Raw genomic sequence first — 45316 nt, 5'->3', positions numbered from 1 at the left:
AGTAGGGTGGAGCACGTCGAGGTCTTTCGGGATGGCGAGCGTGAAGAACTTCCATCATCCGGGAGACCTCGACCCCTACCCGGCCACTGACGCGCTCAACCGACTACACCCTCGTTCGTGAAGAGCCACCAACGTCACGCCTGGGTGGTGCCGGCGGCTCGACGTGGGGTGGTCGGGGGCACCCGGTAGCCTTGGCCGCACGGGCCGTGCCATTCGTACGTGTGCGGCCGAGTCTGCACGTCACGAACAAGGAGCACAGCCGTGTCCGAGAACATCACCCTGACCGTCAACGGCGAACCACGCGAGGTCGAGCAGGGCACGACGGGCACGGACCTGTTCGGCGGCGACAAGGCCGTCCTCGTCATGCGCATCGACGGTGAACTGCGCGACCTGTTCCGCGAGATCCCGGACGGCGCGTCCGTCGAGCCCGTCACCGCTCAAGACCCGGAGGGCCTCGCCGTCCTGCGTCACTCCGCGGCCCACGTGCTCGCGCAGGCGGTGCAGCAGATCAACCCGAGCGCGAAGCTCGGCATCGGCCCGCCCGTCACCGACGGTTTCTACTACGACTTCGACGTCGCCGAGGCGTTCACGCCCGACGACCTCAAGAAGCTCGAGAAGGCGATGCAGAGGATCGTCAACGAGGGCCAGACGTTCAACCGCCGCGTCATCACCGACGCCGAGGGCCTCGAAGAACTCGCGCACGAGCCCTACAAGTGCGAGCTCATCGGCCTCAAGGGCAACGCTGCGAATGCGGCCGAGGGCGCGGAGGCCGAGGTCGGTGGCGGTGAGCTGACGATCTACGACAACGTCCGCCGCGACGGCACCGTCGCCTGGGGCGACCTGTGCCGCGGCCCGCACGTGCCGTCGACGAAGGTGCTCGGCAACGCGTTCAAGCTCATGCGTTCGGCCGCCGCATACTGGCGCGGCAGCGAGAAGAACCCGCAGCTGCAGCGCATCTACGGCACTGCGTGGCCGACGAAGGACGAGCTGAAGGCCTACCTCGAGCGCCTCGCCGAGGCCGAGAAGCGCGACCACCGCAAGCTCGGCGCCGAGCTCGACCTGTTCAGCTTCCCCGAGAACATCGGCCCCGGCCTGCCGGTGTTCCACCCCAAGGGCGGCATCATCAAGCGTGAGATGGAGGACTACGTCCGCCGCCGTCACATCGAGGAGGGCTTCTCCTACGTCGGCACGCCGCACATTGCGAAGGAAGACCTCTTCTACACCTCGGGTCACCTGCCGTACTACGCGGACGGGATGTTCCCGCCCCTCGACGTCGACGGGCAGAACTACCGCCTCAAGGCGATGAACTGCCCGATGCACAACGAGATCTTCCGTTCGCGTGGGCGCTCCTACCGTGAGCTGCCGCTGCGCTTCTTCGAGTTCGGCACGGTGTACCGCGACGAGAAGTCGGGCGTGCTCTCCGGTCTGACGCGCGTGCGCATGATCACCCAGGACGACTCGCACAGCTACGTCACGCCCGAACAGGCGCCGGGAGAGATCAAGCACCTGCTCGACTTCATCCTCGGCCTACTGCGCGACTTCGGCATGAACGACTTCTACCTCGAGCTCTCGACGCGCGACGTCGACGGGGACAAGAAGGACAAGTTCATCGGCACCGACGAACAGTGGGACATCGCGACGAAGGTGCTGTCGGACGTCGCGCTCGAGTCCGGCCTCGAGCTCGTGCCGGACCCGGGCGGTGCCGCGTTCTACGGCCCGAAGATCTCCGTGCAGGCGCGCGACGCCATCGGCCGTACCTGGCAGATGTCGACGATCCAGTACGACTTCAACCAGCCCGCTCGTTTCGGCCTCGAGTACCAGGCGGCGGACGGTTCGCGTCAGCAGCCCGTCATGGTCCACTCGGCGAAGTTCGGCTCGATCGAACGCTTCCTCGGCGTGCTCGTCGAGCACTACGCGGGCGCGTTCCCGGCGTGGCTCGCGCCGGTTCAGGTGCTCGCCGTGCCCGTCGCGGAGGAGTACTACGACTACCTACAGGACGTCGCGATGAAGCTGCGCGAAGCCGGCGTGCGTGTCGAGGTCGACATGAGCGACGACCGCTTCCCGAAGAAGATCCGCAACGCGTCCAAGTCGAAGGCGCCGTTCATCCTGATCGCCGGTGAAGAGGACCGCGACAACGGCGCCGTCTCGTTCCGTTTCCGCGACGGGTCGCAGAAGAACGGCGTGCCGGTGGCCGACGCGATCGCCGAGATCACCCGCGTCATCACCGAACGTCAGAACACCGACCCGACGGCCGGCTGACGTCTGCCTCGACGACGACGCGCGCCCCCGAACCTCGCGGTTCGGGGGCGCGCTCGTGTGTTGGCATGTGCACCCGAGGGCCGGCGTTCGACACGGCCGGGTGACCACGCTCGGGGTAGGGAACCCGGTTGCGTCACCCGTCGCGGGGACCCACCTCAGCGCACGGTCACTTCGCTGCAGCGAAGCCCTTCTCGAGGTCGGCGATGATGTCGGCGGAGTTCTCGATGCCGACGCTCAACCGCACGAGTCCGGGCGTCACGCCGGCGCCGCGGCGGTCCTCGTCGCTGCCCTGGGAGTGCGTCGTCGACGCAGGATGGATGGCGAGGGAACGGACGTCACCGATGTTCGCGACGTGCGAGTGCAGTTCGAGAGCGTCGACGAACTTCTTGCCCGCCTCGACGCCGCCGGCGATCTCGAACGACAGCACGGCGCCGGAGCCGGCGGGCAGGTAGCGGTCGGCGAGTTCCTTGTAGGGGCTCGACGGGTCGGAGGCGTAGAACAACGTCTCGACCTGCGGCTGCGACTTCAGGAACTCGACGACCTTCTTCGCGTTCTCCACGTGTCGCTCCACACGCAGCGACAACGTCTCGAGGCCTTGCGCGATGAGGAACGCGTTGAACGGGGAGACGGCCGCGCCGAGGTCGCGCAGCAGTTCGACGCGCGCCTTGAGGATGAAGGCGAGGTTCGCGCCGAGCGGCGATCCGACGCCGAGGTCGCGGGCGAACACGAGACCGTGGTAGCTCTCCGACGGCTCGTTGAACTGCGGGAACTTCGCCGGGTCGGCGGCGTAGTCGAACGTCCCGGCGTCGACGAGCACGCCGGCGATCGACGTCCCGTGCCCCCCGAGGTACTTCGTCGCGGAGTGGATGACGACGTCCGCGCCATGCTCGATCGGGCGCAGCAGGTACGGCGTCGCGACGGTGTTGTCGACGAACAGCGGCACCCCGGCGTCATGCGCGATGTCGGCGAGGCCGCGCACGTCGAGCACCTTCTGGTCGGGGTTGCTCAGCGTCTCGCCGAACAGCAGCTTCGTGTTGTCGCGGATGGCGCCGCGCCACTCGTCGAGATCGTTGATGTTGTCGATGAACGTCGTCTCGACGCCGAGTCGCTTGAGCGTGTACTTCAGCAGGTTGTACGTGCCGCCGTACAGCGCGGACGAGGCGACGATGTGGTCGCCGGCCTGCGCGACGTTGAGGATGGCGAACGTCGTCGCCGCCTGACCCGACGCGAGCAGCAACGCGCCGACGCCGCCCTCCAGCGCGGCGATGCGGTCTTCGACCGCCTGCGCCGTCGGGTTACCGATGCGTGTGTAGATGGGGCCGAGATCCGACAGGCCGAAGCGGTTGGCCGCGGTCTCGGCGGAGTCGAAGACGAACGACGTCGTCTGGTAGATCGGCAGCGCCCGGGCGCCGGTGTCGCCGTCGACGTTCTGGCCGACGTGGATCTGCTTGGTCTCGAAGGCCCAGTTCTCGGAGCTCATGATGATGTCCCTCTCGAGGAGTGCGTGGACGCACGGGCGGCGCACCGTACGTGTGGTGCCCGAAGGGGAATCCCTCCGCGCTTGCCCGGACGCGCTCGGCGCCGGGCCAGGTCGTCACCCGGAGCACCCCGCCGCGGTGGGAGGGTTGCCGGCCAGCAAACCGGGGTTTGACGCTGGCGCTCGTGACCTGCAGCCACTCTAGGCCGGGTGGTGTCATCAGGCGGGAATGCTGTCTCACATTCCGGTCGCGGCCCCGTGCTGACGCGACGCGCCTACGGGCGACGACCCTCATGCCGTGCTTGACTGTTGCCATGACACCGACGATCGTCCGCGCGCGCCGCGAAGACGCGTTCGCCTGCGCGGCGCTGCGTCTGCAGATGGACCTCGAGGCGGGGGAGAGCAACCGCCCCGGCTTCATCACCGAGTATGCCGATCACTGGCTCGCGCACTACGACGATCTGCCGACGTGGCTCGCCTCGAGTGCTGACGGGACGGCTCTCGGCATGGTGCAGACGTCGCTCGTGCACCGGCCCCCGGCGCTGGCTCGGCCGGCGCAGCCGTCGCTCTACATCGCGGTCGTCTTCGTCACGCCGTCGGCGCGCGGCCAGGGCCTGGCCGAGCGGATGCTGCGGATCGTCGACGCCTGGGCCGACGCGCACGACGTCGCGCGAATGATGCTCAACGCCCGTCCGCGTGCCCGCAGGCTGTACGAACGGGCCGGCTTCGGCCCGCCGGACGAACGTCACATGCAGCGTGTGGCGCCGTTCGGCCTCGACGCCCGCCGCGATGCGGAGCGTGCGTCATGAGCGACGACGTCATCTGGGCGCTCGATCAGCGCGAGCGCTGCATCGCCTGCCCGTCCAAACCGGTCGCGAACGCCGTCGTCCTGCACCTCGGTGCTGACGGCGCCCTCGCGCGCGACGCTGTCGAGCAGTGGGCTCGTGACGGCGTCATGGCCGCCTCGGTCGCATGGCCGGGGGCGGCGGCCGGCCTCGATGACGACGACTGGCTCGACCTCGAGGACGCCGTCACGGGCCTCGCCGGGCTGGCGAGCATCGTCGCCGTCGTCGGTGACGGCGACGCGGCCGAGGTCGCGCGGACGTTGGCGGGCCGTGTCGGCGACGTCGCGCACGCGGGGGAAGCCGACCGAACCATTGTCCCGGCGCGTCTGCGCGAGATCGCGGCGGTCTGAGACCGCTCACCCGGGGTGCATGGTGCGCGCGAGCCCACCCGCGGCCGCTGCGTCGAGGCAGGCGGGGCTCTAGGATCGGGCCATGGTCGACGAGTTCAACACTGATTCGCAGGACGACATCCTCATCGAGCAAGCCGGCGCCTTCGCGGGCGAGGCCGACGGGTTCGGGCGGCTGTGGACGCCGCACCGCATGGCGTACATCGAGGGCGAGCGTCCGACGAAGGACGCCGGCCACGGCTGCCCGTTCTGCGCGTCGCCTACGAAGACCGACGCCGACGGCCTCATCGTCCACCGTGGTGAGCACTGTTTCGTCGTGATGAACCTGTTCCCGTACAACCCGGGCCACCTGCTCGTGTGCCCGTACCGTCACGTCGCCTCGTACATCGACCTCACCGACGACGAGACCGAGGAGTTCACGAAGCTGACGAAGGCCGGGGTGCGTGCCCTCAAGGCCGCGTCGAACCCGGGCGGGTTCAACCTCGGGATGAACCAGGGTGACGTCGCAGGTGCCGGCGTCGCGGCGCACCTGCATCAGCACATCGTGCCGCGCTGGGGTGGCGACATGAACTTCATGCCGATCATCGGGCGCACCAAGGCGCTGCCGGTGCTGCTCGAGGACAGCCGTCAGCGCATCGTCGCGAACTGGCCGAACGACTGACACCGGGCACCACGGGCAGTGCGCTGCCTCGAACGGGTATATCGAACCGCTACAGTTGAACCACCATGCTCAACAAGTACGCGCGCGCGTTTTTCTCCGCCATCTTCCGGCCCATCGCCCAGCTCCTGCTGCGTCTCGGCATCAGCCCCGACGTCGTGACGATCGTGGGCACCGTCGGTGTCGCGTTCGGTGCACTGTGGTTCTATCCGCGCGGCGACTTCCTCGTCGGCACGTTGTTCATCACCGTCTTCGTCTTCTCGGACATGCTCGACGGCAACATGGCGCGCCTGTCGGGCCGCTCGTCGACGTGGGGTGCCTACCTCGACTCGACGCTCGACCGCGTCGGTGACGCCGCGATCTTCGGCGGCCTCGTCCTGTACTACGCGGGCAAGGGCGACAACTTCCTCATGGCGTGCCTCGCGCTCGCGTGCCTCGTGCTCGGCTCGGTCGTCTCCTACGCCAAGGCCCGGGCCGAGGGTCTCGGCATGCAGGCGAACGTCGGCATCGCCGAGCGCGCCGACCGTCTCGTCGCCGTGCTCGTCACGACCGGCCTCGTCGGCTGGTTCCTGCCCGAGATCGTGCTGACCGTCGTGCTCACGCTGCTCGCCGTCGCATCGTTCATCACGGTCGTGCAGCGCATGCTCATGGTGCGGGGGCAGGCCCTCGCCACGCCGTTCGAGGGCTGAGCGCGTGGCCGCCGAGGGGTTGACGACGCGCGCCCGCGACGCCGTCACCGTCGCAGCGTTCAAGGGCGCCTGGTGGGGCGTGCGGGCGCTGCCCGAGCGCGCCGCCCACCGCCTCTTCGACGTCATCGCGGACGTCACGACGCGCCGCGGCGGCGCGAGCGTCGCGCGGATGCGCTCCAACTACGCGATCGTGCGCCCCGAACTCGACGACGCAGCCCTCGACGCCCTCGTCGCCGCCGGCGTGCGCTCGTACCTGCGCTACTGGTGCGAGGCGTTCCGACTGCCTTCGCTGACGCGTGAGCAGATCGCCGAGCGGGTGACCACCTCGGGTGAACTCGAGGCGACCCGCAGCATGCTCGCCGATGGACGCAGCGTCGTCGCCTACCTCGGCCACCTCGGCAACTGGGATCTCGCGGGCGCCTGGTCGGCGTCACAGCTCGCGCACGTGACGACGGTCGCCGAGCGACTCGAGCCCGACGCTCTCTTCCGCGCGTTCCTGCACTTCCGCGAAGAGCTGGGCATGACGATCATCCCCCTGACCAAGGGCGAGAACGTCCTCGGCCAGGTCGAGACGCTCGTGCGCGAACCGGGTGCGTTCGCGCCGCTGCTGTCGGATCGCGACCTCACGAGCCGCGGCGTCACCGTCGACCTGTGCGGCGAGCCGGCCAGCCTCGCTGCCGGCCCCGCCGTCATCGCCCGACGCACCGGTGCGGCACTCGTGCCGATCACGATCACCTACCGCCGGCGCGACGGCGGCAGCGGCTGGGGCATCGCCATCCGCTTCCACCCGGCGGTCGACATCGCCCACACCGATGATGCCCGCGCCGACGTGCAGGCCGCCGTCCAGGCGTGCGCCGACGCGCTCGGCGGCGCCATCCGCGAGCACACGCAGGACTGGCACATGATGCAGCGCGTGTTCGTCCGCGACCTCGACGCGCGCTGGGGCTGAGCGGTGCGGATCGGCCTCGTCAGCCCGTACTCGTTCGACGTGCCCGGCGGTGTGCAGCTGCACGTGCGCGACCTCGCGACGTACCTGCTCGCAGAAGGGCACGAGGTCAGCGTCCTCGCGCCGAGCGACGGTGACGACGCGGGTGCGCCGTACGTGACGAGCGCCGGGGGAGCGATGCCGATCCGCTACAACGGTTCCGTCGCGCGCCTGGCGTTCGGTCCGGTCGCGGCGAGCCGGACGGCGCGCTGGGTGGAGCGCGGCGACTTCGACGTCCTGCACGTCCACGAACCGATGACGCCGAGCGTGTCGCTGCTCGCGCTGCGCACGTACGACGGGCCGGTCGTCGCGACGTTCCACACCTCGATCGAGCGCTCGCGCGCGCTGCAGCTCGCCCAACCGTTCCTGCGCCCGGCGCTGGAGAAGATCACCGGGCGCATCGCCGTCTCGCGCGCCGCGCGGGACACCGTCGCGCGCCATCTCGGCGGTGACGCCGCGCTCGTGCCGAACGGCGTCTACGTCGACCGGTTCGCGACGGCTCGCCCGGAGGTGCGCTGGAAGGCTGGCGGCGAGCGCCCGACGATCGCCTTTCTCGGACGCATGGGGGAGCCGCGCAAGGGCCTGCGCGTCCTGCTCGACGCCGTCCCGCTCATCGCCCGGGCGCACCCCGGGGTGCGCGTCCTCGTCGCCGGGCCGGGTGACGTCGCCGCGGCGCGGCGGGAGGTGCCCGCCTCGGCTGAGGGCCACGTCGAGTTCCTCGGGTTGCTCAGCGACGGCGAGAAGGCGTCGTTGCTGGCGTCGTGCGACGCGTACGTCGCGCCCAACACCGGTGGCGAGAGCTTCGGGATCATCCTCATCGAGGCGATGAGCGCCGGCGCCCCCGTCGTCGCCAGCGATCTGGAGGCCTTCGCGCGCGTGCTCGACGACGGCCGCTGCGGCGTCCTCTTCGACACCGGCGACGCGGCGGCGCTGGCGCATGCGGTGACGGGGGTGCTCGCTGACCGCGGGGCGCGTGACGCCCTGTCCCGGGCCGGGAGAGAGCGCGCGCGGCTGTACGACTGGTCGGCCGTCGGGCAGCAGGTCGTCTCCGCGTACGAGACGGTCCGCAGTTCGCATGCCGCGGCCGCTGCGGTGGCGGGACGCCGATCATGAGCGGCGTGTGGGCCGACGTCGCCGTCGTCGTCGCGCTGTTGCTCGGGCTCGCCTGGTATCTCAGCTACACCGCAGCGCGCCTCGACCGGCTGCACGCTCGCGTCGAGGGGTCGCTGGCCTCGCTCGACGCGCAGCTCGTGCGCCGCGCCGAGGCCGCGGCCGAGTACGCGCAGGCCACCGCTCTCGACCCGGCGAGCGCGCTGCTGCTCGCCTCGTCGGCGGCCGATTCGCTGCAGGCCGCCGACGGCGCCCTCATCACGGACGACGTGCAACAGGTCGGCGTACCCGTCGAGCGTGCGCAGGCCGAGACGGCGCTGACGCAGACGCTTGCGCTCGTCGTGGGTGACGCGTCGGCGACGGACGGCGCCGCGTCGCGGGCGGAAGCAGCTGGGCGCCGCCCGATCAGCACCGTGCCTGACGTCCCAGGCAGCGCGCCCGCGGAGGGTGACGACGGGGCCCGTCAGCGTCTCGCAGACGCATGCGATCGCGTCGAACTCGCCTACCGATTCCACAACGAGGCCGTACGCGACGTACGTCGCGTACGCGCCAAGGCGATCGTCCGGGCGTTGCACCTGGCTGGACGCACGCAGCTGCCGGAAGAAGTCACGTTTGCCACCCGCGTCCACGGCCTTGGTCGCACCGACGCGTGGCGCTGATTTCTGCCGGAGCAGCCGTGTTCGGGCTGGCGTCGTCGGCCCCATCATGCCGTGGCCGGTAGCTGCCATCGACGATCATCTGTCTCCTTCATGCCCGTCTCGGGGCTAGCGTGGGCTCTCGCGTCGCATCCGCGGCGCCCATCAGAAAGAGGGACGAACACATGAGCTCTGCAGGCTCCGAACAGAACACCGCCGTGGCGACCGACCGCGTCAAGCGCGGCATGGCCGACATGCTCAAGGGCGGCGTCATCATGGACGTCGTCACCCCCGAGCAGGCGAAGATCGCCGAGGACGCAGGAGCCGTCGCCGTCATGGCCCTCGAACGTGTGCCCGCGGACATCCGCGCGCAGGGCGGTGTCTCGCGCATGAGTGATCCCGACATGATCGACGGCATCATCGAGGCCGTGTCGATCCCCGTCATGGCGAAGGCGCGCATCGGGCACTTCGTCGAAGCGCAGGTGCTGCAGGCGCTCGGCGTCGACTACATCGACGAATCGGAGGTGCTCTCGCCCGCCGACTACGCCAACCACATCGACAAGTGGGCCTTCGACGTGCCGTTCGTGTGCGGCGCGACCAACCTCGGTGAGGCGCTGCGACGCATCAACGAGGGCGCCGCGATGATCCGCTCCAAGGGTGAAGCGGGCACCGGCGACGTGTCGAACGCGACGACGCACATGCGCAAGATCCGCGGCGAGATCCGCCGCTTGACGTCGATGGCCGAGGACGAACTCTACGTCGCGGCCAAGGAGATGCAGGCTCCCTACGCCCTCGTGCGTGAGGTCGCCGAGAAGGGCAAGCTGCCCGTCGTCCTGTTCACCGCAGGCGGCATCGCGACGCCCGCCGACGCAGCCATGATGATGCAGCTCGGCGCCGAAGGCGTCTTCGTCGGCTCCGGCATCTTCAAGAGCGGCAACCCCGCCCAACGCGCCGAAGCCATCGTCAAGGCCACCACCTTCTACGACGACCCCGACACCCTTGCCAAGGTCTCCCGCGGCCTCGGCGAAGCCATGGTCGGCCTCAACGTCGACGAGATCCCCGAACCCCACCGCCTGTCCGAACGGGGTTGGTGATAATTCCTCGGCTCTCTTCCGGTTCGCCGTGTCCGGGGCTCGCAAGCTCGCCCCGGACACGTGCTCATTCGGTGCGACGAACCTTCGGGGCTTTCGCACGTCGTTGCTCGCTGGGGTCGCGGTCGCGTCCACTGCGGCGTCGAGGTCGCAGCGCCGTCGCGGGGTGCGGTCGGTGAACGGCCAGAGGGCTCGAGCGTGTTTGTCACGCTGACCGTGGCGCCTCGGACCCCATGGGCCGCGGTGCTCGCGTCGAAGTGAGCTGGCCTCTCGGATCCCAAGACGTGCGCAAAGAAATGTCATCACGGGCCATCGAGGAAGCAGAGGACGACCCGAGTAGACATGGTCCGACCCCGACGTCACGCGGGACAACGGCTCAGATCCTTCTTTGATCCGCTCGCGGATCAGAGAAGGATCTGAGCCCCCATCATCACCGTCCGTTCCTTGGGGAGGCGGAAGTAGTCGGCGGGGACCGCGGCGTTGTGGCTCATCGCCATGAACAGCAGTTTGCGGAGCTTCGACATGCCGGGGCGGCCTGCGTCGATGAGGCCGATCTCGGAGACGAAGTAGTAGGCGGTGTCGGGGTCGATGTCGACGCCTTGGTCGGCGGCGATGCGCAGGGCGGCGGGCACGTCCTGGTCGTCCTGGAAGCCGTAGCGCAGCGTCAGGTGGGTGATGCGGTCGTAGTCGTTGCCGAGGTGGTCGAGCACGACGGTCTCCTCGAGTGCGATGTGCGGCACGTTGGCGCTCTTCGTCGTCACGATGAAGACGTTCTCGTGGATGACGTGGTTGAAGTTGGCGTTCTCACGCATGGCGAGCGGCGTCGTCGTCCGGTCGGGGTGGAGGAACACTGCGGTGCCGGGGACCTCGCGCAGCTCACCGCAGCGGGCGGAGCGCACGAAGTCGTCGAGGGGGCCTTCGATGTCGTGGCGGCGGCGCGCGACGATGTCGCGGCCCTTCTGCCACGTCAGCATCGACAGGCCGATGCCGCAGGCGATGACGACGGGCAGCCAGCCGCCGTGGAACAGTTTCGCGACGTTGGCGGTGAAGAAGATCCCCTCGAACAGGTAGAGGAAGAAGCCGAGGACGACGAGGCGCCACTTGGGCCACTTGAGCGTGCTCTGCGCGTAGACGAGGAACAGTGTCGTCGTCATGAGGAACGTGCCCGTCACGGCGAGGCCGTAGGCGACGGCGAGTTTCTCGGAGCTGCGGAACGCCAGCAGCAGCGTTATGACGCCGATGAACAGCACCCAGTTGACGCCGGGGATGTAGATCTGGCCCTCTTCCTCCTCGCCGGTGTGACGCACCGTCATGCGGGGCAGGTAGCCGGAGCGCTCCGCTTGGCGGGCGACGGAGAACGCGCCGGAGATGACGGCCTGCGAGGCGATGACGGTGGCCGCGGTCGCGAGGATGACGAGGGGGAGCTTGGCCCATTCGGGGGCGAGCAAGAAGAACGGGTTGGAGATGTTCTTCGGGTCGCTGAGGATGAGCGAGCCCTGCCCCATGTAGTTGAGGATGAGGGCGGGGAAGACGAGCACGAACCAGGCGCGCGTGATCGGCGCGCGACCGAAGTGGCCCATGTCGGCGTACAGTGCCTCGGCGCCCGTCACGCACAGGACGATCGAGCCGGCCGCGACGAACGCGATGAAGGGGTGGCCGATGACGAAGCTGCCCGCGTACGTCGGCAGCAGTGCTCGGAAGATCTCCGGGTCGCGGACGATCTGGTTGACGCCGAGCGCGGCGAGGGTGACGAACCAGACGATCATGACGGGGCCGAAGAACTTGCCGACGGCGTCCGTGCCCTTCTGCTGGATGAAGAACAGCGCTGTGATGACGATCGCGCCGATGGGGACGACGTACTCGGTGAGCCCTTCATGCACCGTCTCGAGACCTTCGATGGCCGACATGACGGAGATAGCGGGCGTGATGACGCTGTCGCCGAAGAACAGGGACGCGCCGATGACACCGAGGATCATGACGATGCCCCAGCGTTTGCCGCCCTTGGGCACGCCCTGGCGCACGAGCGCGGCGAGCGCCATGATGCCGCCCTCGCCGTCGTTGTCGGCGCGCAGGACGAACAGGACGTACTTGATGGTCACGATGATGGTGAGTGCCCAGAACATCCAGGAGATGACGCCGTAGATGTCGCTCTCGTTGGCGACGACGGCGTTGTGGTCGACGTTGAAGACGCTCTGCACCGAGTACAGCGGGCTGGTGCCGATATCACCGAAGACGACGCCCAGGGCGCCGAGCATGAGCGCGGCCATGCCCTTCTTCGCATGGCCGCCGGGGGCCGACTCGGGGGTGGACGCGCCCTCGCTCGTCACGCTCGCTTCAGTACTCACCCGGAAAGTATGGGGCCACCGCCCCTGCGCGCGCCACACGGGTAGCAGATACGCCTGTGTCATAGGGTCGCGGGCATGGAATCAACGCCACGGATCGTCATCGGGGTGCTCGCGGTGCAGGGCGACGTCGTCGAGCACGTCCGCATGCTGGAGGACGTCGGCGCGCATGCCGTGCGCGTTCGTCGTGCCGCGGATCTTGCGAACGTCGACGCACTCGTCATCCCCGGCGGGGAGTCGACGGTCATGATGCGCCTCATCGCTCAGGGAGACCTCCTCGAACCGCTGCGCGAACGCATCGCCGCGGGGATGCCGGCCTACGGCTCGTGCGCCGGCATGATCCTGCTCGCCGATCGGATCCTCGACGGGGCGGCGGGTCAGCAGACGCTCGGCGGGCTCGACGTCACGGTGCGGCGCAACGCGTTCGGTCGTCAGGTCGCCTCGTTCGAGGCGGACGTCACCGTCGACGGCGTGGACGGCGGCCCGGTGCGGGCGGTGTTCATCCGCGCGCCCTGGGTCGAGGAGGTCGGCGCTGGCGTCGAGGTGCTCTCCAGCGTCGCGCTGCCGACGGGCGGTGAGGCCGTCGTCGCCGTGCGTCAGGGCAATCTGCTCGCCACGTCGTTCCACCCGGAGGTGACGAACGACGCGCGCGTCCACGCCCTGTTCGTGCGCATGGTCGAGCACGCTCGCGGATGACGACTGGGGCCGCGGCTCGCGACGGCGCTAGACTGGCCCGCGATCCGAGCGAGCGCGCCCATCTGCCGTCGCGTTCGCCCCGCGCCCCGCATCGGGCGTGTTCGAGCACGGCAGCACGAGCATCCGAGAGGCAGACATGAGCGGTCACTCCAAGTGGGCGACGACGAAGCACAAGAAGGCTGCGATCGACGCCAAGCGCGGCAAGCTGTTCGCGAAGCTGATCAAGAACATCGAGGTCGCGGCCCGCTCCGGCGGCGGTGACCCGACGGGCAACCCGACGCTGTACGACGCCATCCAGAAGGCGAAGAAGTCGTCGGTGCCCAACGACAACATCGACCGCGCCGTCAAGCGCGGCTCCGGCGCCGAGGCCGGTGGCGCTGAGTACCAGGCCCTCACGTACGAGGGCTACGCGCCCGGTGGCGTCGCGCTGCTCATCGAGTGCCTGACGGACAACAAGAACCGCGCCGTCGCTGAGGTCCGCACCGCGTTGCAGAAGAACGGTGGCTCGATGGCGGACTCCGGTTCGGTCGCCTACCTGTTCAACCGCAAGGGCATCGTCATCGTCCCGAAGGCGCAGGGCGACAAGCCCGACACGACGGAGGACGCGCTGCTCGAGATCGTGCTCGAAGCGGGCGCGGAGGACGTCAACGACCTCGGCGAATCCTTCGAGATCGTGTCCGAGGCGGGTGACTTCGTCGGCGTGCGTGAGGCACTGCAGGCCGCCGGCATCGACTACGACTCGGCCGAGGCGTCGTTCGTGCCGTCGATGGAGGTGCCGCTCGACAAGGACGGCGCGAAGAAGATGTTCCGCGTCATCGAGGCCCTCGAGGACTCGGACGACGTGCAGAACGTCTTCGCCAACGGCCAGGTCTCCGATGAGGTTCTCGCCGAACTGGACGCCGAGGACTGATCCCGGTCGTTCCGTGAGTGATCGACGGCCGTGCCCCGCGGGGCACGGCCGTCGCGTGCATCGGGTACGGTGGATGCGAACAAGTGTTCTATCGGGTGCGTCGTTCGCACCCGTCGAGGCCGGAGGTGTGACGTGCGGGTGCTCGCTGTCGACCCCGGTCTGACGCGCTGCGGCGTGGGCGTCGTCGCGACGGGCCAGGGCTCGACGTTGCAGATCGTGACGGTGGGGGTCATCCGTACCTCGGCAGACCTGCCGTTGCACGAACGCCTCTATGAGTTGCGCGTCGAACTGGACGCCGTGTTCGAGCGCACCCAACCCGATGCGGTCGCCGTCGAGCGGATGTTCGCGCGCCACGACGTCTCGACGATCATGGGCACTGCGCAGGCGTCGGCCGTCCCGATGCTCGCCGCGGCTGAACGCGGCCTGCCGCTCGGGCTGCACACGCCCTCGGAGGTCAAGGCGGCGGTGACGGGCAACGGGCGCGCCGACAAGGCGCAGGTGACGACGATGGTGACGCGCATCCTCGGCCTCGAGGTCGCTCCCAGACCGGCCGACGCCGCCGACGCGCTCGCCCTCGCCATCTGTCATCACTGGCGCGGTGGCGGGCTGGCACGCCGGGGTGCGAGCGCTGACGGAGCATCGACGGCGCCGGCCGCCGTCGCGTACCGGCAGGCTGCGGCTGCCGCGGCGCGACGTTCCCGCTCGGCGAGCAAGACATACCGTGACGCCCTCGGCGCCGCGTCCCAGAGCGCGCCTGCCACTCGACCCGCCAACAGGGGAGTTCGCCCATGATCGCCAGCCTCACCGGTGAGGTGCTCACCGCCCGTCTCGACAGCGTCGTCGTCGAGGTCGGTGGCGTGGGTCTGCTCGTCCACACGACGCCGGCAACCGCCGCCGCGGCACGCCCGGGGGAGTCGACGCGCCTCGCGACGTCCCTGGTCGTGCGTGAAGATTCGCTGACACTCTTCGGCTTCGCCGACGACGACGAACGGGCCCTGTTCGAGCAGGTCCAGACGGTCAGTGGCGTGGGGCCGCGTCTCGCCCTCGCGATGCTCGCCGTGCACCCGCCGCAGCAGCTCGCCACCGCGATCGCGGGCGGCGACGTCAAGGCGCTGACGAAGGTGCCCGGCATCGGCAAGAAGGGCGCCGAGCGCATCGTCCTCGAACTGCGGGACAAGGTCGTCTCCGTCAGTGGTGGCGGCGGGGAGGCGGCGCCCCAGGCCGTCGTCCCGGCCACTGCGGGTGACGACCAGGTCGCCGAGGCGCTCATCGGGCTCGGCTGGAGCGCGAAACAGGCCGAGGACGCCGTCGCCAAGGTGGCTGCCCGTCCTGAGGCCGAGGGCGCGAACACGCCCACGCTGCTCCGGCTGGCGCTGCGCGAGCTGGGCCGATGAGCCCGTCCCACTTCGAGGACCACAGCGCCGACGTCTCGCCGCGCCTCGTCGACCCCAACGGCACCGAGGACGAGCAGCAGCTCGAAGCGGCCCTGCGACCGAAGAAGCTGGCCGATTTCCCCGGGCAGCCACGCGTGCGCGAGCAGTTGAGCCTCGTCATCGAGGCGGCCCGGCGCCGAGCGACGCCGCCCGACCACATCCTGTTCTCCGGCCCGCCCGGCCTGGGCAAGACGTCGCTCGCGATGATCGTCGCGAGTGAGCTCGAGGCGCCCATCCGCATCACGAGCGGCCCTGCCATCCAGCACGCCGGTGACCTGGCCGCCATCCTGAGCTCGCTCAACGAGGGGGAGGTGCTCTTCCTCGACGAGATCCACCGCATGGCCCGCCCCGCGGAGGAGATGCTCTACCTCGCGATGGAGGACTTCCGGGTCGACGTCATCGTCGGCAAGGGCCCAGGGGCCACCGCGATCCCCCTCGAACTGCCGCGCTTCACCGTCGTCGGTGCGACGACGCGCGCCGGTCTGCTGCCGGCGCCACTGCGCGACCGCTTCGGCTTCACCGGCCATCTCGACTACTACGACGCGGCCGACCTCGCCGACATCCTCGCCCGCAACGCCGACCTGCTCGGCGTACCAGCGACGCGTGAGGGCATCACCGAGATCGCCGGCCGCTCCCGCGGCACGCCGCGCATCGCCAACCGGCTGCTGCGCCGCGTGCGTGACTACGCGCAGGTGCACGGGCGCCACGTCGTCGACCTGACGTCCGCGCGTGCCGCGCTCGAGCTGTTCGACGTCGACGACGACGGCCTCGATCGCCTCGACCGCGCGGTGCTCGAAGCCCTGTGCCGACGCTTCGGGGGTGGGCCGGTCGGGCTGTCCACGTTGGCCGTCGCCGTCGGTGAAGAACCCGACACGGTCGAGACGGTGGCCGAGCCGTATCTCGTGCGCGAGGGCTACATGATCCGCACGCCGCGTGGGCGCGCCGCGTCACCGCGGGCGTGGACGCACCTCGGGCTGCGCCCGCCGGACGGGCACTTCACCGAGACATTTCAGCGCGACACCGACGACGGGGGCGGACGTTTCACCGGGTAGGGTGGTGCGGCCACCGCTCGAGTCCGCGCACCGCGCACCGGTGAGAGCGCGCGAGGCGCTTCGAGATCTGACGTGAGGACCCACATGCCGTACCTGGTCGCCGAGTCGCAGGCGGGAAGCTCGGGCTTCCCGATCCTGCTCGTACTGCTGCCCTTCCTCCTGCTCGCGCTGATGTTCTTCACGCAGCGTCGGCGCTCCCAGGCGACGATGCGCGCGCAGGCCGCGCTTCGCGTCGGTGACGAGGTGCGCACGACGAGTGGGCTGTTCGGCACGCTGCGCGAACTCGACGACGTCTGTGGACACCTCGAGATCGCCCCCGGCACCGTGGTGAGGTTCGATCGTCGGGCTCTGCTGCCCGCAGCCCCCGACGAGATGGAGAAGGGTCGATGAGCACGCCCGCAGGCGCCGAGCGCGCCGACGAAAACCGTTATACGGTCGATTCGAACCGCCCCGCGGCGCGCAAGAAGCCGAAGCACACCAACCCCAAGCGTGGCTTGGCCGTGCTTCTCGCCCTGTTCCTCGTCCTCGTCGGTGGCATCGCTGCGACGGGACATTGGACACCGAAGCTGGGGCTCGACCTCGAAGGTGGGCGCACCGTCGTCCTCGAACCGGTCGTCACAGGCGGCAAGAGCGTCAACTCGAGCCAGGTCAAGCAGGCCGTCGACATCATCCGCAACCGCGTCGACGCCACCGGCACGTCCGAGGCGGAGGTGACGACGCTGGGGGAGAAGGACATCGTCGTCTCCATCCCCGGAAACCCCAGCCAGCAGGTGCTCGACTCGCTCTCGCGCAGCTCGCAGCTCAACTTCCGCGCAGTCATCGCCGCCGCGCAGGGCAGCACCACGGGTACCTCGCCGTATCGCCTGCCCGAGGTCGTCAACCCCTCGAACGGCGCCTCCGGCTCGGCGTCCGCGTCACCGTCTTCATCGGCCTCCGCTTCTGGTTCTGCGTCGAGCTCGGCCTCGTCGTCACCGTCGTCCAGTTCGAAGGACCGACTGCCGGCCGCATTCAAGACCGCCGGCCCGGCCAACGCGAGCGACCCGGCGTGGGGAAACGAGAAGGTCGACTCGGTCTGGGTCAAGGCCGGTATCGCGACCCCGTCGACGACGTACAACCAGCTGCTGCAGCTCTACGCCTGCACCCCGGCCTACCAGGAGGTGGCCGCGGCCGCCCCTGACAACAAGCCGACCGTCATGTGCGCGAAGGAGGGCAACGAGAAGCTGCTCCTCGGCCCGGTCGAGATCAAGGGTTCGCAGCTGACGGACGCGAGCAGCGGCCTCGACACGAACCAGCAGGGCAACCAGACCGGCGAGGTCGCGGTCAACCTGTCGCTCAACGGCTCGGGCAAGACGGCCCTGGCGAACGTGACGCGTCGCGTCGCCCCGCTCGAGCAGCCCCGCAACCGCTTCGCCATCGTCGTCGACGGTCAGTCGATCTCGGCGCCGACCGTGCAGGCCCCGCTGACGGACGGCCAGGCGAAGATCACCGGTGGCTTCACCGAGTCGAGCGGCAAGCTGCTCGCAGACTCGCTGAAGTTCGGTGCGCTGCCGATGTCCTTCAAGGAACTCACCTCCGACCAGGTCAGCCCCCAGCTCGGCTCCGACCAGCTGACGAAGGGCCTCATCGCGGGCGCCATCGGCTTCGGCCTCGTCGTGCTGTACTCGCTCATCCAGTACCGCGCGCTCGGCCTCGTCACCGTCGCGAGCCTGCTCGTCGCCGCGGCGATGACGTACCTCGCCGTCACGCTGCTCGGCTCGCTCAACAACTTCCGCCTGTCGATGGCGGGTGTCACCGGCCTCATCGTCGCCATCGGCATCACGGCCGACTCGTTCATCGTGTACTTCGAACGCGTCAGAGACGAAGTGCGCGCCGGACGGCCATTGCGGGCCGCCGTCGAGACGGGATGGACGCGCGCGAAGCGCACCATCATCATCTCGGACGCGGTGAACTTCCTCGCCGCCGCCGTGCTGTACGTGCTGTCGGAGAGCACCGTCAAGGCGTTCGCGTTCACCCTCGGCCTCACGACGATCATCGACATCGTCGTCGTCATGTTCTTCACCCACCCGGTGCTGGCCCTGCTCGCCCGCACGAAGTTCTTCGGTGGCGGCCACCCCGCCTCCGGTCTCGACCCCGCGCGTCTGGGCGCCCGTCAGGCCGCGTACGCGGGCCGCGGTCGCGTGACGATCGCCGATCGCCGCCGCGCCGCTGCACAGGAGGAGACAGCCTGATGGCCAGCCTCGCAACATTCGGCAACGACCTGTTCACCGGTCGTCGTCAGATCGACTTCATCGGCAAGCGCAAGCGCTGGTACGCCCTGACGGCGCTGCTGCTCGCGCTCGCCGCCGTCGGTCTGTTCGGTCGAGGGCTCAACTTCGGCCTCGAGTTCACCGGTGGCTCGGAACTGCGCGTGCCCGGCGTCTCGAGCACGCACGACTACGACACGCGCGCCGAGAAGGCCGTCCAGTCGGCGACCGGCTCGAACGCCGACATCGTCGTGACGAAGCTCGGCTCCGACACGATCCGCGTGCAGAGCGAGAAGCTCGGCAACGGCACCGCCGACGCGACGGACGCCGTCAAGACGTCCCTCGCGAAGGAGTTCGGCGTGTCGCCGAGCAACGTCACGTCCTCGTTCATCGGCCCCTCGTGGGGTGAGACGGTGACGCACAAGGCGATCGTCGCGCTGTTCGTCTTCCTCGCGTTCGTCTCCGTCCTGCTCGCGTTGTACTTCCGCACCTGGACGATGGCCGCCGCCGCGCTCATCGCCCTGCTGCACGACCTGTTCTTCACGGTCGGCATCTACGCCCTCACCGGGCTCGAGGTGACGCCGGCGACGATGATCGGCTTCCTCACGATCCTCGGCTACTCGATCTACGACACCGTCGTCGTGTTCGACAAGGTGCGCGAGAACACGAGCGAGGCGTTCGCGACCGGCCGCCGCAGCTTCGACCAGGCCGCGAACTACGCGGTCAACCAGACGCTCGTGCGCTCGATCAACACCTCCGTCGTGGCGTTGCTGCCGATCTCGGCCATCCTCGTCGTCGGCGCGCTGTTCATCGGCCCGAGCACGCTGCTCGACATCGCCGTCGCCCTGTTCATCGGTATCGCCGTGGGCACCTTCTCGTCGATCTTCATCGCGACGCCGGCCCTGACGGACCTGCGCCGCCGCGAGAAGGGCGTCCAGGAGCTCGCGCGTCGAGCCGGGAGCTACCAGTCGCGTGCCACGACCGACGACGAGCACGCCACCGCGGCGTCCGCCTCGGGCGTCGTGACGGCGCCGGCCCCTTCCCAGGGCGGTGGCGCGTCGCAGACGGCGCGCACGCGCGGCATCCACCCCGCTGCCAAGCGTGACGACTGAGGCCGCCGCGATGATCGAGCAGCGCATCGCCGACGTCGTCGCCCGCCACACGCGTGACATCGCCGACTTCCCGAGCCCCGGTGTCGTCTTCAAGGATCTGACGCCCCTGTTCGCCGACCCGGCGGCGTTCGGGCAGGTGCTCGACCTGCTGGCCGAGCGTCATGACGGCGTCGACGTCGTCGCGGGCGTCGAGGCGCGCGGGTTCATCATCGGCGCGCCGCTGGCGCAGCGCATGGGCGTCGGTTTCGTGCCGATCCGCAAGAAGGGCAAGCTGCCCGGTGACGTCGTCTCCGCCTCCTACGACCTCGAGTACGGCTCGGCGACGATCGAGGTGCAGACGGACGCGGTGACGCCCGGTGCGAACGTCCTCGTCGTCGACGACGTGCTCGCAACCGGGGGCACGGCCGTGGCTGCCTGCGAGCTGATCGAGAAGGTCGGCGGGCGTGTGGCGTGCCTCGACGTGCTCGTCGAACTGGCCTTCCTGCCCGGCCGCGAACGGCTTGATCGGTGGGAGCTCCACACTGGCCTCGTCGTCAACTGACGCCGGGGGCACTACGATCGGCGCATGGCTGAGCAGTCCGGTTCCAACGCGACCTCGCGCGTGCGCGCCCGTCTCGTCCGCTTCGGGGGCCCGCGTCCGGGCTTGAACCGCGTGCTCGACCCGCTGCTGCGCACGGTGCGTGAGACGCACCCGAAGGCCGACACCGCGCTGATCGAGCGCGCCTACGAGGTGGCGGAGCGCTGCCACCGTCATCAGGTGCGCAAGAGCGGCGACCCGTACATCACCCACCCGCTCGCCGTCGCGACCATCCTCGCCGAGCTCGGCATGACGCCGCCGACGCTCGCCGCGGCCCTCCTGCACGACACGGTCGAGGACACCGACTACTCGCTGGAGCAGCTCACCGACGACTTCGGGCCCGAGATCGCGCGTCTCGTCGACGGTGTGACGAAGCTCGACAAGGTGACATACGGCGACGCCGCGCAGGCTGAGACGGTGCGCAAGATGGTCGTCGCGATGGCGCAGGACATCCGCGTGCTCGTCATCAAGCTCGCCGACCGCCTGCACAACGCGCGCACGTGGCGGTACGTCTCCGCCGAGTCCGCCCAGCGCAAGGCGACGGAGACGCTCGAGATCTACGCGCCGCTCGCGCACCGGCTCGGCATGAACACGATCAAGTGGGAGCTGGAGGATCTGTCGTTCGCGACGCTCTATCCCAAGGTCTACGACGAGATCGTCCGCCTCGTCGCCGACCGCTCACCGGCGCGCGAGTCGTACCTGCGCACCGTCAAGGAGCAGGTGTCGGCCGATCTACGGGCCGCGCGCATCGCCGGTGAGGTGACGGGCCGGCCCAAGCACTACTACTCCGTGTACCAGAAGATGATCGTGCGCGGCCGCGACTTCGAGGACATCTACGACCTCGTCGCCGTGCGCGTCCTCGTCGAGTCGGTGCGCGACTGCTACGCCGTGCTCGGCACGCTGCACACGCGGTGGACGCCCATCCAGGGGCGGTTCAAGGACTACATCGCGATGCCGAAGTTCAACATGTACCAGTCGTTGCACACGACGGTCATCGGCCCCGGCGGCAAACCCGTCGAGATCCAGATCCGCACCTACGACATGCACCGTCGCGCCGAGTACGGCGTCGCCGCGCACTGGAAGTACAAGGACGACGCGAAGAAGGGCGCGACGAGCGCCGACGGCACCGTCAGCGCCTCGCCGGCGACGGGCACGAACGACATGGCGTGGCTGCGTCAGCTGCTCGAGTGGCAGCGCGAGACGGAGGATCCGGGCGAGTTCCTCGAGTCGTTGCGCTTCGAGGTCGGCAGCCGCGAGATCTACGTCTTCACGCCGAAGGGCGGCGTCATCGGGTTGCCGTCCGGGTCGACGCCCGTCGACTTCGCGTACGCCGTACACACCGAGGTCGGCCACCACTGCATCGGCGCGCGCGTCAACGGTCGTCTCGCGCCACTCGAGACGACGCTCGTCACGGGTGATTCGGTCGAGGTGCTCACCTCGAAGGCGGACGGCGCCGGGCCGAGCCGCGACTGGCTGACGTTCGTCAAGTCGCCGCGTGCCAAGAGCAAGATCAAGCAGTGGTTCACGAAGGAGCGCCGCGAGGAGGCCATCGAGAAGGGAAAGGATTCCCTCGCGAAGACACTGCGCAAGCAGGGTCTGCCCCTGCAGCGCCTCATGTCGCACGAGTCGTTGACCGAGGTCGCGACGCGGATGAACCACGCCGACATCGACGCCCTGTACGCCGCGATCGGTGACGGGCACGTCTCGACCGAAGCCGTCATGCGTGCCCTCGTCAAGGCGCACGGCGGTGAGGAAGCAGCCACGGAGGACCTGGCGGAGGCGACGACGCCGCGCACCGCGCCGCGCTCACGTGCGGGCGATCCGGGCGTCACCGTCGTCGGCACCGACGACGTGTGGGTCAAGCTCGCGCGCTGCTGCACACCGGTGCCGGGCGACGACATCGTCGGGTTCGTCACGACGGGCTCGGGCGTGTCCGTGCACCGCGAGGACTGCACGAACATCGAGAACCTGCGTCGCCAGCCCGAGCGGCTCATCGACGTCGCGTGGGCGCCCGGGCAGGCGAGCGTGTTCCTCGTGCAGCTGCAGGTCGAGGCGCTCGATCGCAGCGGGTTGCTCTCCGACATCACGCGCGCGCTAAGCGACCAGCACGTCAACATCCTGTCGGCGAACCTTTCGACGCAGGCCAACCGCGTCGCCATCAGCAAGTTCACGTTCGAGATGGGCGATGCGAGCCACCTCGACCACGTCATGCGCGCGGTGCGCAAGGTCAGTGGCGTGTTCGACGTCTACCGCATCACCGGCACCGGCGCGCGCGCCGACCATCGCACGACGCCGGAGCAGGTGAAGCCCGCCGCGTCGCCGGCGGCCGACGAGGACGAGTGAACCGCAGCCGCTGACGGTGCCTACGGTGTGTCGGCGCCCAGCGATAGGCTGACGGCGACCTGCCCCCGCACGAACGGACGCCCGCCGTGACCGACTCCGCAGCCACGCCTGACCTCGTCGAACTCGCCGAGGCGTACGGCATCACGACCGAGTACGAGGACTGGAAGAAGGCCCGCGTCAGCGTCGCGGCTGACACGCTCGTCGCCGTCCTGGCGGCGCTCGACGTCGACGCTTCGACGCCCGACGCCGTGCGCTCGGCGTTGCAGGCCCGTCGTGACGCAGCGTGGCGCCGCGTCGTGCCGCCGTGCGTCGTCGTGCGCGAGGGCGACGATGTCGAGTTCCCGGTGCACGTCGCTGAGGGCGACCAGGTGGCCGTGCACGTCGTCACCGAGGTCGGGGCGCATGTCTCGGTGACGGTGTCGTCGCGCGCGCAGGAGACCCGCGAGGTCGACGGACGCGTCGTCGAACGGCACGTCGCGCGCGTGGACGGCGACCTGCCGCTGGGGTACCACACCGTCACCGTGTCGCCTGTTGGCCTTGCCGCGGGCGACGGCGACAGTGACGACATGCGCGTCGACGGCGACGATCACCCGTCCACCGAGGCCGGCGACGGGCACGACACGAGGGCCGCGGGTGCGCGCGCAAGCCTCGTCGTCACCCCGCGGGTGCTCGAGGTGCCGGCGACGATGCGCGACAAGCGCGTGTGGGGCCTGGCGACGCAGCTGTATTCGGTGCGTTCGAAGGGGTCATGGGGCGTGGGCGACCTGGTCGATCTGCGCGACCTCGCCGTGTGGTCGGCGGCCGAGCACGGCGCCGACTACGTCCTCGTCAATCCGCTGCACGCGGCACAACCGAGCGCGCCGATGGAGCCGTCGCCGTACCTGCCGACGTCGCGTCGCTTCGTCAACCCGCTCTACCTGCGGGTCGAGCACGTCGAGGAGTACGCGAGCGCGGCCGCCGACGTCCGCGGGGGCATCGACGATCTGGCGCGCGATGTCCACGCGCGCCTCGACGACGTCGACCGCATCGACCGCGACGCTGCGTGGGGGGCGAAGGAGCAGGCGTTGCGAGTCCTGTGGCAGATCGGGCGCACGCCGGGGCGTCAGGCCACGTTCGACGCCTACTGCCGCGCCGGCGGCGAGCAGCTCACCCGTTTCGCGACATGGTGCGTGCTGTTCCGCACCTTCGGGCCCGACTGGCGAACCTGGCCGCACGATTATCAGGACGCGACAGCGCCCGCCGTCGCGCGGTTCGGCGCCGAGCACGCCGACGAGGTCGACTTCCACCGCTGGTTGCAGTGGTGCCTCGACGAGCAGCTGCGCGGCGTGCAGTCGGACGCCGTCGCCGCGGGCATGGCGCTCGGCGTCGTCCACGACCTCGCCGTCGGCGTCAACCCCGCGGGCGCGGACGCCTGGGCCATGCAGGACGCGTTCGCGGCGGGCATCCACGTCGGCGCTCCGCCTGATCAGTTCACCCAGCTCGGGCAGGACTGGGGGCAGCCACCGCTGCGCCCGGATCGTCTCGCCGAGACGGCTTACGCGCCTTTCCGCGAGATCGTCGGCACCGTCCTGCGCCACGCCGGTGGGGTGCGCATCGACCACATTCTCGGGCTGTTCCGCCTGTGGTGGGTGCCGGAGAGCATGACGCCGAAGGACGGCACGTACGTGACGTACGACCACGAGGCGATGATCGGCATCCTCGTCCTCGAGGCGCAGCGCGCGGGTGCGCTCGTCGTCGGGGAGGATCTGGGCACGCTCGAGGCGTGGGTGCAGACGTTCCTCGCCGAGCGCGGCGTGTACGGCACGTCGATCCTGTGGTTCGAACAGGACTGGGATGCGCAGCGTCCGCTGCCACCCGAGGATTGGCGCGAGAAGTGCCTCGCGTCGGTGACGACGCATGACCTGCCGCCGACGGCCGGCTATCTCGACGCCGCGCACGTGCGGCTGCGTCACGAGCTGGGGCTGCTCGACGGCTCGCTCGAGGACGAGTTGGCGCGAGACGAGGCGGACCGCCGGCGGTGGCGCGAGTTTCTCGTCGCTCAGGGCCTGCTCGATGACGCCGACGCGCCGAACGAACAGGTCGTCGAGGCACTGCACGCGTTCCTCGTCACGACGCCGTCACGGATGCTCAACGTCGCGCTCGTCGACGCCGTCGGCGACGTGCGCGTGCAGAACCAGCCCGGCACGGCCGACGAGTACCCGAACTGGCGTGTGCCGCTGTCCGGCCCCGACGGTGAGCCGATCCGGCTCGAGGACGTCTTCACGAGCGAGCGCGCCGCGCGCTTGTGCGGCATCTTCGCCGGGCTGAACGAGCACGCCGCCCAGGGTTGACCTCACGGCGGTGTACGGCGTCACCGCACGAACATCGCCCGAGAACGGGTCACGGTTGACGCGTTCTCGGGCGATGTGGCTCGAGCTGGGGACCTTTGTGCAACCTCAGCGGCCGTGCGCGCCAGGCGCCGACCCGTCAGTCACGCCCCGGAGCGAGGAACGCTGCGAGGGCCGCGCCGTACATCGCCTGGTCGGCGGCGCCGACGAGTTCGCGCGCCGAGTGCATCGACAGTGTCGGGGCGCCGAAGTCGACGGTCGTCGCGCCGGTGAGCGCCGCCGTCATCGGCCCGACGGTCGAGCCGCACGGCAGGTCAGAGCGCACGACGAACTCCTGCACCGGCACGCCCGCCTCCCGACACGCGGCGGCGAAGTGGGCGGCGCCGACCGAATCCGTCGCGTAGCGCAGGTTCGTGTTGATCTTCAGCACCGGCCCGCCGTTCATCGCGATGTGGTGCGCAGGTTCGTGACGATCGGCGTAATTCGGGTGCGTCGCGTGCGCCATGTCGCCCGAGGCGATGACGGTGCGCGCCATCGCGCGGTGCACGTCGTCACGCCCGCCGCCGAGCGTCGAGATGATGCGTTCGAAGATCGTCGGCAGCAGGTTCGAGAACGCGCCGCGCTCCGACATCGAGCCGATCTCCTCGTGGTCGAACAGCGCGATGAGCGGCACGAGCGGCACCTCACCCTCGGGTGCCGGGCGCTCGACGGCGTCGATGAGTGCCTGCGTCGCGGCGTAGCTCGTCGCGAGGTTGTCCATCCGGGCGCCCGCGACGAACTCGCGGTGCAACCCGGTGCGCGCGGCCGGCTGCACGTCGTGCGTCATCGCGTCCCAGCTCAGCACGTCGACCGGTTCGACGCGAACCTGCTCGGCGAGCCACTCGACGAACAGTGGTGCCTGCGACAGCGCCCACGACGGTTCCATGTGCAGCTGCTTGTTGAGCGTCAGAGCGTCGTTGGTCGAGCGGTCGAGGTGGATCGCGAGCTGCGAGACGCGCAGCAGCGGCTCGTCGACGGCGAACAGCCGTTCACCGACGCTACCGTCGGCCTCGCGTACCGCGACGCGCCCCGACAGCCCGAGGTCGCGATCGAGCCACGAGTTGAGCAGCAGCCCGCCGTACGGTTCGACGCCGAGCAGCTGCCAGCCGACGCGCTCGTGGTCGGGGCGCGGTTTGATGCGCAGGTTGGGGGAGTCGGTGTGTGCACCGACGACTCGGAACGCGACCGCGCCGCGCTCGCCGCCGGCGTCACCGTCATCAGCGCCACCACCAGAGCCGTCGAACGGCCGAGTGAGCACGCGCTCCGTCGACCACGCGACGAGCGACCCGCCGCGCGTCGTGACGTAACGTCCCGGCTCGCTCGGCCAGGCGTCACGCTCGTCGAGGGGCGTGAAGCCCGCCTCGACGAGCATCGACAGAGAGGATGCGACCGCGTGGAACGGCGAAGGGCTGGTGCGCAGGTACGCGACCAACCCTTCGGCGGCCGAATCCGTCGTGAAACGTCCGGATCCGAAACTCATGATGCCTCTCAGCCCTCCAGCTCGTTGGCGGTCGAGCGCACCTGCTCGAGCCACGACTGCTTCGCCTCGAGCTCCTGACGCAGCTTCGCGGCCTTGTTAGAGTTGCCCGCGGCCTCGGCGGCCTCGACGTCACTGCGCAGCGACGCGACGGCGTTCTCGAGCTGGGTGACCATCGAGTTGGCGCGCGCGCTCACCTCGGGGTCGGACTTCTTCCACTGCGCCTGCTCGGCGTCACGGACGCCGTTCTCGATGCGGCGCATACCCTTTTCGATGCGGTCCATGTCCTTGCGCGGAACCTTGCCCGCGGCGTCCCACTTCTCCTGTAGCGCGCGCAGCTGGGCCTTCGCGGCACCCAGGTCCTTGACCGGCAGGATCTTCTGGCCCTCGGCCAGCAGCTCCTCCTTGACCTTGGCGTTGGCCTCGAACACCTTGTTCTCCTCGGCGACGACCTCATCCTTCGCCGCGAAGAACGCATCCTGCGCCTTCTTGAAGCGCTGCCACAGCGCGTCGTCGTCGGAACGCGACGCGCGCCCGGCCTGACGCCACTCGCTCATGAGGCGCTTGAACGCCGACGCCGTGGGCCCCCAGTCGTTCGAGGTGGCGAGCTTCTCGGCCTCGGCGACGAGACGCTCCTTCTCCTTCTTCGCCGCGCCGTGTTGCTCGTCGAGCTGGCTGAAGTGCGTGCGACGCGTCTTGTCGAACCCGTTGCGAGCAGCGGAGAAACGCTGCCACAGCGCCGACTCGACGTCACGGTCGAGACGTGCACCGTTCTTCTGGTGGTTCTTCCACTCGTCGAGCAGTTCGCGCATGCGCGTCGTGCTCTTCTTCCACTGCACCTTCTCGGGATCCTGTGCGGCGATCTGCTCGGCCTCGGCGACGAGCTGCTCGCGGTGGACGAGGGCCTCCTTCTTCGCCTCGGCGCGGGCCTCACCCTCCACCTGCTGCTTGACGCGTAGCGCCGTCGCGATGTCTTCGATGATGCTGTCGAGCGCGGGCAGGTCGCCGACGGCGTTCGTCTCGGCGACCTGCTTGCGCAGCGTCTTGAGCGACTCGCCGGCGTCGTGGGCGCTGATGTCGGTCTGCGTCACGCGCTGCAGCAGCAAGGCGGCCGCGGCGCGCAGTTCGTCGTACTTGCGCGCGAAGTAGGCGAGGGCCTCATCGGCGCTCTTGCCGGGGTAGGAGCCGACGGCCTTCTCACCGTCGGGCGTGCGTACGTACACCGTGCCGTCCTCGTCGACGCGCCCGAACGAGGCGGCGTTCGAATTCGACGGCGTCTCCACCGCGGCCGACGGCGCGGGCGCCGCCTGCGTGGCCGGTGCGCTCGCCTCGGTCGCGGCGGCTGCCGGGGTGCCCGCAGGAACCGACGGCGACGTCGGTGCGGCCGGGGTCGGCGCCTTGGATGCCGCGCTCGGGGGCTTCGGCACGACGCTCGGCTTCACGGACGCGGGTGTGGGGATGGTGGAGTCCTCGGACACGGTCATGACCTTTTTCTCGACGTAGCCGACCCGCGGGTACGCGCGGACCGGACAGCAACGTCATCAGTCTAGGGGGAGGAGGTCGTCCGCGTGCCCGCAGCGGCCCGGCGTTCCTCGGGTCGGACGGCCCGTGCGCGCGCCCGATAGGCTGGGGCACGTGTTGACCGTCTCTTTCCCCGCAGCCGCGATGGGTACGAACTGCTACGTCTTCGCCCGTGAACGCGGCAGCGAGTGCGTCGTCGTCGACCCGGGAATCGGCGTCACCGACCAGCTGTTCGAGGTCCTCGGCGAACTCGATCTCAAGCCCACGGCGGTGCTGCTGACGCACGGCCATCTCGACCACACCTTCTCCGTGACGCCGGTGTGCGGTGGGCGGATCGCCGCGCACATCCACGCCGACGATCGCTACCGCCTCGTCAACCCCTATGACCAGCTCGGCCCGCAGCTGCGCGGCATGCTCGAGCAGTCGTTCGGCAAGAGCGCGACGTGGCGCGAGCCCGAGAAGGTCGTCTCCATCCACGAGGGCGAACCCCTCGAACTCGCGGGGCTGACGTTCGGCGTCACCCACGCGCCGGGGCACACCGAGGGCTCCGTCATGTTCACCGTCGACGAGGTGCCCGACGGGCTCGACGACGCCGTCGCCGCGACGGTGAACCAGAGCGTCATCACCGGGGACGTCCTGTTCGCCGGCTCGATCGGACGCACCGACCTCGAGGGCGGCAGCGACGCGGCGATGCAGCAGAGCCTGCGCACGAAGGTGCTACCGCTGCCTGATTCGTCCCTCATCCTTCCCGGGCACGGCCCGGCCAGCACGATGGCGCGCGAGCGCGTGAGCAACCCGTACCTGCAAGCACTCCAAGGATCTGGCGCATGAGCAAACCGACCCCCATCTCCGGCTTCCTCGAATGGCTGCCGGCGCAGCGTTACACCGAGCAGCTGGTGCTCGACATCATCCGTGAGGTGTTCGAGTTGCACGGTTTCGAGCCGATCAACACGCGCGCGGTCGAGCCCGTCGAGCGCCTCACGGGCAAGGGCGGTGACGCGGACAAGGAGATCTACGCCGTCAGCCGCCTCGCTGCGGACGAGGCCGACAAGGCCGAGCCGGGCCTCGGCCTGCACTTCGACCTCACCGTGCCGTTCAGCCGCTACGTCATCGAGAACGCGGGCAAGCTGACGTTCCCGTTCCGCCGATACCAGATCCAGCCGGTCTGGCGCGGCGAGCGCCCGCAGGCGGGGCGTTACCGCGAGTTCGTCCAGGCCGACATCGACATCGTCGACGTGGGGGAGCTGCCGTTCCACTACGAGGTCGAGCTGCCGCTCGTCATCGCGGACGTGTTCAAGCGGCTGCCGATCGGTGAGTTCCGCATCCAGGTCAACAACCGCAAGATCCCCGAGGGCTTCTACCGCGGGCTCGGCATCGACGACATCGTCGGCACGCTGCGCATCGTCGACAAGCTCGACAAGATCGGCCCGGCCAAGGTCAGGGAGCTGCTCGTCGCCGAAGGCGTCGAAGACGCCGCCGCCGACAAGATCCTCGCCCTCGCGGCGATCTCGACGCCCGATACGTCCTTCGTCGAGCAGGTGCGCGCACTGGGCGTCGAACACCCGACGCTGGAGGAGGGCCTCGAGCAGCTACGCGTCGTGGTCGAGACGGCCGCCGAGCACGCACCCGGCCTGCTCGTCGCGGAGCTGAAGATCGCACGCGGCCTCGACTACTACACCGGCACGGTCTACGAGACGCAGCTCGTCGGCGAGGAGGGCTACGGCTCGATCTGCTCCGGCGGGCGCTACGACTCGCTCGCGAGTGACGGCAAGAGGACCTACCCTGGCGTCGGCCTGTCGATCGGTGTCTCGCGCCTGCTCGCGAAGCTCATCGGTGACGGCGGCCTGCGCACGAGCCGTCCGACGCCGACGGCCGTGCTCGTCGCCGTCAACGACGAGACCTCACGCGCCGAGTCGATGCGGATCGCGGCGGCACTGCGTGAGCGCGGCATCCCGACGCTCGTGTCGCCGAAGGCCGCCAAGTTCGGCAAGCAGATCCAGTTCGCCGACCGTCGCGGCATCCCGTACGTCTGGTTCCCGGGCGCGGGGGAGACCGGCGACCAGATCAAGGACATCCGCAGCGGTGAGCAGTTCGATGCGGACGCGACGAGCTGGGTGCTCCCCGCGGCCGACGAGCAGGTGCGACTCGAGGTCGCCGAGGCGTCACCGGCGTCGTGAGCGCCCTGGAGCCCTCGCTCGAACTGGCGCAGGTGATGACGCAGTGGCTGCATCACCTGCGCGTCGAGCGGGGCCTCTCGCCGCACACGCTCGCGGCATATCGACGTGACGTCACGCGTTACCTCGGCTACCTCGCCGCCTCCGGCGTCACCTCGCTCGACGGGGTCGAGGAGGCGCGCGTCGAGGCGTTCCTGCGATCGCTGCGTGAGGGCGGCCAGGGCCATCCGCCGCTGGCGGCCAGTTCCGCGGCACGCGCGCTCGTCGCCGTCCGCCGCCTCCATGCGTTCGTTTCGCTTGAGACGGACGCGCCCGACGCGGCGACGGACGTCGCGCCGCCGAGGTTGCCCCGCAAACTCCCGAAGGCTATCCCTCTAGCTGACGTCGAACGTTTGCTCGCGGCTGCCGGCGATGGCGAGGACGCCGGTTCACTCCGGGATCGTGCGCTGCTCGAGGTGCTCTACGGGGTCGGTGCGCGCGTGAGTGAGGTCGTCGGGCTCGACGTCGACGACGTCGACCTGATGTCGCGTTCGCTGCGACTGTTCGGCAAGGGCAGCAAGGAGCGCATCGTCCCGCTCGGGCGCTACGCCGCCGACGCGCTCGGCTCCTACTTGACGCGTGAGCGGCCTGCTCTTGCGGCGAAGGGCAAGGCCGGGGCTGCCGTGTTCCTCAATCAGCGCGGCGGCAGGTTGAGCCGGCAGAGCGTGTTCGGGCTCGTGCGTCGCGCGGCCGAGGTGGCCGGGCTCGACGGCGAGATCTCGCCGCACACGCTGCGGCATTCCTATGCGACGCACCTGCTCGAAGGCGGCGCCGACGTGCGCGTCGTGCAAGAGCTTCTCGGCCATGCCTCGGTGACGACGACGCAGATCTACACGATGGTGTCGGTGCAGCAGTTGCGCGAGACGTTCGCGGCGGCGCATCCGCGCGCCCGCTGACGGTCGACGGGCGACGGTTTGGGCGTTGCCGCACCCGGGGCGCTAATCTGGTGCTGATTGGCGTGATGCCAAACGCTCAACTATCAGTGGAGGCTTTCGAGTGACTTCCGAGAGTTCACAGAAGTCGACGAACTCTAACGTTCGACTTGACCGTTTGCCGGGAATCGACGCGACGGGCCAGTGGGGTCCAACCGGTCGACCCCTGCCCGGCTTCCCGACGCCTCGACCTCTCGAGTCGCACGGCCCCGCGCGCATCATCTCGATGTGCAACCAGAAGGGCGGCGTCGGCAAGACGACGTCGACGATCAACCTGGGCGCCGCCCTGGCCGAATACGGCCGCCGCGTCCTGCTCGTCGACTTCGACCCGCAGGGAGCCTTGTCCGTCGGCCTCGGCGTGCGCTCGCAGGATCTCGACGTGACGATCTACAACCTGCTCGTCGAGCGCGGCCACGACGCGCACGACGTCATCCAGACGACGCGGGTGCACAACCTCGATGTGCTGCCCGCCAACATCGACCTGTCGGCCGCGGAGGTGCAGCTCGTCGGTGAGGTCGCCCGCGAGATGGTGCTCGCGCGCGTCCTGCGCAGCGTCGCGGACGAGTACGACGTCATCCTCATCGACTGCCAGCCGTCGCTCGGTCTGCTGACCGTCAACGCGCTGACGGCGTCGCACGGCGTCGTCATCCCGCTCGAGGCCGAATTCTTCGCGATGCGCGGCGTAGCGCTGCTCGTCGAGACGATCGAGAAGGTGCAGGATCGGCTCAACCCGCGCCTGGAGATCGACGGCATCCTCGCGACGATGTACGACGGGCGCACCCTGCACAGCCGCGACGTCGTCCGCTCCGTCGTCGACCACTTCGGCGACAAGGTGTTCCACACCGTCATCTCGCGGACCGTCAAGTTCCCCGACGCGACGCTTGCGGCCGAGCCGATCACGCAGTACGCCTCCGGGCACGGTGCCGCGGAGTCGTACCGCCAGCTCGCGCGCGAGCTCATCTCGCGCGGCGGGGCTCCCTGAGCCGCACGCCGATGACGGCGACCGAGGCCGAGCCCGTCGGCGACGCGCCCGCATCGGCAGTGGCGGTCACGACCTCTGGGCCGACGGCAGCGTCGACGGCGAGCGCACCCGGCGGCGTCCTGACGCGGCGTGCGGCGGCGACGCCGTTCCACGTCCACCTGGGCGAGGTGTTCGACGGACCGTTCGACCTGATGCTGGGCCTCATCGCGAAGCATCGTCTCGACGTCACGCAGATCTCGTTGTCGCAGGTGACGGACGAGTTCATCGCGCACATCAGGGCGGCCCGCGAGGCGAGTGACGAGTGGGATCTGTCGCAGGCGACCGAGTTCCTCCTCATCGCCGCGACGCTGCTCGACATCAAGGCAGCGCGGCTGTTGCCGAACCTCGGCGGCTCCGACGAGGAGGACTTCGAGCTCATCGAAGCGCGCGACCTGCTGTTCGCCCGGCTGCTGCAGTACCGGGCGTTCAAGGACATGGCGCAGTTCCTGGCCGATCGGATGGAGAGCGACGGGCGTCTCGTCGCACGTCAGGCCGGGTTGGAGGAACGCTTCTCGGGGCTACTGCCTGAGCTCGTCATGACGGTGACGCCCGAGCAGCTCGCGGCCGTCGCCGCGCGGGCGCTGACGCCCAAGGCGCCGCCGAGCGTCGACGTCGACCACCTGCACGCCGTGCAAGTCAGCGTGCGTGAGCAGGCGCGCATCGTGACGAGCAAGCTGCGACGCGGTGGTGAGCTGACGTTCGCGCAGCTCGTCGCGGACGCGGAGCACAACCTCGTCGTCGTCGGGCGTTTCCTCGCCATCCTCGAACTGTTCAAGGAGGCCGCGATCGCGTTCGAGCAGGCCGAGCACCTGCGGCCGCTCACCGTGCGCTGGGTCGCGGCGCCCGATGCGCGCATCCTCGTCTCCGACGAGTACGACGCCGAGCCGGGCTCGGGCGGCGTGGGCGCGAGCGATGACGCTGCGTCCTGAGACAATGACACGAGCGACCTCACACTTCGCCGCGCTGCGACGACTCATGGGTGGGGACACGAGACGAACGACCCGCGCCGACGACGGCCCGGAGCAGGAGGAGGTGAACGCATGACGACGCACGATACGACGGCGCAACCACCGGCGCGGGGCGCCCGCGAGCCGGTCGTCGTGCACCACCTGCCCGGCGGCTTGCGATCGACGCTCGAAGCGGTGCTGATGGTCGTCGACGAGCCCGTCTCGGTGGCCGATCTCGCCGCGGCCTTCGGCGTCGGCGAGAGCGAGGTGCGCGCCAACCTCGAGGGCCTCGAGGTGGAATACCGCGCCCAGCAGCGGGGGTTCACCCTGCGCGAGGTCGACGGCACGTGGCGCATGTACTCGCGGCCGGCCTACGCGGATGCCGTCGAGACGTTCCTGCGGGGCGGGCAGCAGGCCAAGCTGACGCAGGCGGCACTCGAGACGCTCGCCGTCATCGCCTACCGGCAGCCGATCTCGCGTTCGCGCGTCGGCGCCATCCGCGGCGTCAACGTCGACGGCGTGACCCGCACCCTGCTCACGCGTGGGCTCGTCACGGAGGTCGGCGACGACCCCGAGACGGGCGCGACGCTCTACGGCACTACCCCAACCTTTCTCGAGCGGCTCGGGCTCGGCTCGCTGGACGAGCTTCCCCCGCTGGCGCCCTACCTGCCGGACGCCGCCATCATCGACGAACTAGTGGAACAAGGACACGGATGAACTCCAGGAAACCCCGTCAGGGTCAGCGCGACAACCGAAGCAGCCGCGTCAACCGCGGCTCCGGCGGCGGCGTCAGCCGTTACGAGGCCGACGTCCTCGGCATCGGCACGACGAAGGGCGGCCAGCCGGTCGCCCCGCCGCGAGAGCGTGCACCGAAGGCCGCGACGCGCGACGTGCACGTCGAGGAGGGCACGCGTCTGCAGAAGGTGCTCGCGCAGGCCGGCGTCGGTTCGCGACGCCACTGCGAGAACCTCATCGCCGAGGGTCGAGTCGAGGTCGACGGCCAGGTCGTCACCGAACTGGGCACGCGCATCGACCCCGAGAGCGCCGTCATCCACGTCGACGGCGACCGCATCCAGCTCGACGACACGCTCGTCTACCTCGCCTTCAACAAGCCCACGGGTGTCGTGTCGACGATGCAGGACGAAGAGGGTCGCCCGTGCGTCGGTGAGTACCTCGAGGGGCGCACCGAGCGCCTGTTCCACGTCGGCCGACTCGACTACGACACCGAGGGTCTGCTGCTGCTGACGAATGACGGCAACCTCGCCAACCGCCTGCAGCACCCGCGCTACGGCGTCGAGAAGGTCTACCTCGCGACGATCCCCGGCCCGGTGCCGCGCGACCTCGGCAAGCGGATGCGCGAGGGCATCGAGCTCGAGGACGGCCCGGCCGCCGTCGACTCGTTCAAGGTCGTCGACTCTCAGCCGGGCATGGCCCTGGTCGAGATCGTGCTGCACGAGGGCCGCAACCGCATCGTGCGTCGCATGTTCGAGGAGGTCGGTCACCCCGTCATCGCGCTCGCGCGCCCGCAGGTCGGGCCCGTGAAGGTCGGTGATCTGCGCCCCGGCAAGATGCGGCCGCTCAACAAGCGCGAGGTCGCCGGCCTGTACAAGGCTGCCGGTCTGTGACACTGCCGCAGCGCGTGCGCGTCGTCGGCACCGGCCTGCTCGGCACGTCGCTGGCGCTCGCGCTGCAGGCGCGAGGCGTCGACGTCACCCTCGCCGACACCTCGCCGACGGCGGCGGCGCTCGCCTCCGACATGGGCGCCGGCCGCGTCGCGCACGCCCAGGATGAGGCGCCCGACCTCGTCGTCGTCGCCGCGCCGCCTGACGTGGTCGTCGACGTCGTCGCCGCGGAGCTCACGGCGTGGCCGGACGCCACCGTGACGGATGTGACGAGCGTGAAGAACGTCGTCGTCGAAGGGGTGGCACGACGCTGCGGCGCCGAGCGGTGCCGTTTCGTGCCGGGGCATCCGATGGCCGGTCGTGAGCGCAGCGGCGCGGTCGCGGCGCGCTCCGACCTGTTCGAGGGGCGCACCTGGGTCATCTGCCCTGACGGCGCGGACGACGCCCGCGTCGCCGACGTGACAGCCGTCGCGCAGGTCTGCGGGGCACACGTCGTCACGATGAGCCCTGCCGCGCACGACGAGGCCGTCGCCGCCGTCTCGCACGTGCCGCAGGTCGCCGCGAGCCTCGTCGCCGCGCAGCTGCGTGAGCTGCCCGACGACGCCGTCGCTCTCAGCGGGCAGGGTGTCCGCGACGTCACGCGCATCGCGGCGAGCGACCCGATGCTGTGGACGCAGATCCTCGCCGGCAACGCGGCTGCAGTGCTGCCGTTGCTCGAAGGGGTGCGCGCCTCGCTCGACGATGTCATCCACGCCCTGTCGGTCATCACGTCCGGGGGCGATGCATCGGGCGGTACGCGTGGCCTGGCCGATGTGGCGGTCGTAGGCAGCACGTCGGTTGCCGTCACTCCACCGGCCACCCCCGTGACACAGGATGCCGTCGGTATCCGCGATGCGATTGCCACCCCCGGCCCCCGGGCCGTGCTCGCGCAGACGATCGCTGGTGGCCAGGAGGGTCGTGCGCGCATCCCGGGCAAGCACGGCGCGCCGGCGCAGGCGTACGCGAGCGTCGCCGTCGTCATCCCCGACGAGCCGGGTGCGCTCGGTCGCGTGTTCACGGACGTGGGGGAGACCGGCATCAGCGTCGAGGACATGCGCCTCGAGCACGACGACGCCGTCGCCGCCGGTCTGCTCGAGCTCAGCGTCGTGCCGCTGCGCGCTCAGACCCTCGTCAGCGCGCTCAGCGCGCGGGGGTGGGCCGCCCACCTCGTCGAGACCGCCTAGAATCTGCGTTCATGACGAGCGTGGCGAACGGCATCCGGGTAGCGATCGACGGGCCCTCGGGTTCGGGCAAGTCGAGTGTGAGCAAGAAGGTGGCGGCGCACCTTGGCATCGGCTACCTCGACACGGGCGCGATGTATCGCGCGCTCACCTGGTATTGCCTCGATCGGGGCATCGACCTCGACGACCTGGGCGTCGTCGCGGACGCCGTCACCGCGATGCCGCTCGAGATGGGCACTGACCCGAGCGCGCCGTCGATCAGCATGGGGGGTACGCGCATCGACGCGGACATCCGCACGACGCGCATCGCCGAGGTCGTCTCGAAGGTCGCGACCAACTTGCAGGTGCGCCCGAAGCTGCAGCAGCGTCAGCGTGAGCTGATGGCGCAGATCGCCGCGGACCAGGGTGGCGTCGTCGCTGAGGGGCGCGACATCACGACGGTCGTCGCGCCCGACGCGGACGTGCGCATCCTCATGGTCGCGAGCGAGGCCGCACGGCTCGCCCGCCGCTCGAAGGAGCTGCACGGCGGCGCGGACGACGCCGCCATCGCGGCGACGCGGACGCAGATCGTCGACCGCGACAAGGCCGACTCGACCGTCTCGTCGTTCATGAGCGCTGCGGACGGGGTCGTCACGCTCGACACCAGCGACCTGACGTTCCAGCAGTCCGTCGAGGCGGTCCTGACGCTCGTCGAACGGGCGCGCGGCTGATGTTCCCGCGTCGTGACGTCGAGGCTGCCGCGTCGCGTGATTCGACGCCGCGCGATCCGTCCGCGTGCGAGGGGCTCATGCGCCGATTGCGTCCCGCCGTCGAGGGCCTGTTCGGTGCGCTGTACCGCCTCGAGGTGACCGGGCGCGAGAACGTGCCGGTTGACGGCCCCGTCGTCGTGGTCGCGAATCATATCGGCGTCATCGACGGCCCGCTGGCCGCGTCGCTCGTGCCGCGCCCGGCGCACTTCCTCGTCAAGCGTGCGTACTTCGTCGGCCCGCTCGGGACGCTGCTGACGCGGCTCGGGCAGATCCCCGTCACGCAGCGCAGCGCCGACCGGGAGGCGATGACGGCGGCGCGCGGCGTCCTGGCGGCGGGTGGTGTCGTCGGCGTGTTCCCCGAGGGCACGCGCGGTGACGGGTCGGTGCAGGCGGTGCACCAGGGCGCCGCGTTCCTCGCGCTCGGTGCGGATGCTCAGATCGTGCCGGTGCGTCTCGTCGGCACGGCCGGGCGCACGCGGGGACGCTGGCCGCGGCTGCGCAGTCGTCTGCAGGTGACGTTCGGGCCGGCGTTCCGCCTCGGTGACGCCGAGGCGGTGGCGGGCGCGACAGGTCGCGCTCGGCTGGCGGCCGCGACGGAGGAACTGCGTGCCCGCCTCGCCGGCCACGTGGCGGGTTGAGCCGGATCGTCTCCCCGGGCGCTCGTCGCGAGGGCGTGGCTGGCCTCGAGCGCTCGACTCTGAAAAATCGCGCCCATGCGCGAGAATGGACGTGTGACGCGCATTCGGGCGCGTCACACGAGACCTCTCCACCCGACGTCACGGCGCGAGCCGCCGCGTCGTCACGTGGCGGGGGAGAGCCTCCGAGCCCGCCGGATCCGGCGGGATACTCCACGATCTGAGGTAATCCGCGTGAGCGACGACCAGTATTTCCCCCACGACGAGCGCGACGAGCGAGCCGAGCACGACGACCTGCGCCACGATGCGCCCGCCCCGGACGAGTCGGTCGAGCAGGCGCTGCGCGTCGGGCTCGAGGACTTCGACCTGAGCGACGAGGACCGTGCGCTGCTGTCCGGTGAGGTCGACGAGGACAGCGGCTACGGCGAGGCCGACCTGCGGCCCGTCGTCGCAGTCGTCGGTCGTCCCAACGTCGGCAAGTCGACGCTCGTCAACCGCATCCTGGGGCGCCGTGAGGCCGTCGTCGAGGACGTGCCGGGTGTGACGCGTGACCGCGTCGCGTACGACGCCGAGTGGGTCGGACGCCGGTTCACCCTCGTCGACACCGGCGGGTGGGAGGTCGACGCGAGCGGCATCCACCTGCGCGTCGCCGAACAGGCCGAGGTCGCGATCGAACTCGCCGACGCCGTGATGTTCGTGGTCGACGCCACGGTCGGCGCCACCGACACCGACGAGGCCGTCGTCAAGCTGCTGCGCCGCTCGAAGAAACCCGTCGTCCTCATCGCGAACAAGGTGGACGACAACCGTTCGGAGGCCGACGCGGCCATGCTGTGGTCGCTCGGCCTCGGTGAGCCGTACCCCGTCTCGTCGCTGCACGGGCGTGGCACCGGTGACGCGCTCGACGCCGTCATCGACCTGCTGCCCGACAAGACGGCTGTCGCCGGCGCGTACCCGCGTGGCGGCCCGCGTCGCGTGGCGCTGCTCGGGCGTCCGAACGTCGGCAAGTCGTCGCTGCTCAACAAGCTCGCAGGGGAGGAGCGCGTCGTCGTCGACAACGTCGCCGGCACGACGCGTGACCCGGTCGATGAGTACATCGAACTCGGCGGCAAGACCTGGCGTTTCGTCGACACCGCCGGCATCCGACGCCGCGTGCACCAGACGCGCGGCGCCGACTTCTACGCCTCCCTGCGCACGCAGACGGCGTTGGAGAAGGCAGAGGTCGCCGTCGTCCTCATCGACGCGGAGCAGAGCATCGCCGAACAGGACGTGCGCGTCGTGCAGCAGGTCATCGACGCCGGCCGCGCGCTCGTCATCGCGTACAACAAGTGGGACACACTCGACGAGGAGCGCCGCTACTACCTGGAGAAGGAGATCGAGCGCGAGCTCGTCCAGGTGCCGTGGGCGCCGCGCGTCAACCTGTCGGCGAAGACGGGGCGTCACACCGACCGTCTCGTTCCCGCCATCGAGGTCGCCCTCGACTCGTGGGACCAGCGCATCCCGACGGGCCGGCTCAACGCCTTCCTCGGCGAGGTCGTCGCGGCGCATCCGCACCCGGTACGCGGCGGAAAGCAGCCGCGCATCCTGTTCGCGACGCAGGCCTCGACGCGCCCGCCGCGCTTCGTCATCTTCGCCAGCGGCTTCATCGAGGCCGGGTACCGCCGCTTCATCGAGCGTCGCCTGCGCGAGGAGTTCGGTTTCGACGGGACGCCGATCGAGATCAGCGTGCGCGTGCGCGAGAAGCGCAAGCAGCGCTGAGCGGGGCCTACCTTCGAGGGGCGGGCGTGCGCTGTCGCGCGGCGCCTGCCCCAGGATGGCGAGTGACTCACGCGTCGGCGCGCAGTGCGCTTGTAACTCGTGCGTTACCTGCCATGATCGGCGTCCGGCGTCGCACGTCGGGTGAGAATCCCATTCACGGTGAGAGGCAGACGAAGCAGTGTTCGGTTGGAACCACGACTACGAGTACGTCGGCGTCACCCCCGGCATGCGCCCGGCGGACGGCGTGGGCGAGGTGCGCCGCGTCAAGGGTGCGAAGGAGTGGTCGGGTGAGCCGGCCGTGCAGTTCCATCCGCCGCAGGGCGTGAGCGCGGCGATGGCGGGCACCGTCGTCGACGGGTCGGTCGACTCGCAGGACATCGGCGCGATGATGATCGACCTGTCGCTGCGCGGCTGGTTCCGCATCGAGAAGCTGCAGCCCGCTGACGGTTCGGCGCCCGCAGCGTCGCCGGCGCCGACGTCGAGGCGGGGTGCCAAGGCGCCGCAGGGTGACTGGGTGTTCATCCAGAACGAGTTTCCTGGCGGCGACGTCATCACGCAGGTCGAGGCCGACTTCCTCAACGCCCTGTTCCCGCCCGGCGTCCGTTACGTGACGCTGCCGCAGATGAAGGCGCAGTTGCGGGGGCCGTTGCGCGACATCGCCGACGGTATGTACCGCGAGACGATTCATCGGGGCTGGTACGAGCGAGACCCGCGCCGCAAGGGTTTCCTGGGGATGGGGCGCTCGCCGCGCACCGCCGACGGCACTGCAGTGCGCATCCAGACGCTCGGGTTCAAGAAATACATCGCGACGGCCGAGGCCAAGCAGATCAAGTTCGAGGAAGCGGCTGACCTGTTCAACCGGTACCTGCCGTACGCCATGGTCTTCGGTCTTGCCGACCGGTGGGCGGGCGTCATCGGTGAGGTTGCGAAGATGGCGCAGCTCGAGGGCTTCGGCAACATCATGGGCGACATCGCCTCTGACCCGTTCTTCTGGATGTTCTACGGCGACGACCTCGTCTTCCTCGGCGCGGAGGCGATCGGCGGAATGGCCGACCTGCTCTCGGGCGCCGACGGGCTGTTCGACCTCGGCGGCCTGACGGACGGTCTCGGCGACGTCTTCGGCTCGATCGGTGACGCCGTCGGCGACATCTTCGACTTCTGACGCCGGCCAGTCATCCAGGGGCCGAGCCTGCCCCGATCTCCGGGCGACAGCCAGACGTCGCAGTGCCGGCCGATTGGTCGCCCGGGCCCCGTGTGGGGTATGGTTCAATTCGCCCTTCGGGGCTTGCGCTCTCGGGCGCAGCGGGCTGTGGCGCAGTTTGGTAGCGCACTTGACTGGGGGTCAAGGGGTCGCAGGTTCAAATCCTGTCAGCCCGACCAGCGAAAATCATTGGGAGAGAGCCAGATTCGAAGAAATTCGGGTCTGGCTCTCTCGCTGTTTCTGACCCAATTTCAAGGTTTGACCCCACGTTTGACCCCATCGCGTTTCAGTGACCCCGCGTCACACCCCAAAGGCTTCGGCAACCTTCGCCACAGCGGAGGCCGCAGCGTCGTCGGTCAGGTGGCCGTACGTGTCAGCCGTGATCGCGATAGACGAGTGCCCGAGCGAGCGGGAGACCACGCGCAGCGGTACGCCGTTGAGTAGTGACTGAGTGGCGAACGTGTGGCGCAGGGTGTGGCCCCCAACCCAGTGAATCGCTCCGGGTCTGGTGGAGGCTCTGATCCAACGGAAGGATGCAGAGCATGCCCGCACCACGGAAGTACCCCGACGAGCTCCGCGAACGCGCCACGCGGATGACGCTGGAAGCCCGTCAAGACCCCGCCACGAGGACCGGAGCATTCCGCCGCGTAGGAGAACAGCTGGGGATCAATCCCGAGACGCTGCGCAACTGGGTCCGCCAAGCCGAGATCGACCACGGCCACCGCCCCGGAATCACGACCAGCGAAGCCGCCCGGGTGGCCGAGCTGGAGAAGGAGAACCGTGAACTACGGCGGGCGAACGCGATCCTGCGCTCGGCGTCGGCTTTCTTCGCGGCGGAGCTCGACCGCCCACAGCGCTGATCGTGGACTACATCGACGAACACAAGCACGAGTTCGGTGTCGAGCCGATCTGCGCCACGCTGTCCGCGGCAGGCACACAGATCGCACCGAGCACGTACTACGCGGCCAAGACGCGCACTCCTTAAGTGCGCAGCCTGCGCGATGAGCAGGTGCTCGTGGAAATCCGGCGGGTGCATGAGGCCAACTACGGGGTCTACGGGGCCCGGAAGGTCCACGCGCAACTGCGGAGGGAGGGCCTGCAGGTGGCCAGGTGCACGGTGGAGCGGCTCATGCGAGCCGCAGGCCTGCGCGGGATCAGCCGCGCGAAGGGACCGAGGACCACGGTCCCAGGCCGCGGCCCGGATGAGCGTCAAGACCTGGTCCAGCGAGACTTCACCGCGGCGGCTCCGAACCAGCTGTGGGTCGCTGACATCACCTACTGCCGCACTTTCAGCGGATGGGTGTACGCCGCGTTCATCATCGACGTGTTCTCCCGACGGGTGCTGGGCTGGCAGCTGTCGAAGTCGCTGCGCACGGACCTGGCCCTGGACGCGTTGGAGATGGCGTTCTGGACGCGTCAGCGCGCAGGCCAAGACGTGGCCGGGCTACGGCATCACAGCGATAAAGGAGTCCAGTACGTCGCCGTGCGATACACCCAGCGGCTGGCCGAGGCCGGCGCAGTCGCCTCAGTCGGCTCGACGGGGGACTCGTATGACAATGCCCTCGCGGAGGCGTTCAACTCGCTGTTCAAGGCGGAGCTGATCCGGAACAAGGGGCCATTCAAGTCCATCGAGGACCTGGAGATCGCGGTCGCGGAGTACATCGACTGGTTCAACCATCGTCGTGTGCACGGCGAGATCAGGCTGGTCCCTCCGGTCGAGTTCGAGGACGTCTACCATCATGAGAACCCCGTGCCGGCGCCCGCCGAGACGGCACTTACGAGCCTCTAACAAACCCGGGGCGATTCACAGTCGGGCAAGTTGGCTGACTCAGCGGCCTTCTCGACGGCTCGAAGGAGGTTTCGGGGGTCACACGGTTCACCGTTGGCTGTCGTGAAGATGAAGTCGCCGTCGTGCCACACGTTCGCGGCCTTGAGCCGTTCAGCCACTTGCACCGTTCGGTGATCCTTAAACAGGGCCACGGCAGAGGGAGAAAGGGCAATCGTCCGCTTCGATCCCGTCGTCTTCGGGGGAGCGACCACGAGTGCGCCGTTCTGACGTTGCAGCGATCCTCGCACCGTCGCTTCGGCTCGGTCGAGGTCTATGTCCTGCCACCGGAGGGCCAACAACTCGCCCCGACGAAGCCCCGTCAACAGGAGCAAACGCACGGCACGTCCGAACCGGGGCACTTCGTCAACGGGTCGGAACTTGGCGGGAGCGTTCGCAGCCTTCACGAGTCGCTGTGCTTGCTCAACCGACAGAGCCTTGACGACTTCGATCTTCTTGACCGCAGGACGCTTGACTTTGACCAGCGGGTTGGTCGCCAACGCACCGTTCGTCACAGCGTCATCGAACGCCGCACGCAGTGCCTCGTCCTTCCCGCATTCAAAGACCTCACCCTCCGGGAGATCGGGGTCGCCCGCTGCGACTACTTCCTCAAGCAACTCGCCAGATGCAGCTATAGCCGTGCCAAGCACGCCCGCGTCGTCCTCCGCCTCGCACTCGCGCTCGCGGTCCGCCACGAGATCCTGCCTCGCAACCCGATGCACCATGTCTCCCGGCTCCACCGGAAGAAGACCATCCCGGATGCGTTCACGATCGACGAGGTGCAGGACATCCGCGCCGCGATCAAGGCCTGGGAGTCGCGGCGGATGCTGGCGGGGCCGAGGCCGGATCGGCAGCTCGGGCGGATCGTCGAGGTCATGCTCGGCACCTCCGCGCCGCATCGGCGAAGTCCTCGCCATACGCCTCCAGGATCTCGACCTGGACGGGCCGATCCCGACGGCACGGATCGCCGGGACGATCATCAGCCGCAAGGGTGAGCCGACCCACCGGCAGGATCATCCGAAGACAGATCGCTCGGTCCGCCGCGTCGCACTGCCGTCGTTCGCGTTGCAGGCGATCCGCTCGCGCCTACTGCGTAGCGGCGACACCGAAGCGGGCGACCTCCTGTTCATCACGCGAGTCAGGACTCCGCACACGACGAACAACATCCGCCGGCTCCTGCGCGACGTGATGGAAGCGGCTGGGATCGAGAACGTCACCCCGCACCGCTTCCGCTGCACGGTCGCGACCGTCGTCAACGACGCGCAGGGCGCGCTCCTCGCCACCGAGCTCCTCGGGCCCACCGACCCGCGGATCACGATGCAGCACTACATCCAGCGCAGCGAGGCCGTGAAACCCGCCAAGGCTGAGCATCTCGAGCGGGCCTTCGGCATGGCCGGATGACCGCCGTGCGATACCCGTCAAGCCCGCTGGCGGGGGATGTCCGAGGTCCGTGACATGATCCGTCACGCCGCCCGAGGGTCCCGGGATCTGGCCGTTTCAATGAGAGAATAAGAGGCATGACGAGTGCGCCCGAACTGAGTGTCCTGGAGATCTGCGCAGGTGCCGGAGGGCAGTCGTCTGGCCTGGAGATGGCCGGGTTCGGTCACTCGCTTGCCGTTGAGATCGACCGCGATGCAGCGGCTACGCTCCGCCTGAACCGGCCAGAGTGGGACGTGCACGAGGGCGACGTCCGCGACATCAACGGCCGCGACTACAAAGGCATCGATCTGCTGTCCGGGGGAGTGCCCTGCCCGCCGTTCTCCATCGCCGGCAAGCAGCTTGGCGCCGACGACGAGCGCGACCTGTTCCCGGAAGCCATCCGGCTCGTCCGTGAAGCACGCCCGACCGCTGTCATGCTGGAGAACGTCAAGGGCCTCGCTTCCGTGCGCTTCGCGCCGTACCGGCAGTCCATCCTGGACGCGCTCGACGAGATGGGCTATGACGCAGACTGGCAGCTGTTCAACTCCAGCGAGTTCGGCGTCCCGCAGCTGCGGCCCCGGTTCATTCTCGTAGCGATGAAGCGCCGCAACTTCCGCAAGTTCACTTGGCCCCGCGCGGTCGGCACCCCGCCCACGGTCGGCCGCGTCCTCGCCCCCCTCATGGGCTCCCGCGGCTGGGAAGGCGCCGCCGAATGGGCCAAGCGCGCGAACAACATCGCGCCCACGCTGGTCGGCGGTTCCAAGAAGCACGGCGGCGCTGATCTCGGCCCCACCCGTGCGAAGCAGGCATGGCTGCAGCTCGGCGTCGACGGCAAGGGCATCGCTGACGAGGCACCTGCACCGGACGCACCGCTGGACTACGTGCCGCGGCTGACGAACGACATGGCCGCACGCATCCAGGGCTTCGACTCGGAATGGCACTTCTCCGGCCGCAAGACGTCGGTGTATCGCCAGATCGCAAATGCGTTCCCGCCGCCTGTGGCCAAGGCGATCGGAGAGTCAATCGCCGAGGCGATGGGCGCTGTCGTGTCTCGTACAACGCGCACCGGCACCAGCCTCCGCGCCGTCAGCTAAGAGAGCTCATCCGGCCGGGTTCTTCTTCGCCTTCTTCAGGCGTTCGATCTCCGCCCGGATGTTGCCGTCGGGCCAGTCCGTGAACGTGGTGAGCCGGTAGTAGCTCATCATGCGCCCGTTCTCCTTGCGCTTGCTCGTCGTATAGTCCCAGCCGAGCACGCGAAGTTCCCGCATCCGCCGTTGCCAGTCGTCCTGGTACTGATGCATCGATGCGACGACACTGACTACCTGGGCGGGCGCCTCAACGTCGGCGGCGTGGAACGCCTTGAGAAGCTCGCCGATCCGACGATGCGGCTCCATATGCTGCGTAGCGGCGCGGATCTGGTCCTCAAACGGGTCCATCTGAAGCGCCCTGGGTTTGGTTCCGACTCATCTGAAGGAGAATCGGACCATGCCCAAGAAGTACGACCAGCAGTTGCGTGAGCACGCCGTCAGGATGGTGCTCGACAAGCGCGCCGCCGAAGCATGCTCACAGCGCGTCGCGATGGACGCCGTCGGAGCCTCGCTCGGCATCG

41 protein-coding genes, 1 tRNA gene, 1 pseudogene, 1 riboswitch and 1 other annotated feature are annotated in these 45316 nt (G+C 69.4%); of the genes and pseudogenes, 36 read left to right on the top strand and 7 right to left on the bottom strand.

Translation table 11 applies throughout. The annotated features are described in order from the left end of the window. Nucleotides 1-261: 261 nt before the first annotated feature. Nucleotides 262-2259, top strand: a complete 1998-nt coding sequence (gene thrS / locus NQ706_RS11895; protein WP_006944552.1) for a threonine--tRNA ligase — start codon at nucleotides 262-264, stop codon at nucleotides 2257-2259. A 166-nt stretch (nucleotides 2260-2425) separates the two neighbouring features. Here thrS and NQ706_RS11890 read toward each other — a convergent pair whose 3' ends face one another. Beyond that, on the bottom strand, nucleotides 2426-3739 hold the full coding sequence (locus NQ706_RS11890) for a bifunctional o-acetylhomoserine/o-acetylserine sulfhydrylase (RefSeq protein WP_038570798.1): 1314 nt from the start codon (nucleotides 3737-3739) through the stop codon (nucleotides 2426-2428). Nucleotides 3740-3811: 72 nt separating this feature from the next. Continuing rightward, nucleotides 3812-3927, bottom strand: a riboswitch (SAM riboswitch). Between the two features lie 123 nt (nucleotides 3928-4050). Between NQ706_RS11890 and NQ706_RS11885 the strand changes: the two genes are divergently transcribed. The 8 genes from NQ706_RS11885 to pdxS all read left to right on the top strand — a co-directional run bounded on the left by NQ706_RS11885 (nucleotide 4051) and on the right by pdxS (nucleotide 10099). After that, nucleotides 4051-4545 carry a GNAT family N-acetyltransferase gene (locus tag NQ706_RS11885; protein ID WP_051805841.1) on the top strand — a complete coding sequence of 165 codons (495 nt, stop codon included), beginning with the start codon at nucleotides 4051-4053 and terminating at the stop codon, nucleotides 4543-4545. After that, a complete protein-coding gene (locus NQ706_RS11880) occupies nucleotides 4542-4931 on the top strand; it encodes a hypothetical protein (protein ID WP_038567939.1) in 390 nt (129 codons plus the stop codon). Before NQ706_RS11885 ends, NQ706_RS11880 begins: the two co-directional genes overlap by 4 nt. An 82-nt stretch (nucleotides 4932-5013) precedes the next feature. Further along, complete coding sequence (locus NQ706_RS11875; RefSeq protein ID WP_051805843.1) at nucleotides 5014-5589, top strand: HIT domain-containing protein; 576 nt, start codon at nucleotides 5014-5016, stop codon at nucleotides 5587-5589. Nucleotides 5590-5654: 65 nt separating this feature from the next. Continuing rightward, the gene (gene pgsA, locus NQ706_RS11870) at nucleotides 5655-6275 is read left to right on the top strand and encodes a phosphatidylinositol phosphate synthase (protein WP_006946837.1); all 621 of its coding nucleotides are present in this window, start codon (nucleotides 5655-5657) and stop codon (nucleotides 6273-6275) included. 4 nt (nucleotides 6276-6279) lie between these two features. Then, complete coding sequence (locus tag NQ706_RS11865) at nucleotides 6280-7224, top strand: phosphatidylinositol mannoside acyltransferase (protein WP_038567941.1); 945 nt, start codon at nucleotides 6280-6282, stop codon at nucleotides 7222-7224. Between the two features lie 3 nt (nucleotides 7225-7227). Further along, entirely contained in the window at nucleotides 7228-8373 is a 1146-nt protein-coding gene (locus NQ706_RS11860; RefSeq protein ID WP_038567943.1) for a glycosyltransferase family 4 protein, read from the top strand. Beyond that, nucleotides 8370-9029: a hypothetical protein gene (locus tag NQ706_RS11855; protein WP_038567945.1), complete on the top strand. Its 660-nt coding sequence runs from the start codon at nucleotides 8370-8372 to the stop codon at nucleotides 9027-9029. Before NQ706_RS11860 ends, NQ706_RS11855 begins: the two co-directional genes overlap by 4 nt. Before the next feature lie 161 nt (nucleotides 9030-9190). Further along, the gene (gene pdxS, locus NQ706_RS11850) at nucleotides 9191-10099 is read left to right on the top strand and encodes a pyridoxal 5'-phosphate synthase lyase subunit PdxS (RefSeq protein WP_006946845.1); all 909 of its coding nucleotides are present in this window, start codon (nucleotides 9191-9193) and stop codon (nucleotides 10097-10099) included. Nucleotides 10100-10500: 401 nt separating this feature from the next. Here pdxS and NQ706_RS11845 read toward each other — a convergent pair whose 3' ends face one another. Continuing rightward, entirely contained in the window at nucleotides 10501-12441 is a 1941-nt protein-coding gene (locus tag NQ706_RS11845) for a potassium transporter Kup (protein WP_235182026.1), read from the bottom strand. Between the two features lie 75 nt (nucleotides 12442-12516). Here NQ706_RS11845 and pdxT point away from each other — a divergent pair, with 75 nt between their 5' ends. From pdxT to malQ, 11 genes are all read left to right on the top strand, one after another. Beyond that, nucleotides 12517-13134 carry a pyridoxal 5'-phosphate synthase glutaminase subunit PdxT gene (gene pdxT, locus NQ706_RS11840; protein WP_038567949.1) on the top strand — a complete coding sequence of 206 codons (618 nt, stop codon included), beginning with the start codon at nucleotides 12517-12519 and terminating at the stop codon, nucleotides 13132-13134. 136 nt (nucleotides 13135-13270) lie between these two features. Then, the gene (locus NQ706_RS11835; protein ID WP_038570805.1) at nucleotides 13271-14044 is read left to right on the top strand and encodes a YebC/PmpR family DNA-binding transcriptional regulator; all 774 of its coding nucleotides are present in this window, start codon (nucleotides 13271-13273) and stop codon (nucleotides 14042-14044) included. A 132-nt stretch (nucleotides 14045-14176) separates the two neighbouring features. Beyond that, nucleotides 14177-14836, top strand: a complete 660-nt coding sequence (ruvC, locus tag NQ706_RS11830) for a crossover junction endodeoxyribonuclease RuvC (protein ID WP_051805844.1) — start codon at nucleotides 14177-14179, stop codon at nucleotides 14834-14836. Next, entirely contained in the window at nucleotides 14833-15438 is a 606-nt protein-coding gene (gene ruvA / locus NQ706_RS11825; protein WP_038567951.1) for a Holliday junction branch migration protein RuvA, read from the top strand. The genes ruvC and ruvA overlap by 4 nt, the downstream gene beginning before the upstream one ends. Continuing rightward, a complete protein-coding gene (ruvB, locus tag NQ706_RS11820) occupies nucleotides 15435-16529 on the top strand; it encodes a Holliday junction branch migration DNA helicase RuvB (protein ID WP_006944831.1) in 1095 nt (364 codons plus the stop codon). The genes ruvA and ruvB overlap by 4 nt, the downstream gene beginning before the upstream one ends. An 84-nt stretch (nucleotides 16530-16613) precedes the next feature. Beyond that, entirely contained in the window at nucleotides 16614-16919 is a 306-nt protein-coding gene (gene yajC, locus NQ706_RS11815; RefSeq protein ID WP_038567953.1) for a preprotein translocase subunit YajC, read from the top strand. Then, nucleotides 16916-18757: a protein translocase subunit SecD gene (gene secD, locus NQ706_RS11810; RefSeq protein WP_038567955.1), complete on the top strand. Its 1842-nt coding sequence runs from the start codon at nucleotides 16916-16918 to the stop codon at nucleotides 18755-18757. Before yajC ends, secD begins: the two co-directional genes overlap by 4 nt. Further along, nucleotides 18757-19884, top strand: coding sequence for a protein translocase subunit SecF (gene secF / locus NQ706_RS11805; protein WP_006944836.1), 1128 nt, complete (start codon nucleotides 18757-18759; stop codon nucleotides 19882-19884). Before secD ends, secF begins: the two co-directional genes overlap by 1 nt. A gap of 10 nt (nucleotides 19885-19894) precedes the next feature. After that, nucleotides 19895-20425 carry an adenine phosphoribosyltransferase gene (locus tag NQ706_RS11800; protein WP_038567957.1) on the top strand — a complete coding sequence of 177 codons (531 nt, stop codon included), beginning with the start codon at nucleotides 19895-19897 and terminating at the stop codon, nucleotides 20423-20425. Nucleotides 20426-20449: 24 nt separating this feature from the next. Further along, nucleotides 20450-22804, top strand: a complete 2355-nt coding sequence (locus NQ706_RS11795) for a bifunctional (p)ppGpp synthetase/guanosine-3',5'-bis(diphosphate) 3'-pyrophosphohydrolase (protein WP_038567959.1) — start codon at nucleotides 20450-20452, stop codon at nucleotides 22802-22804. 86 nt (nucleotides 22805-22890) lie between these two features. Then, nucleotides 22891-25134, top strand: a complete 2244-nt coding sequence (malQ, locus tag NQ706_RS11790) for a 4-alpha-glucanotransferase (protein WP_038567961.1) — start codon at nucleotides 22891-22893, stop codon at nucleotides 25132-25134. A 136-nt stretch (nucleotides 25135-25270) separates the two neighbouring features. On the opposite strand, the gene NQ706_RS11785 is transcribed toward malQ, so the two are convergent. After that, nucleotides 25271-26650, bottom strand: a complete 1380-nt coding sequence (locus NQ706_RS11785; protein WP_038567963.1) for a M18 family aminopeptidase — start codon at nucleotides 26648-26650, stop codon at nucleotides 25271-25273. A gap of 8 nt (nucleotides 26651-26658) precedes the next feature. Beyond that, the gene (locus tag NQ706_RS11780) at nucleotides 26659-28125 is read right to left on the bottom strand and encodes a DUF349 domain-containing protein (RefSeq protein WP_404360973.1); all 1467 of its coding nucleotides are present in this window, start codon (nucleotides 28123-28125) and stop codon (nucleotides 26659-26661) included. A gap of 157 nt (nucleotides 28126-28282) precedes the next feature. Here NQ706_RS11780 and NQ706_RS11775 point away from each other — a divergent pair, with 157 nt between their 5' ends. The 13 genes from NQ706_RS11775 (at nucleotide 28283) to NQ706_RS11715 (ending at nucleotide 40642) form a co-directional block, all read left to right on the top strand. After that, the gene (locus NQ706_RS11775) at nucleotides 28283-28999 is read left to right on the top strand and encodes an MBL fold metallo-hydrolase (RefSeq protein WP_038567970.1); all 717 of its coding nucleotides are present in this window, start codon (nucleotides 28283-28285) and stop codon (nucleotides 28997-28999) included. Then, nucleotides 28996-30345 carry a histidine--tRNA ligase gene (gene hisS, locus NQ706_RS11770; RefSeq protein ID WP_038567972.1) on the top strand — a complete coding sequence of 450 codons (1350 nt, stop codon included), beginning with the start codon at nucleotides 28996-28998 and terminating at the stop codon, nucleotides 30343-30345. Before NQ706_RS11775 ends, hisS begins: the two co-directional genes overlap by 4 nt. Next, the gene (locus tag NQ706_RS11765) at nucleotides 30342-31277 is read left to right on the top strand and encodes a tyrosine recombinase (protein WP_404360970.1); all 936 of its coding nucleotides are present in this window, start codon (nucleotides 30342-30344) and stop codon (nucleotides 31275-31277) included. Before hisS ends, NQ706_RS11765 begins: the two co-directional genes overlap by 4 nt. Nucleotides 31278-31431: 154 nt before the next feature. Further along, nucleotides 31432-32295, top strand: a complete 864-nt coding sequence (locus NQ706_RS11760) for a ParA family protein (protein WP_207623213.1) — start codon at nucleotides 31432-31434, stop codon at nucleotides 32293-32295. Between the two features lie 11 nt (nucleotides 32296-32306). Then, nucleotides 32307-33263, top strand: coding sequence for a ScpA family protein (locus NQ706_RS11755; RefSeq protein ID WP_038567974.1), 957 nt, complete (start codon nucleotides 32307-32309; stop codon nucleotides 33261-33263). Nucleotides 33264-33374: 111 nt separating this feature from the next. Then, nucleotides 33375-33998: an SMC-Scp complex subunit ScpB gene (scpB, locus tag NQ706_RS11750; RefSeq protein WP_038567975.1), complete on the top strand. Its 624-nt coding sequence runs from the start codon at nucleotides 33375-33377 to the stop codon at nucleotides 33996-33998. After that, the gene (locus tag NQ706_RS11745) at nucleotides 33995-34906 is read left to right on the top strand and encodes a pseudouridine synthase (RefSeq protein WP_038567977.1); all 912 of its coding nucleotides are present in this window, start codon (nucleotides 33995-33997) and stop codon (nucleotides 34904-34906) included. Before scpB ends, NQ706_RS11745 begins: the two co-directional genes overlap by 4 nt. Continuing rightward, on the top strand, nucleotides 34903-36126 hold the full coding sequence (locus NQ706_RS11740; RefSeq protein ID WP_006943337.1) for a prephenate dehydrogenase: 1224 nt from the start codon (nucleotides 34903-34905) through the stop codon (nucleotides 36124-36126). Before NQ706_RS11745 ends, NQ706_RS11740 begins: the two co-directional genes overlap by 4 nt. An 11-nt stretch (nucleotides 36127-36137) precedes the next feature. Beyond that, a complete protein-coding gene (cmk, locus tag NQ706_RS11735) occupies nucleotides 36138-36833 on the top strand; it encodes a (d)CMP kinase (protein WP_006943343.1) in 696 nt (231 codons plus the stop codon). Continuing rightward, complete coding sequence (locus NQ706_RS11730; RefSeq protein WP_051805846.1) at nucleotides 36833-37510, top strand: lysophospholipid acyltransferase family protein; 678 nt, start codon at nucleotides 36833-36835, stop codon at nucleotides 37508-37510. Before cmk ends, NQ706_RS11730 begins: the two co-directional genes overlap by 1 nt. A 291-nt stretch (nucleotides 37511-37801) precedes the next feature. Next, nucleotides 37802-39262, top strand: coding sequence for a ribosome biogenesis GTPase Der (gene der / locus NQ706_RS11725; protein WP_038570816.1), 1461 nt, complete (start codon nucleotides 37802-37804; stop codon nucleotides 39260-39262). A gap of 178 nt (nucleotides 39263-39440) precedes the next feature. Continuing rightward, nucleotides 39441-40424, top strand: coding sequence for a DUF2207 family protein (locus NQ706_RS11720; RefSeq protein ID WP_038567980.1), 984 nt, complete (start codon nucleotides 39441-39443; stop codon nucleotides 40422-40424). A 141-nt stretch (nucleotides 40425-40565) separates the two neighbouring features. Next, nucleotides 40566-40642, top strand: a tRNA-Pro gene (locus tag NQ706_RS11715). A gap of 121 nt (nucleotides 40643-40763) precedes the next feature. Here the strand turns inward: NQ706_RS11715 and NQ706_RS11710 are convergent. Beyond that, complete coding sequence (locus tag NQ706_RS11710) at nucleotides 40764-41102, bottom strand: tyrosine-type recombinase/integrase (protein WP_081873807.1); 339 nt, start codon at nucleotides 41100-41102, stop codon at nucleotides 40764-40766. Between NQ706_RS11710 and NQ706_RS11705 the strand changes: the two are divergent. Then, nucleotides 41006-42252, top strand: a pseudogene (locus NQ706_RS11705) (IS3 family transposase). The gene NQ706_RS11710 and the pseudogene NQ706_RS11705 overlap by 97 nt on opposite strands. Further along, nucleotides 41284-41412: a sequence feature (AL1L pseudoknot), on the top strand. It overlaps the preceding pseudogene by 129 nt. Here the strand turns inward: NQ706_RS11705 and xerC are convergent. Next, nucleotides 42249-42983, bottom strand: a complete 735-nt coding sequence (gene xerC / locus NQ706_RS11700) for a tyrosine recombinase XerC (RefSeq protein ID WP_404360966.1) — start codon at nucleotides 42981-42983, stop codon at nucleotides 42249-42251. The pseudogene NQ706_RS11705 and the gene xerC sit on opposite strands and share 4 nt — an antisense overlap. Nucleotides 42984-43011: 28 nt before the next feature. Between xerC and NQ706_RS11695 the strand changes: the two genes are divergently transcribed. After that, a complete protein-coding gene (locus NQ706_RS11695) occupies nucleotides 43012-43689 on the top strand; it encodes a tyrosine-type recombinase/integrase (protein WP_235182028.1) in 678 nt (225 codons plus the stop codon). Nucleotides 43690-43805: 116 nt separating this feature from the next. Beyond that, nucleotides 43806-44801, top strand: coding sequence for a DNA cytosine methyltransferase (locus NQ706_RS11690; RefSeq protein ID WP_038567981.1), 996 nt, complete (start codon nucleotides 43806-43808; stop codon nucleotides 44799-44801). Nucleotides 44802-44807: 6 nt separating this feature from the next. Here the strand turns inward: NQ706_RS11690 and NQ706_RS11685 are convergent, their stop codons facing one another. Continuing rightward, on the bottom strand, nucleotides 44808-45143 hold the full coding sequence (locus NQ706_RS11685; protein WP_200874255.1) for a hypothetical protein: 336 nt from the start codon (nucleotides 45141-45143) through the stop codon (nucleotides 44808-44810). Between the last annotated feature and the right edge of the window lie 173 nt (nucleotides 45144-45316).

The sequence above is a fragment of the Dermacoccus sp. BD5 genome (genome assembly GCF_044878485.1).
GTDB lineage: Bacteria > Actinomycetota > Actinomycetes > Actinomycetales > Dermatophilaceae > Dermacoccus > Dermacoccus nishinomiyaensis.
This window is presented reverse-complemented; position numbering and strand designations above follow the sequence as displayed.

What these genes read in the sequence shown, in the direction of transcription:
- NQ706_RS11890 (WP_038570798.1), bottom strand. Translation starts at nt 3,739, where the DNA reads ATGAGCTCCGAGAACTGGGCCTTCGAGACCAAGCAGATCCACGTCGGC.
- NQ706_RS11885 (WP_051805841.1), top strand. Translation starts at nt 4,051, where the DNA reads ATGACACCGACGATCGTCCGCGCGCGCCGCGAAGACGCGTTCGCCTGC.
- NQ706_RS11880 (WP_038567939.1), top strand. Translation starts at nt 4,542, where the DNA reads ATGAGCGACGACGTCATCTGGGCGCTCGATCAGCGCGAGCGCTGCATC.
- NQ706_RS11875 (WP_051805843.1), top strand. Translation starts at nt 5,014, where the DNA reads ATGGTCGACGAGTTCAACACTGATTCGCAGGACGACATCCTCATCGAG.
- pgsA (WP_006946837.1), top strand. Translation starts at nt 5,655, where the DNA reads ATGCTCAACAAGTACGCGCGCGCGTTTTTCTCCGCCATCTTCCGGCCC.
- NQ706_RS11855 (WP_038567945.1), top strand. Translation starts at nt 8,370, where the DNA reads ATGAGCGGCGTGTGGGCCGACGTCGCCGTCGTCGTCGCGCTGTTGCTC.
- pdxS (WP_006946845.1), top strand. Translation starts at nt 9,191, where the DNA reads ATGAGCTCTGCAGGCTCCGAACAGAACACCGCCGTGGCGACCGACCGC.
- pdxT (WP_038567949.1), top strand. Translation starts at nt 12,517, where the DNA reads ATGGAATCAACGCCACGGATCGTCATCGGGGTGCTCGCGGTGCAGGGC.
- NQ706_RS11835 (WP_038570805.1), top strand. Translation starts at nt 13,271, where the DNA reads ATGAGCGGTCACTCCAAGTGGGCGACGACGAAGCACAAGAAGGCTGCG.
- ruvA (WP_038567951.1), top strand. Translation starts at nt 14,833, where the DNA reads ATGATCGCCAGCCTCACCGGTGAGGTGCTCACCGCCCGTCTCGACAGC.
- ruvB (WP_006944831.1), top strand. Translation starts at nt 15,435, where the DNA reads ATGAGCCCGTCCCACTTCGAGGACCACAGCGCCGACGTCTCGCCGCGC.
- yajC (WP_038567953.1), top strand. Translation starts at nt 16,614, where the DNA reads ATGCCGTACCTGGTCGCCGAGTCGCAGGCGGGAAGCTCGGGCTTCCCG.
- secD (WP_038567955.1), top strand. Translation starts at nt 16,916, where the DNA reads ATGAGCACGCCCGCAGGCGCCGAGCGCGCCGACGAAAACCGTTATACG.
- secF (WP_006944836.1), top strand. Translation starts at nt 18,757, where the DNA reads ATGGCCAGCCTCGCAACATTCGGCAACGACCTGTTCACCGGTCGTCGT.
- NQ706_RS11800 (WP_038567957.1), top strand. Translation starts at nt 19,895, where the DNA reads ATGATCGAGCAGCGCATCGCCGACGTCGTCGCCCGCCACACGCGTGAC.
- NQ706_RS11795 (WP_038567959.1), top strand. Translation starts at nt 20,450, where the DNA reads ATGGCTGAGCAGTCCGGTTCCAACGCGACCTCGCGCGTGCGCGCCCGT.
- NQ706_RS11785 (WP_038567963.1), bottom strand. Translation starts at nt 26,650, where the DNA reads ATGAGTTTCGGATCCGGACGTTTCACGACGGATTCGGCCGCCGAAGGG.
- hisS (WP_038567972.1), top strand. Translation starts at nt 28,996, where the DNA reads ATGAGCAAACCGACCCCCATCTCCGGCTTCCTCGAATGGCTGCCGGCG.
- NQ706_RS11755 (WP_038567974.1), top strand. Translation starts at nt 32,307, where the DNA reads ATGACGGCGACCGAGGCCGAGCCCGTCGGCGACGCGCCCGCATCGGCA.
- scpB (WP_038567975.1), top strand. Translation starts at nt 33,375, where the DNA reads ATGACGACGCACGATACGACGGCGCAACCACCGGCGCGGGGCGCCCGC.
- NQ706_RS11745 (WP_038567977.1), top strand. Translation starts at nt 33,995, where the DNA reads ATGAACTCCAGGAAACCCCGTCAGGGTCAGCGCGACAACCGAAGCAGC.
- cmk (WP_006943343.1), top strand. Translation starts at nt 36,138, where the DNA reads ATGACGAGCGTGGCGAACGGCATCCGGGTAGCGATCGACGGGCCCTCG.
- NQ706_RS11730 (WP_051805846.1), top strand. Translation starts at nt 36,833, where the DNA reads ATGTTCCCGCGTCGTGACGTCGAGGCTGCCGCGTCGCGTGATTCGACG.
- NQ706_RS11710 (WP_081873807.1), bottom strand. Translation starts at nt 41,102, where the DNA reads ATGCTCCGGTCCTCGTGGCGGGGTCTTGACGGGCTTCCAGCGTCATCC.
- NQ706_RS11695 (WP_235182028.1), top strand. Translation starts at nt 43,012, where the DNA reads ATGTCTCCCGGCTCCACCGGAAGAAGACCATCCCGGATGCGTTCACGA.
- NQ706_RS11690 (WP_038567981.1), top strand. Translation starts at nt 43,806, where the DNA reads ATGACGAGTGCGCCCGAACTGAGTGTCCTGGAGATCTGCGCAGGTGCC.
- NQ706_RS11685 (WP_200874255.1), bottom strand. Translation starts at nt 45,143, where the DNA reads ATGGACCCGTTTGAGGACCAGATCCGCGCCGCTACGCAGCATATGGAG.